This window comes from Lysobacter sp. M15, assembly GCF_022662515.1.
Classification (GTDB): Bacteria; Pseudomonadota; Gammaproteobacteria; order Xanthomonadales; family Xanthomonadaceae; genus JAKPBU01.
Genome location: NZ_JAKPBV010000014.1, coordinates 226,154 through 283,824 on the forward strand (window position 1 = coordinate 226,154; position 57,671 = coordinate 283,824).

Annotated in this window: 50 protein-coding genes and 1 other RNA gene (2 of these 51 running past the window's edge); 13 read left to right on the top strand and 38 right to left on the bottom strand. The window is 67.0% G+C overall.

Translation table 11 applies throughout. The features are described 5' to 3' along the window. From MC380_RS15160 to sucC, 5 genes are all read right to left on the bottom strand, one after another. On the bottom strand, positions 1-13 hold the 5' portion of the coding sequence (locus MC380_RS15160) for an NAD+ synthase (RefSeq protein WP_242165730.1). 1,643 nt of this gene lie to the left of the window's left edge; 13 of the gene's 1,656 nt are visible here — the first part of the coding sequence; the start codon lies at positions 11-13; its stop codon lies beyond the left edge, outside the window. A 4-nt stretch (positions 14-17) separates the two neighbouring features. Continuing rightward, positions 18-338: a CcdB family protein gene (locus MC380_RS15165; protein ID WP_242102808.1), complete on the bottom strand. Its 321-nt coding sequence runs from the start codon at positions 336-338 to the stop codon at positions 18-20. Then, positions 338-586 carry a type II toxin-antitoxin system CcdA family antitoxin gene (locus MC380_RS15170; protein ID WP_242102807.1) on the bottom strand — a complete coding sequence of 83 codons (249 nt, stop codon included), beginning with the start codon at positions 584-586 and terminating at the stop codon, positions 338-340. Before MC380_RS15170 ends, MC380_RS15165 begins: the two co-directional genes overlap by 1 nt. Positions 587-753: 167 nt before the next feature. Further along, on the bottom strand, positions 754-1,629 hold the full coding sequence (gene sucD, locus MC380_RS15175) for a succinate--CoA ligase subunit alpha (protein ID WP_242102806.1): 876 nt from the start codon (positions 1,627-1,629) through the stop codon (positions 754-756). 159 nt (positions 1,630-1,788) lie between these two features. Further along, on the bottom strand, positions 1,789-2,955 hold the full coding sequence (sucC, locus tag MC380_RS15180) for an ADP-forming succinate--CoA ligase subunit beta (protein ID WP_242102805.1): 1,167 nt from the start codon (positions 2,953-2,955) through the stop codon (positions 1,789-1,791). A gap of 496 nt (positions 2,956-3,451) precedes the next feature. On the opposite strand from sucC, the gene MC380_RS15185 reads away from it, so the two are divergent. The 8 genes from MC380_RS15185 to MC380_RS15220 all read left to right on the top strand — a co-directional run bounded on the left by MC380_RS15185 (position 3,452) and on the right by MC380_RS15220 (position 13,247). Continuing rightward, entirely contained in the window at positions 3,452-5,059 is a 1,608-nt protein-coding gene (locus MC380_RS15185; RefSeq protein WP_242165732.1) for a HAMP domain-containing sensor histidine kinase, read from the top strand. 62 nt (positions 5,060-5,121) lie between these two features. After that, a complete protein-coding gene (locus MC380_RS15190; protein ID WP_242102803.1) occupies positions 5,122-6,534 on the top strand; it encodes a sigma-54 dependent transcriptional regulator in 1,413 nt (470 codons plus the stop codon). A gap of 119 nt (positions 6,535-6,653) precedes the next feature. Then, complete coding sequence (locus tag MC380_RS15195; RefSeq protein ID WP_242165734.1) at positions 6,654-7,367, top strand: hypothetical protein; 714 nt, start codon at positions 6,654-6,656, stop codon at positions 7,365-7,367. 298 nt (positions 7,368-7,665) lie between these two features. Then, positions 7,666-8,088, top strand: coding sequence for a prepilin-type N-terminal cleavage/methylation domain-containing protein (locus MC380_RS17965; RefSeq protein ID WP_277929988.1), 423 nt, complete (start codon positions 7,666-7,668; stop codon positions 8,086-8,088). 167 nt (positions 8,089-8,255) lie between these two features. Next, positions 8,256-10,151: a hypothetical protein gene (locus MC380_RS15205; protein ID WP_242165736.1), complete on the top strand. Its 1,896-nt coding sequence runs from the start codon at positions 8,256-8,258 to the stop codon at positions 10,149-10,151. Continuing rightward, positions 10,148-11,317 (top strand): glycosyltransferase family 4 protein, encoded by a 1,170-nt coding sequence (locus tag MC380_RS15210; RefSeq protein WP_242165738.1) that lies wholly within the window; start codon positions 10,148-10,150, stop codon positions 11,315-11,317. Before MC380_RS15205 ends, MC380_RS15210 begins: the two co-directional genes overlap by 4 nt. After that, the gene (locus MC380_RS15215) at positions 11,314-12,225 is read left to right on the top strand and encodes an NAD-dependent epimerase/dehydratase family protein (protein WP_242165740.1); all 912 of its coding nucleotides are present in this window, start codon (positions 11,314-11,316) and stop codon (positions 12,223-12,225) included. Before MC380_RS15210 ends, MC380_RS15215 begins: the two co-directional genes overlap by 4 nt. After that, positions 12,198-13,247, top strand: a complete 1,050-nt coding sequence (locus MC380_RS15220) for a glycosyltransferase (protein WP_242165742.1) — start codon at positions 12,198-12,200, stop codon at positions 13,245-13,247. Before MC380_RS15215 ends, MC380_RS15220 begins: the two co-directional genes overlap by 28 nt. Here MC380_RS15220 and MC380_RS15225 read toward each other — a convergent pair. From MC380_RS15225 to MC380_RS15270, 10 genes are read right to left on the bottom strand one after another with little or no spacing between them, the layout of a single operon-like run. Next, positions 13,234-14,130: an FkbM family methyltransferase gene (locus MC380_RS15225; RefSeq protein ID WP_242165744.1), complete on the bottom strand. Its 897-nt coding sequence runs from the start codon at positions 14,128-14,130 to the stop codon at positions 13,234-13,236. The genes MC380_RS15220 and MC380_RS15225 overlap by 14 nt on opposite strands. A gap of 7 nt (positions 14,131-14,137) precedes the next feature. Further along, positions 14,138-14,812 carry a class I SAM-dependent methyltransferase gene (locus tag MC380_RS15230; protein ID WP_242165746.1) on the bottom strand — a complete coding sequence of 225 codons (675 nt, stop codon included), beginning with the start codon at positions 14,810-14,812 and terminating at the stop codon, positions 14,138-14,140. A 4-nt stretch (positions 14,813-14,816) separates the two neighbouring features. Beyond that, positions 14,817-15,986 (bottom strand): glycoside hydrolase family 99-like domain-containing protein, encoded by a 1,170-nt coding sequence (locus MC380_RS15235; RefSeq protein WP_242165747.1) that lies wholly within the window; start codon positions 15,984-15,986, stop codon positions 14,817-14,819. Next, a complete protein-coding gene (locus MC380_RS15240; protein WP_242165749.1) occupies positions 15,983-17,236 on the bottom strand; it encodes a class I SAM-dependent methyltransferase in 1,254 nt (417 codons plus the stop codon). Before MC380_RS15240 ends, MC380_RS15235 begins: the two co-directional genes overlap by 4 nt. Beyond that, on the bottom strand, positions 17,233-18,186 hold the full coding sequence (locus tag MC380_RS15245; protein ID WP_242165751.1) for a GDP-mannose 4,6-dehydratase: 954 nt from the start codon (positions 18,184-18,186) through the stop codon (positions 17,233-17,235). The genes MC380_RS15240 and MC380_RS15245 overlap by 4 nt, the downstream gene beginning before the upstream one ends. Position 18,187: 1 nt before the next feature. Then, positions 18,188-19,222 carry a glycosyltransferase family 2 protein gene (locus tag MC380_RS15250; RefSeq protein WP_242165753.1) on the bottom strand — a complete coding sequence of 345 codons (1,035 nt, stop codon included), beginning with the start codon at positions 19,220-19,222 and terminating at the stop codon, positions 18,188-18,190. A 7-nt stretch (positions 19,223-19,229) separates the two neighbouring features. Further along, positions 19,230-20,078, bottom strand: coding sequence for a hypothetical protein (locus MC380_RS15255; protein ID WP_242165755.1), 849 nt, complete (start codon positions 20,076-20,078; stop codon positions 19,230-19,232). 30 nt (positions 20,079-20,108) lie between these two features. Further along, positions 20,109-21,617 carry an oligosaccharide flippase family protein gene (locus MC380_RS15260; protein WP_343223589.1) on the bottom strand — a complete coding sequence of 503 codons (1,509 nt, stop codon included), beginning with the start codon at positions 21,615-21,617 and terminating at the stop codon, positions 20,109-20,111. A gap of 5 nt (positions 21,618-21,622) precedes the next feature. Continuing rightward, on the bottom strand, positions 21,623-22,705 hold the full coding sequence (gene gmd, locus MC380_RS15265; protein ID WP_242165759.1) for a GDP-mannose 4,6-dehydratase: 1,083 nt from the start codon (positions 22,703-22,705) through the stop codon (positions 21,623-21,625). A 1-nt stretch (position 22,706) separates the two neighbouring features. Beyond that, positions 22,707-23,561 carry a glycosyltransferase family 2 protein gene (locus tag MC380_RS15270; protein WP_277929989.1) on the bottom strand — a complete coding sequence of 285 codons (855 nt, stop codon included), beginning with the start codon at positions 23,559-23,561 and terminating at the stop codon, positions 22,707-22,709. A gap of 111 nt (positions 23,562-23,672) precedes the next feature. Between MC380_RS15270 and pilB the strand changes: the two genes are divergently transcribed. The 4 genes from pilB to coaE all read left to right on the top strand — a co-directional run bounded on the left by pilB (position 23,673) and on the right by coaE (position 28,892). After that, positions 23,673-25,403, top strand: a complete 1,731-nt coding sequence (pilB, locus tag MC380_RS15275) for a type IV-A pilus assembly ATPase PilB (RefSeq protein WP_242165763.1) — start codon at positions 23,673-23,675, stop codon at positions 25,401-25,403. Positions 25,404-25,750: 347 nt separating this feature from the next. Beyond that, positions 25,751-26,947: a type II secretion system F family protein gene (locus tag MC380_RS15280; protein ID WP_242165930.1), complete on the top strand. Its 1,197-nt coding sequence runs from the start codon at positions 25,751-25,753 to the stop codon at positions 26,945-26,947. Between the two features lie 56 nt (positions 26,948-27,003). Continuing rightward, positions 27,004-27,867, top strand: a complete 864-nt coding sequence (locus MC380_RS15285; protein ID WP_242165765.1) for an A24 family peptidase — start codon at positions 27,004-27,006, stop codon at positions 27,865-27,867. Positions 27,868-28,280: 413 nt separating this feature from the next. Further along, on the top strand, positions 28,281-28,892 hold the full coding sequence (coaE, locus tag MC380_RS15290) for a dephospho-CoA kinase (protein WP_242165767.1): 612 nt from the start codon (positions 28,281-28,283) through the stop codon (positions 28,890-28,892). Between the two features lie 207 nt (positions 28,893-29,099). Here coaE and MC380_RS15295 read toward each other — a convergent pair whose 3' ends face one another. From MC380_RS15295 to MC380_RS15310, 4 genes are all read right to left on the bottom strand, one after another. Then, entirely contained in the window at positions 29,100-29,534 is a 435-nt protein-coding gene (locus MC380_RS15295) for a transposase (protein WP_343223597.1), read from the bottom strand. A 335-nt stretch (positions 29,535-29,869) separates the two neighbouring features. Then, entirely contained in the window at positions 29,870-30,823 is a 954-nt protein-coding gene (locus tag MC380_RS15300) for a Nudix family hydrolase (RefSeq protein ID WP_242102990.1), read from the bottom strand. Between the two features lie 122 nt (positions 30,824-30,945). After that, complete coding sequence (secA, locus tag MC380_RS15305) at positions 30,946-33,687, bottom strand: preprotein translocase subunit SecA (RefSeq protein WP_242165769.1); 2,742 nt, start codon at positions 33,685-33,687, stop codon at positions 30,946-30,948. 218 nt (positions 33,688-33,905) lie between these two features. Beyond that, positions 33,906-34,820: a M23 family metallopeptidase gene (locus tag MC380_RS15310; protein ID WP_343223590.1), complete on the bottom strand. Its 915-nt coding sequence runs from the start codon at positions 34,818-34,820 to the stop codon at positions 33,906-33,908. 4 nt (positions 34,821-34,824) lie between these two features. On the opposite strand from MC380_RS15310, the gene MC380_RS15315 reads away from it, so the two are divergent. Next, the gene (locus MC380_RS15315; protein ID WP_242165936.1) at positions 34,825-35,298 is read left to right on the top strand and encodes a DUF721 domain-containing protein; all 474 of its coding nucleotides are present in this window, start codon (positions 34,825-34,827) and stop codon (positions 35,296-35,298) included. A gap of 160 nt (positions 35,299-35,458) precedes the next feature. Here MC380_RS15315 and lpxC read toward each other — a convergent pair whose 3' ends face one another. The 19 genes from lpxC to MC380_RS15410 all read right to left on the bottom strand — a co-directional run. Continuing rightward, the gene (gene lpxC, locus MC380_RS15320; protein ID WP_242165771.1) at positions 35,459-36,370 is read right to left on the bottom strand and encodes a UDP-3-O-acyl-N-acetylglucosamine deacetylase; all 912 of its coding nucleotides are present in this window, start codon (positions 36,368-36,370) and stop codon (positions 35,459-35,461) included. A 360-nt stretch (positions 36,371-36,730) separates the two neighbouring features. Further along, positions 36,731-37,948, bottom strand: coding sequence for a cell division protein FtsZ (gene ftsZ, locus MC380_RS15325; protein WP_242102785.1), 1,218 nt, complete (start codon positions 37,946-37,948; stop codon positions 36,731-36,733). Between the two features lie 129 nt (positions 37,949-38,077). Then, complete coding sequence (gene ftsA / locus MC380_RS15330) at positions 38,078-39,313, bottom strand: cell division protein FtsA (RefSeq protein ID WP_242102784.1); 1,236 nt, start codon at positions 39,311-39,313, stop codon at positions 38,078-38,080. Next, positions 39,310-40,134, bottom strand: coding sequence for a cell division protein FtsQ/DivIB (locus MC380_RS15335; RefSeq protein ID WP_242165773.1), 825 nt, complete (start codon positions 40,132-40,134; stop codon positions 39,310-39,312). The genes ftsA and MC380_RS15335 overlap by 4 nt, the downstream gene beginning before the upstream one ends. Continuing rightward, complete coding sequence (locus tag MC380_RS15340) at positions 40,131-41,099, bottom strand: D-alanine--D-alanine ligase (protein ID WP_242165938.1); 969 nt, start codon at positions 41,097-41,099, stop codon at positions 40,131-40,133. Before MC380_RS15340 ends, MC380_RS15335 begins: the two co-directional genes overlap by 4 nt. Further along, positions 41,099-42,544, bottom strand: a complete 1,446-nt coding sequence (murC, locus tag MC380_RS15345) for a UDP-N-acetylmuramate--L-alanine ligase (protein WP_242165776.1) — start codon at positions 42,542-42,544, stop codon at positions 41,099-41,101. The genes MC380_RS15340 and murC overlap by 1 nt, the downstream gene beginning before the upstream one ends. Next, positions 42,541-43,938 (bottom strand): putative lipid II flippase FtsW, encoded by a 1,398-nt coding sequence (ftsW, locus tag MC380_RS15350; RefSeq protein ID WP_242165777.1) that lies wholly within the window; start codon positions 43,936-43,938, stop codon positions 42,541-42,543. Before ftsW ends, murC begins: the two co-directional genes overlap by 4 nt. Further along, complete coding sequence (gene mraY, locus MC380_RS15355; protein WP_242102779.1) at positions 43,938-45,020, bottom strand: phospho-N-acetylmuramoyl-pentapeptide-transferase; 1,083 nt, start codon at positions 45,018-45,020, stop codon at positions 43,938-43,940. The genes ftsW and mraY overlap by 1 nt, the downstream gene beginning before the upstream one ends. Next, positions 45,010-46,401 carry a UDP-N-acetylmuramoyl-tripeptide--D-alanyl-D-alanine ligase gene (gene murF / locus MC380_RS15360; RefSeq protein WP_242165779.1) on the bottom strand — a complete coding sequence of 464 codons (1,392 nt, stop codon included), beginning with the start codon at positions 46,399-46,401 and terminating at the stop codon, positions 45,010-45,012. The genes mraY and murF overlap by 11 nt, the downstream gene beginning before the upstream one ends. Beyond that, positions 46,398-47,894, bottom strand: a complete 1,497-nt coding sequence (locus MC380_RS15365) for a UDP-N-acetylmuramoyl-L-alanyl-D-glutamate--2,6-diaminopimelate ligase (RefSeq protein WP_242165781.1) — start codon at positions 47,892-47,894, stop codon at positions 46,398-46,400. The genes murF and MC380_RS15365 overlap by 4 nt, the downstream gene beginning before the upstream one ends. Then, entirely contained in the window at positions 47,891-49,798 is a 1,908-nt protein-coding gene (locus MC380_RS15370; RefSeq protein ID WP_242165940.1) for a penicillin-binding transpeptidase domain-containing protein, read from the bottom strand. Before MC380_RS15370 ends, MC380_RS15365 begins: the two co-directional genes overlap by 4 nt. A 38-nt stretch (positions 49,799-49,836) precedes the next feature. Beyond that, on the bottom strand, positions 49,837-50,103 hold the full coding sequence (gene ftsL, locus MC380_RS15375) for a cell division protein FtsL (RefSeq protein ID WP_242102776.1): 267 nt from the start codon (positions 50,101-50,103) through the stop codon (positions 49,837-49,839). After that, positions 50,100-51,032, bottom strand: a complete 933-nt coding sequence (rsmH, locus tag MC380_RS15380; RefSeq protein ID WP_343223598.1) for a 16S rRNA (cytosine(1402)-N(4))-methyltransferase RsmH — start codon at positions 51,030-51,032, stop codon at positions 50,100-50,102. The genes ftsL and rsmH overlap by 4 nt, the downstream gene beginning before the upstream one ends. 41 nt (positions 51,033-51,073) lie before the next feature. Beyond that, complete coding sequence (mraZ, locus tag MC380_RS15385) at positions 51,074-51,520, bottom strand: division/cell wall cluster transcriptional repressor MraZ (protein ID WP_242102775.1); 447 nt, start codon at positions 51,518-51,520, stop codon at positions 51,074-51,076. Between the two features lie 871 nt (positions 51,521-52,391). Then, positions 52,392-52,754, bottom strand: an RNA gene (gene rnpB, locus MC380_RS15390) — RNase P RNA component class A. 114 nt (positions 52,755-52,868) lie between these two features. After that, positions 52,869-53,483: a nucleotidyltransferase family protein gene (locus MC380_RS15395; RefSeq protein WP_242165783.1), complete on the bottom strand. Its 615-nt coding sequence runs from the start codon at positions 53,481-53,483 to the stop codon at positions 52,869-52,871. Next, a complete protein-coding gene (locus MC380_RS15400) occupies positions 53,480-54,556 on the bottom strand; it encodes an XdhC/CoxI family protein (RefSeq protein ID WP_242165785.1) in 1,077 nt (358 codons plus the stop codon). The genes MC380_RS15395 and MC380_RS15400 overlap by 4 nt, the downstream gene beginning before the upstream one ends. A gap of 20 nt (positions 54,557-54,576) precedes the next feature. Further along, on the bottom strand, positions 54,577-56,772 hold the full coding sequence (gene paoC, locus MC380_RS15405; protein WP_242102772.1) for an aldehyde oxidoreductase molybdenum-binding subunit PaoC: 2,196 nt from the start codon (positions 56,770-56,772) through the stop codon (positions 54,577-54,579). After that, positions 56,769-57,671: the 3' portion of a xanthine dehydrogenase family protein subunit M gene (locus MC380_RS15410; protein ID WP_242165787.1), read on the bottom strand. The gene runs 48 nt beyond the window's last position; only the last 903 of its 951 coding nucleotides appear in the window; its start codon lies off the right edge, out of view — the gene reads right to left on this strand; it ends in the stop codon at positions 56,769-56,771. The genes paoC and MC380_RS15410 overlap by 4 nt, the downstream gene beginning before the upstream one ends.

Sequence of the window (57,671 nt, forward strand, 5' to 3'; positions counted from 1 at the left end):
GGGAAGCAGACATCGGCTCAGATTCCCGAGATCAACAGATCGAGCGCCGCGAACATGACGCCGCGTTCGGACCCAAGATCGGCTTCAAGCGCACCAAGATCGGCCAGTTCCACTGCGCTCAGCAACGGTGTCATCAGTACGTGGGCCTTGCCGTTGACGTCGATGAGTGGAGCCAGCGACGAGATCGGCGGTGGGTGCCGGTCGCCCGACGCCGGCACCATCGGTACGACGATGCGGGTGCCGGTCTCGCTGATCAGATCGCTCTGCACATTCAGCAGCAGTGGATACGCAGAGCGCGTGGCTGCATTCCGATTCCGGTAAACGCAAAACTGGCGCATCACCGCTTGCGGAACATCGAGCTCAGTACGCCGTGTTCGGCCACCCAGGCGTTGTAGCCCTCGATCGCGCCGCGGTTTTCCTCCCGCCAACGCTCGCGCTTGCGGGCACGGACTTCCGCTTCCAGCGCGCGTTCCAGCGTTGCGGACAGGTTGATGTCCAGCGCCTTGGCGGCCTCCAGCAGGCCCTGATTGATGCTGACGTTGGTCGCACGCTTGCCATAGCCTGCGTAGTCTTCGCGGATGCGCATGGGCGGCCCTCCCGTATGCGCATGGAATATGCGCATCAATCTGGCGCATGTCAACAGAACACGTCCCTGGCAAGAAGCCGTCCGGACGTGGCGTCAGGCCGTTTGTAGGAGCGGCACTTTGCCGCGACTGGGGTCGCGCCGAAGCGGCGCTCCTACAAAGCTTCCGGTTACCCCGCCAATCGCTTGGCGATCGCCGCGCCCAGATCGCCGGGCGACTTGACCGTGGTGACGCCGGCCTGCTCCAGCGCGGCGAACTTGCCTTCCGCGGTGCCCGCGCCGCCCGAGGCGATGGCGCCTGCATGGCCCATGCGCTTGCCTTTGGGCGCCGACGCGCCGGCGATGAAGCCGACCACCGGCTTGGTCACGTGCTCGGCGATGAACTCGGCCGCTTCCTCTTCCGCCGAGCCGCCGATCTCGCCGACCAGGATGATGCCCTCGGTTTGAGGATCGTCCTGGAACAGCTTGAGCGCATCGATGAAGTTGGTGCCGTTGATCGGGTCGCCGCCGATACCGATGCAGGTCGACTGACCAAGACCGACGTCGGTGGTCTGCTTCACCGCTTCATACGTGAGCGTGCCCGAACGCGAGACGATGCCGATCTTGCCGGGCTTGTGGATGTGGCCGGGCATGATCCCGATCTTGCATTCGCCCGGGGTGATCACGCCGGGGCAGTTGGGGCCGATCAGGACCACGTCGTCGTAGCCCTTCAGCGTGTTCTTGACCCGCAGCATGTCCAGCACCGGGATGCCCTCGGTGATGCACACGATCACCCGGATGCCGGCATCGGCCGCCTCCAGGATCGCGTCGGCCGCGAACGGCGGCGGTACGTAGATCACCGAGGCATCGGCGCCGGTTTCGGCGACCGCATCGGCGACCGTGTTGAACACGGGCAGGCCCAGGTGCTCGGTGCCGCCCTTGCCCGGGGTGACGCCGCCGACGACCTTGGTGCCGTATTCGAGCATCTGTTCGGCGTGGAAAGTGCCCTGCTGGCCGGTGAAGCCCTGCACGATCACTTTGGTGTTCTTGTTGATCAGGACGGACATTTCTTGGAGTTCCTTCGTATTCGGATGTCGATTGCTTCGGCCGCATCGGACAAGGAATGAAACTCCTTGTCCGTCAGGGCATGCCTCCACAACCCCCACCCCGCCGCTGCGCGCCGGGGTCGCCCCCTTGACTCAAGGGGGCTGGAAAATCGGCTCGCGTCAGGCAGCCTTGGCTGCGGCAACGGCCTTCTTCGCGCCGTCGTTGATGTCGTCGGCCGGAGTGATGGCCAGGCCGCTGTTCTTCAGCAGGGCCTTGCCCTCCTCCACGTTGGTGCCTTCCAGGCGCACGATCACCGGCACCTTGACGTCGACTTCCTTGACCGCGGCGATGATGCCCTCGGCGATCATGTCGCAACGGACGATGCCGCCGAAGATGTTGACGAAGATCGCCTTCACGCCCGAATCGGACAGGATCAGCTTGAACGCCTCGGTCACGCGCTCCTTGTTGGCGCCGCCGCCGACGTCGAGGAAGTTGGCAGGCGTGCCGCCCTCGAGCTTGATCACGTCCATCGTGGCCATGGCCAGGCCCGCGCCGTTGACCATGCAGCCGATGTCGCCGTCCATGGTGACGTAGTTGAGGTCGTGCTGGCTGGCCTTGACCTCGGTCTCGTCCTCCTGGCGGATGTCGCGCATCGCCACCAGTTCCGGATGGCGGAAGCTGGCGTTGTCGTCGGAATTGATCTTGCCGTCGAGCACGGCCAGGTCGCCGTTCTTCAGGATCGCCAGCGGGTTGAGTTCCACCAGCGCCAGGTCCTTTTCGTTGAACAGCTTGTACAGGCCCAGCATGATCTTGCTCAGCTGGTTCACCTGCTTGGCGGTGAGCCCTAAGGCGAAGCCGAGCTCGCGGGTCTGGTAGGGCTGCAGCCCCTGCACGAAGTTCACGTTGAGGGTCTTGATCGCGTCGGGATTCTCCACCGCGGTCTTCTCGATCTCCACGCCGCCATCGCTGGAGGCGATGAAGGTCACCGACTGCGTCGCGCGGTCGACCAGCACCGACAGGTACAGCTCCTTGGCGATGTCGGTGGCCTGGGTCACCAGCACGCTGTCGACCGGCAGCTCGACGCCGGCGGTCTGGTAGGTGGCCATCTTCGTGCCGAGCATGCCCTTGGCGTATTCGCGCACCTCGTCCAAGGTCTTGGCCAGTTTCACCCCACCGGCCTTGCCGCGGCCGCCGGCGTGGATCTGCGCCTTGACCACCCAGAAGTCGCCGCCGATCGCCTTGGCGGCGTCGACCGCCTCGTCGGCGGTACGGGCCACGCGTCCTGCGGGGACTGCGATGCCGTAGTCGCCGAACAGCTGTTTCGCCTGATATTCGTGGAAATTCATTGCTCACCGGGAGAGAAGGAAGGCACGCCGCGCGCTACGGGCGCCGGGCAGGCCGGCGCGGGGTGCGGGCGGGAGGGGTACCGCGTTGGAACCGGCATTTTCGCCCAGATTGCGGCAGCGCGGCAAAATCTGTCGCCGGGCATGCAGTAGGCCCCGTATGAGAGCGACTTCGTGGGAGCGGCTTCAGCCGCGAATGCCTTTCTGGCCAGGGGCCAATGCCTTTTCTGGCCCAAGCAAGAGCAATCGCGATCAAGAGCCTGCCCCGGACTTGATCCGGGGGCGCTCCCACGGGGCGGCCGCCACAATCGTGGGAGCGGCTTCAGCCGCGAATGCCTTTCTGGCCAGGGACCAATGCCTTTCCTGGCCCAAGCAAGAGCAATCGCGACCAAGGTCGCTCCCACAGAGGGCGCTGCCACAAAGTCGCTCCCATAGGCGGCCGAGCCGATCCCACGCCCACTCCCTGCCTATACTCCGCCGACCCCGTACGGATCGCCCCGTGGCCCGACGCACCGCCGAAGCGCTGCCCCTGGATGAGTCCGTGCGCCGGGAGGTGTACTTCTTCGGCCTATACCGGCTGCTGGAAGCGGCGCTGCTGGCGCTGATCTTCTTCGGCCCGGAAAGCGCGCTGTTCGGTACTCCACGGCTGCCGCAGCTCGGCGCAGCGGTCACCCTGTTCTACCTGCCGGCATCGCTGGCATTGATGTTCTGGGCACACCAGGGCCGCGCGCTGCGCTGGTACGTGCTGGTCGGCACCGCCGTGGACATCGGCGTCGCCACCCTGGCCGCGCACGCGCACCCGGCGGCGGCATCGGGCATCGCGATGATGCTGCTGTTCAACGTCGGCTCGGCCTCGCTGCTGCTGCCGCTGCGTTACGGCATGTCCGCGGCGATGCTGGCGGCGGCGGCGCTGCTGGGCGAGTACATCTGGAACCGCGTCATGGATCCAGGCGCCGCGCAGCCGTTCGCCGAGCGGCTGATGTTCGCGGTGAGCTACGGCGCGTTCGCGGGGCTGACCTGGCTGCTCGGACGGCAGATGCGCACGCAGCAGGCGCTGGCGGCGCGGCGCGGCGCCGAAGTGGCCGACATGGCCGCGCTCAACGAGCTGATCATCCGCCGCATGCGCACCGGCGTACTGCTGGTGGACGCCAACCGCCAGATCCGCATGGTCAACGAAGCCGCGCTGCTGCTGCTCGGCCAGTCGGGCCGGGACATGAGCGGCAGCGACCTGGCGCAGGTGTCGCCGCCGCTGGCCGAGCGCCTGGCTGCCTGGCGCCGCGACCACGATCCCGACCACCCGCCGCTGGCGCTGGGCGACGACCAGATCGAGGTGCTGCCGCGGTTCGTGCAGCTCATGGCGTCCAGCCAGAGCACGCTGGTGTTCCTGGACGATGCCTCGGTGCTCTCGCGTCGCGCCGAATCGCTCACCCTGGCCGCCATGGGCCGCTTCTCGGCCAGCCTGGCGCACGAGATCCGCAACCCGCTGGCCGCGATCAGCTATGCCACCCAGCTGCTCGAGGAATCGCGCGAGATCGGCGACGCCGATCGCCGCCTGCTGCAGATCGTGCACCAGCAGTGCCAGCGCACCAACGGCATCGTCGAGAGCGTGCTCAGCCTGGCCCGGCGCGAACGCGCCAACCCCGAGCACGTCGACCTGGCGCAGTTCGTGCGCCGCTTCGTCGAGGACTACCGCCAGGTGCTGCCCGAGGACAACGGCAGCCTCAAGGCCACCGGGCCCAGCAAGCCCGTGCCGGCCATGGTCGACCCCCGCCACCTGCAGCAGGTGCTGACCGTGCTGGTGCAGAACGCGCTGACCCACGGCTACCTGCCCGGCCAGGCACCGCGGGTATCGGTGAACGTGCACGTGCTGGACGGCGCTCCGGTCATCGACGTGCTCGACCGTGGCCCAGGCATCCCGTCCGGCGTGCTGACGCAGCTGTTCCGCCCTTTCTTCACCACCTCCGAAACGGGCACCGGGCTGGGCCTCTACATCGCCCGCGAGCTGTGCCACGCCAACCAGGCCAGCCTGGACTATGTGGGCGCGGCCGGCGGGGGCGGCTGTTTCCGGGTCACGTTGTCGGCACCGCAGGGCCTGCTGACGGGGTGATTGCGCATTGATGACGCAAAGCGTCACACTTTGCCCCATCCCCCAAGGCGAAGGTCGCGTCCATGACTGCACCCCGCAGCGTCCTGATCGTCGACGACGAACGCGATATCCGTGAACTGCTGGTGCTCACCCTGGGACGCATGGGCCTGCGCACCGACACCGCCGCCACCCTGGCCGAGGCCCGCGCCCAGCTGGCCAGCGGCAACTACGATCTGTGCCTCACCGACATGCGCCTGCCCGATGGCAGCGGGCTGGACCTGATCGCCGAGATCTCCAGCCAGCACCCGCAGCTGCCGGTGGCCATGATCACCGCCTTCGGCAACGTCGAAGCCGCGGTGGAAGCGCTCAAGGCCGGCGCCTTCGACTTCCTCAGCAAGCCCGTGGACCTGAACGTGCTGCGCGACCTGGTGCAGCGCGCGCTGGACCTGGGCCTGAAGGTGCCGACCGGCAACGGCATCGCGCGCGTGGGCCGGCTCACCGGCAACTCCCCGGCCATGCAGCAGCTGCGCGACACCGTGGCCAAGGTCTCACGCAGCCAGGCGCCGGTGCACATCAGCGGCGAGTCGGGCGTGGGCAAGGAGCTGGTGGCGCGCACCATCCACAACGAAGGCGGACGCGCCAGCGGCCCGTTCGTGCCGGTCAACTGCGGCGCGATCCCGGCCGAACTGATGGAAAGCGAGTTCTTCGGCCACAAGAAAGGCAGCTTCACCGGGGCCCACGTCGATAAGACCGGCCTGTTCCAGGCCGCCAATGGCGGCACCCTGTTCCTGGACGAGATCGCCGAGCTGCCGCTGCCGATGCAAGTCAAGCTGCTGCGCGCGATCCAGGAAAAATCGGTGCGCCCGGTCGGCGCGCAGGCTGAGGTGCCGGTGGACGTGCGCCTGCTCTCGGCCACCCACAAGGACCTCTCCGCGCTGGTCGCCGACGGCCGTTTCCGCCACGACCTGTACTACCGCATCAACGTGATCGAGATGCGCGTGCCGCCGCTGCGCGAGCGCGGCGAGGATCTCAAGCCGCTCGCCGACGAGATCCTGCTGCGCCTCTCGCGGCCGGGCCAGCCCGCGCCGACCCTGGGCGAAGACGCGCTGGAAGCGCTGCGCAGGTATCCCTTCCCCGGCAACGTGCGCGAGCTGGAGAACATCCTCGAGCGCGCCCTGGCCATGGCCGACGATGCCCGCATCGGCGCCAGCGACCTGCGCCTGCCCCTGGCCGCGCCCGTGCCCGGCAGCCAGACCCAGCCGGCGGCCGGCCCCGCTGCGCCGCAACCGCAGCCGGCCGCCGCCTCCGACCCGCGCACGCTCAGCCCCTACGACACCGCCAGCAGCCGCCTGCCCGAATACATGGAACTGCTCGAACGCAAGGCGATCGAACAGGCCCTGCAGGACAATCGCTACAACAAGACCAAGACCGCCAGCGCCCTGGGCATCACCTTCCGCGCGCTGCGCTACAAGCTGAAGAAGCTGGGTATCGACTGAGTCTTCTGGGCACGCGTTGGCGTAACGCTCGCTGCACTGTAGGCGGATCAGCGCGCTTCACCTGCACGCGCCCGTTGCGTTAGATTTCCGCGCCAGCACGGGGGTAAAGGAGGTCAGTGATGGCGCAACTGCACGCGCCCGCATCTCGCTGGTCCGCATCCGGCCTGCACGCCGCGATCAGCTTGGTGGTCATCGGTACGATCGCGGTCGCCGCGGTCCTGTGGTGGTTCCCGGCGGGCTTGTGGCACCTGTCCGGAGTGCAGCGCCTGTTCGGCATCATGATCGGTGCCGACGTGGTGCTTGGCCCGCTGCTGACCCTGCTGGTGTATCGCCGCGGCAAGCCCGGCATGCGCCTCGACCTCTGGGTCATCGCCCTGGCGCAGGCCGCTTTCCTGGCCTACGGCGTGCACACGCTGTGGCTCAATCGCCCCCTGGTTCTGGCGGGGAGCCAACAGGCGTTTGCGTTGGTGTTCGCCAGCGAACTGCCAGACGACGCTCCCGCGCGGATGGCGAAGGTAGGATGGCCGCGTTTCCACCGGCATGGCCCCTGGTTGGTGGGTGTGGACCTGTCGAGTCCGGTCGCACGCGAGGAATTCCTGTTCGCCTACATGGCCGGCAACAGCGGGCCCCTGCGCGATCCCGACCTCTACATCCCCTACGACCGCATTGCCAATGACGTATTGGGCAAGGCGAGGGCGCCCGACAAGGCACTAAGTAGCCAACTGCCGGAGCCGAATGGCGTGCGCACCATCGCCGCGTTCTCGCTCCGGGTGGGTGGTGGAGTGATGCTGCTCGACGCCCGCACCGGGCACCCATTGCGCGTGGTCCGTTGACTCAAGTGCGCCGATGCCGACGCGGCAAGCGTCTTGCGACCGACGCAAACCATCCAACGCGGTGACGCCATACTGCCGTCTCACGTCACAAGACGACGCTCTGGGGCACCTGTCATTATCCGTTCAGAATCGAACCGTGACCCAACTCACGGATTCAACGCGACCTGCACCATGCCTCTGCGTTTGGCACGCGTTCTGCGTCCGTATCCCTGCACGTGCGGCGTCGCACGGCTACCCGATGGACCGGCGATACCGGCGACCGGGCACGTGAAGTTCAACAACTCCTAGGGGAAACACCATGAAGAAGATGCAGCAGGGCTTCACCCTGATCGAACTGATGATCGTGGTTGCGATCATCGCCATCCTGGCGGCCATCGCGCTGCCGGCTTACCGCGACTACACCGTCAAGGCCAAGGTCACCAATGCCATCGGCGGCCTCGCCGGCGAGAAGATCAAGGTTGGCGAGAACTTTGGGGCAGGCGCTGCCTTGACGAACGCTGCACTTTGCGCCGGCGTTGCAAAGTGCACCGGTCTGGGCCAACTCGTTGGCCGCAACACCAGCGATGGTGTCGATGCTGCAGCGAACTGGGTCGAAGTAACCCTGACGCCGTCCTTCCCGTCCGGCCCCGCCGGCCGCATCATGTGGGAATGCGAACCGACGGACTCCGACGGCATCGATTTCAGCGCCACCAACACCCCCACCGACTGCCCGGCGCCGTAATCTGCAGATCCAAGAGTTCTTCGCGTCTTGCAAAGCCCCGGTACATCCGGGGCTTTGTCTTTGGGACCACATCAAGTGCGCGGCCTGCTAGCTTGGTACACACTCATGACGCTACTGGATTCTCAATGCTGAGAAATCTTATTCGCCATCCTTGGATTGGTCTCCTGATGGCCGCACTGGTCACGGTTTGCGTCTATTGGGTCGGCCTGCGTGGCCCGCTGCTGCTCGACGACCACTACAACCTCGAAGTCCTGCAGCGCTGGCTGCAGGGCGAGACGCCTCTGCGGGCGGTGTTGTTCGACGGCCGCTCCGGCATGTTCGGGCGACCGTTCGCCATGGCCAGCCTAGCGCTGAGCGCCTGGCTGGGAGGCTACGCGCCGTTCGCCTTCAAGCTGGGCAACTTGCTGGTGCATCTGCTGACGGGCGGCCTGGTGTTCGCGCTGGTACGGCGCATCGCGCTGTGCGATCCGCGCATGGCCGGCCGCGCCGGCATCGTCGCCGCGCTGGTCGCGACAGTGTGGCTGCTGCATCCGCTCAATGCCGGCACGGTGCTATACGCGGTGCAGCGCATGGCGCAGCTTTCGGTGCTGTGCATGCTGGCCGGCATGTGGCTTTACCTGGCCATGCGCGACCGCATCACCACGCGCAGCCACCACCGCACCGCGGTCGCCATGCTGTTTTTCGGTATTCCGTTGCTGCTCGTGGCGGGCTTCTTGTCGAAGGAGAACGCACTGTTGCTTCCTGCGCTGTGCCTGGTGCTTGAGCTCGGCTGCTACCGGGACACAACACGTCCACCTGCGATCAAGGCCTTTTTCGGTACCTGCCTGGCCCTGCCCTTCCTGCTGGGCGTTGCTCTTCTGGCAATCAACCCGGCGCGCATCACCAGCGGCTATCTGGTCCGCGACTTCGACTGGCAGCAACGGTTGCTGACCCAGGCGCGTGCGCTGTGCGATTACCTCTGGAAGATCCTGGCACCCAACCCGCCATCGATGGGCGTGTACACCGACGACTACGCGATCTCCACCGGCTTGCTCTCGCCCCCCACGACGCTGGTCGCTATCCTCGTGCTGGCGGCAGTGACGCTGGCAGCCTGGCAACTGCGGAAACGCATCCCGGCCCTATTCGTCGGCTGGGGCATCTTCCTGGTCGGGCATGCGATCGAGTCCAGCGTGCTGCCGCTGGAACTATACTTCGAGCATCGCAACTACCTTCCGATGGTCGGTGTGCTCTATGCCGCAGTAGGACTGGCGGTGGCGGGCGGCGATGCGCTGGGCAAGGCAGGCCTGCGCCCAGGCCGCATCGGCGCAGTGCTGGCGGTGGGCGTGGTCGCACTTCTAGCCTTCGGCACCCATGGCCGCGCCCGTGTCTGGAGCTCACCGGAGACGCTGGCGATCAGCGCGGTGACGAGCCATCCGCAATCCTTGCGTGCCAACATGGCGCTGGTGAAGGTGGCGTTGCAGCAGGACAACACCCAGGCGGTGACAGGGGCGCTGGATCGCCTCATTGCGGCGGACAATCCCCGTACGCGCGCGATGGGCTACTTCAACCGCCTCTACCTGGACTGCGCGCTCCACAGGGACGGGAATCCGGACGACCTGCGGCAGGCGCTGGCTTGGTTTCCGCCGCGCGTGATCTATGCTGACCCTGAGTTCTTCGGCCTGCTGCTGGACAACACCCGTCGGGGCTGCGGTGCGGTGACCGATCGCATGCTGGGCGATGCGTTGGACACGCTGCTGGATCGCGCAACGGCGCAGCCCGACGCGGAATGGGCGAAATGGCGGCTGCGAAACTTCGCCGCCCGCTTTTACGCGCGCAGCGGCGACTGGCCACGGGCGCGCGAACAGGCGCTCCTCGCCTGGCAGCCTGGAACAGATCCGGCCGCGGCGGAATTGCTGGTGCGTGCGCAACTGCAGACCGGCGACCTGGACGGTGCCGAGCGCACCTATGTCGAGGCACTTGCACGCGTTGATCCATCGAATACGACCGATGTCGCCGGCATGCGTTGGCTGCGGACACGGATCGACACGGCAAAGTCGGTCAATCGCCCAGCCGCCCCGCAGTGAGCGCCTCGGCGGCACTGGATAAGCATGAGGATGGCACCCATCGTGCGCCTTTGCGCATCCTGTTCGTCGGGACCTCGTACCCATCCTCGCCGGACGACTGGAAAGGTCTGTTCATCCAGCGCCTGGTCGAGGCCCTGGCACAGCGCCGGGATATGGTGCTGCGGCTGTGGTTGCCGCCTGGCGATATTCCCCAGGGAACCGTCTATGCCGCCACCGCGCGAGATGCCGCCTGGTTGCAGCGACTGATGGACGCGGGCGGGATCGCCCATGTGTTGCGCAACGACAAGCTCGCGGGATTGACGCGGGCACTGCAATTGCTGCATCGCCTGCGTGGGGCCTACCGGCGCAGCGATTGCGATCTCTACCACATCAACTGGCTGCAGAATGCACTGGCGTTGCCGGACGACCGCAAGCCGCTACTCGTCTCGGTCCTGGGCACCGACCTGCAACTGCTCGGCCTGCCCGGCATGCGCGTGCTTCTGCGCCGGGTCATGCGCAGGCGCCAAGTGGCCCTCTGCCCCAACGCCGACTGGATGGTGGCGCCGCTGAAGCAGGCGTTCGGCGACATCGCAACCGTGCAAGCCGTGCCACTCGGGATCGATGGCAGCTGGTATCGCATCGAACGGGCACCGCCGCGAGGCGCGCCCGCGCGCTGGCTCGCAGTCACCCGCCTGACCGCGGGCAAGCTGGGGCCTCTGTTCGAGTGGTGTGCACCGCATTTCGCGGGCACCCAGCGCGAACTGCATCTGTTCGGGCCCAGGCAGGAGGCGATCGACGTTCCCGGATGGGTCCGCTACCACGGCACCGCCACGCCTACACAACTGTGCCGCGAATGGTTTCCGAGCGCCTGCGGCCTGCTCACCCTGAGTCGCCACGCCGAAGGCCGGCCACAGGTCATGCTCGAAGCCATGGCAGCGGGGCTCCCGATCCTCGCTTCACGCCTGGCCGCACACACCGACATCGTCGCCCACGCGCGCACCGGCTGGCTGTGCGACGATCCGGCCGGGATGGCCGATGGGATCGCCGCGATCGAGGATCCAATGCGCAACCAGAAGATGGGCAACAACGCGCGCGACTGGGCGAAAGCGCGGATCGGCGATTGGGACGATTGCGCCGGACGTTACGCATCCCTGTACCACTCGCTGTGTGGACAGCCCGTTCGATGAGCGACGCAATCCTCGTCCTCGGAGCCGGCGGCTTCATCGGCCGCCATCTCGCCGAACGCCTGGCGGCAAGCGGCGTTGACGTGATCGCAGCGACACCCAGGCCGGCCACTTTCGCGCACTCCGGCATCAGCAATGCGGTCTCCGCGTATGACGACGTTGCGCAGTTCAGGCGATGGGTCCCGCAGTGCCGTGCGGTCGTGCATGCAGCATCGTCGAGCACTCCGGGCAGCAGCGCCGCGCAACCGCAGCTTGACGGCAACCTGCGCACGACGCTGGCCCTGATCGAAGCACTGCAGGACACCCCGTCGTGCCGCCTGCTTTTTCTCTCCTCCGGCGGCACCCTGTACGGCGATCGCGACGTGCCCGCACGCGAGGACGACCCACTGCGCCCGCGCTCCTACCACGGCGCCGGCAAGGCTGCAGCCGAACATTTCCTGCACGCGTGGGCGACGCAATATGGTGGCACCGCGGTCCTGCTGCGTCCGTCGAACGTTTACGGGCCAGGGCAATCTGCGCGACGCGGCTTCGGCATCATTCCCACAGCGTTCGATTGCGCGCTGCATGGCAAGCCACTGCCGATCTGGGACGGGTCGACGGTGCGCGACTACCTCTACGTCGACGACCTCCTCGAGCTGTGCGCGGCGACGCTCGCGCACGCGTTCGAGCCGGGCGCGCACGTGTTCAACGCCGCGTTCGGCGAGGGTATCGCGCTCGACAAACTGATCGACCGCATCGACGCCGCCACCGGCCGGCCGATCGAACGCCGCTACGAATCGGCGCGTCGCGTCGACATCCACAGCATCACCGCCGACACCACCGCCGCGCGTTCGACCTTCGGCTGGTCGCCCGCCATCGATCTCGACGAAGGCCTGCGTCGCACATGGCAGTGGTATTCCACCCAGGCCTGAAGGCTCCCGCGCATCCGCGGGTCTCGGTGTGCATCGCCAACTTCGAGGGCGAGGCGCTGCTGCCCGCATGCATCGACTCGGTGCAGGCGCAGGCGACTGACGCCGCGATCGAGATCCTCGTCCACGACGACTGCTCGCGCGACCGCTCGGTGATGCTACTGCGCGAACGCTACCCGCAGGTGCACGTGATCGCCTCCGACGAGAACGTCGGCTTCTGCATCGGCAACAACCGCATGGTCGCGCGCGCCCGCGGCGACTACGTGCTGCTGCTGAACAATGACGCGGCGCTGTCGCCCGACGCGATCGATCGCCTGCTCGAGGCGGCGGAACTGATGGGGCGGCCGGCCATCCTCACGCTGCCGCAGCTCGACTGGGACACCGGCATACTCGTCGATCGCGGCTGCCTGCTGGACCCGTTCTTCAACCCAATCCCGAACCTCGACCCAGTGCGCGACGACGTCGCCTACGTCATCGGCGCCTGTCTGTGGTGCCCGCGCGAGACGTGGCGCGCACTGGGCGGATTCCCGGAATGGATGGAATCGATCGGCGAAGACCTGTATTTGTGCGGCCTCGCGCGCTCGCGCGGTCTGGCCGTACGCGCGCTGCGCGGCAGCGGCTACCGGCACCGCCAGGGCGCGACCTTCGGCGGCAATCGCGCTGATGACGGCGCGGGGCTACGGACCTCGATCAAGCGCCGCCGACTGAGCGAGCGCAACAAGACGCGCGCATTGATCATCCTCACGCCAACGTGGCTGGTGTGGCCGCTGCTCGCGCTACACCTGGCGGCACTGCTGGTCGAAGGAATCGCGCTGTCCGCGCTGCGACGCAACGCGACGCTGCTGCGCGAGGTCTATTTGCCCGCGATCGCCACTCCCTTCCGAGAATGGAATATGCTGCGCGCCTGCCGCAACGAAGCGCAGGCAACGCGGACGATCTCGGTCGTGCGGTGGTTCTCGGCCGTGCGCTGGCAGCTGCGGAAGGTGTGGATGTTGGCGCGTTACGGCGTGCCTACGGTGCGGTGAGGCCTGCCACCGCTTCGGGCGTGGCAAAGATGTAGTTGAACCTGCCCGAATCCGTTCGGCGCGCCTGCCACCAGGCTTCGACGCGTTCGCGCGGCACGCGGCTCGGCGTCGCTTCAGTGGTATATGCCTCATAGCCGCTGTCCCAGAAAAGTTGGAATACCTGCAAGAAATCCGGGTTGAACCCGTGCGGATGGAACTCGTGCAGGCAGACTTCGAGCAGCCACACCGGCCGAAGGTGGCGTCGCATCGTGTGGACAGCGCCCTGCAGCACGCCGAGCTCCGCGCCTTCGACGTCAATCTTGACCAGTAATCGCTCGCCGTCGAACCTCCCGGCGAGCAAGTAGTCCAGTGTCGAAACGGCAACGATCTGGCTGTGGCGCGACGAGTAACCCGCCCAATCCTTCAGCAGCGAGGCCGACGGACCCGACGCGCCATACAGCGTGAGCAGGCCCGGCGCAGCCGCTAGCGCAACCGGCATAACTTCGGCCTTGTGCTCCCAACCGTTGCTGATCAGGTTCTGGTACAGGCTGCGCAGGTTGTGTGGCTGCGGCTCAATCGCCATCACGCCGCGTCCGCTTTGCAACGCTAAGCATGTGTAATAGCCCAGATTCGCGCCAACATCGATGAATCGGTCCGTGCGCTGCAGCAGTTGCGCGAGCAGCGCGGTCTCCTTCGGTTCGAAGGTGCCGTTGCGCATCTGTTCGTATGCTGGGTGCAGGCCCGCGTTGAGCTTGAATCCGAGGGGCGTCGTTGTCTCGCGCGTGCGCGTCCATACGAGGGCGCCCCAGTTGTCGGTCAGGACATGCCACTTCCAGCGCGCCCAGCGGTAGGCGCGCTTGATCAGCGTGGACTTGTTGGCTTGGCGCTTGAGGAAGGCAAGCATCGCGCGGTCAATCCTTGTGCGGCGCGCTGATGGCGGCGGGCACCGCCTCAAGCACGATCTGGATGGCAAATAGACTCGGCCACGCGCGTCCCATCCAACGCAGCGGCTCGCGAATGAGCCACGGGTACTTGTGCAGGCCGACGTACCCGTCGATGCGCACCACGCGCAACCCTGCGTCTTCGATCAGCTTCACCATCGAGCGCTGGGTGAAGAAGCGCAGGTGCGTGCGATCGAGGATGCCGTAATCCTCGTAATCCCATTGCCCGAGCAGGTGCGTCAGCCGATTGGCCGCGAACGCGATGTTGGGCAGGGAAAGGATCGCGCGGCCGCCGGGTTTCAGGCGTGGCGTGAGCGCTTCAAGCACCTGTTCTGGATGTATGAGGTGCTCGAGCACATCCCCGAACAGCAGGAAATCGTAGGTGCGGCCATCGGCCGGCGGCACCCCGCGATCCAGATCCGCAACGTCAACGCGGCGATAGCCGTTGTCGCGCGCGTGCTGCGCTTGCACCTCGTCGCGTTCGATGCCGTCGACGACCACGTTCGCGTCCCGCATCAGCGTGAGGCCGAGCGTGCCGTTCCAGCATCCGACATCGAGCACCTCGGGGCGCCCGCCGTGTTCACGGACCGCACGCACGAACACAGGGTTCGCGTGCGCGTAGACGTCGACGTGGCTCTCCGTCATGGCGTCACCTTGCCGACACGCCGAGTGTGTCGGCAGTCGCATCCAGGAATGCGCGGCCGTGCTTCTGGTCCGGTTCGAGATGGCAGCCCTCTGCCCACTCGTTCCAGGCGTTCAGGAACACCAGGCGTTCGTCGGGGTTGCGCGTCGCGACGCGCGCCACAGCATCGGACAGCCACCGCGCGTACTGTGCGCAGTCGTGGTTCTCGATGATGGTGGCGGACGTGCGCCGCACGGCGTTGTCCCAACTGGGGAACACGACCGGATACGTCGTCGGCGCGAGCGCGGGACGCGCCAGGCGCCCGTCGACGTACGACGCGTAATCCACCACGGTACTGAGGTTCCGGTTACTGAGAAAACGGCTGTTGCGCAGCGCGTCGTACCACTTGGTGGGCAGCAGGCGCTGCAGCAGCGACACCGCGTGCCCCGTCGCGTTCTTCGCTGCGGGGAAGTGCTCGCGATTCGGCTCGAACTCCACCACGCCATCGAAGCCGAGGGCTCGCAGGCCGTCGGCGTCACGCGTGGAAAAACCGGTACGTACGGCGCAAAAGTACGGATCGCCGACGCTTGCCTCCAAGCACGCCCGACGCCAGCGTTCCAGCAGCGCTGGCGCATCAGGCAGCGATTCCGGGAGGTAGACGAGAAACAGCGGCCGACCGCCGACGCGAAGGTAGCGCGGATCGCGGAAGGCTTCGATCAGCCAGGCGATATGCGCGGCATCGTCAGCGTCGTCGTAACCCTGCGCGATCAGCACGTCGTGGTCGCGCCCGCTCCATGCACGCGACCAAGTCTGGTTGGCCCAGCAAAAGCAGAATGGAAAGTCGGGTTCGCCCAAGGCCAGCACCGCATCGATCGGCCCACCCAGCAGGCGCTTACCCTGGAACCAGTAGTGGTAATAGCAGAAGCCTTCGATGCCCGCGGCACGCGCCAGGTCCGCTTGCGCCTGCCGCGTTTCCGGCACACGCAAATCGTAGAAACCGAGGTCCGCGGGGAGGTGTGGCTGGTAGTGCCCCGCGAAACGCGGCCGCCCGGTGACGACATTCGTCCACTCGGTAAAGCCCTTGCCCCACCACGCGTCGTTCTCCGGGATCGGATGGTACTGCGGCAGGTAGAACGCGATTGCGCGGGCGCGCGGCGCTCCCTGCGCAGGTGAAGGTGGTGGCGCGCGCGTCGTCACGCGATCACGTTCCCGACATCGATCGCCTGCAACTCCGGCAACGGGAACAGCAGCGTGCGCCCCGCATACGCCGGGTTGGCCAGGAAGTGGCGACGGAAATGCCACGGCAGCACGAGGTAGTAGTCGTGGCCGTGCGCGAGCACTTCGCTCTCCGGACGGATCGGCAGGTACGAGCCGGGCGTCATCGCGCCGAACTTGTCGGGGTTCACCTCGCCGACTTCTATGATGTCGTCTGTGGTGATACCGCAGTACTGCAGCAGCACGTTGCCCTTGGTGGATGCGCCGAGCGCGGCGATGGTCTTTCCTTCGGCCTTCGCGAGTTCGATGAACGCACGCAGGTCGTCGCGCGACTCCGCGGCGCGGCGCGCGAAGTCCTCGAACGGCGCGAGCGTGTCCAGGCCGGCCTCGCGCTCCTGCGCGAGGATACGCGCCACGTCCGGGCTTTCCGCCACGCCCGAGGTCGACTTGGCCGCGGTCACCGAGAAGCTGCCACCGTTGACGTCGTTGAACTCGATGTCCACCAGCGTGAAGCCCACGCGGTCGGCCATCCACTTGATCTGCCGCAGCGCGTAGTACTCCAGATGCTCGTGGCACACGGTATCGTACGACAGCGCGGCCAGCATCGCGGGCATGTAACTCTGCTCGAACACCCACACGCCGTCATCGGCCAGAACGTCGTGCACGTCCTGCATGAACGCCATCGGCGCCTCCAGGTCGTAGTACATCGAGAACGAGGTGAGCACGCGCACGCACTTGCCCGGCCGCACGCGCCGCAGAGTGTCGCCACTGAAGAAGTCCGCACACAGATCCACGTACGGCTTGTAGTATTGACGGAACTTGCCGCCGGTGGGATCGATGCCCAACAGGTCGGCGCCCAGCGCTTCGGGATACGCGCCGAGCGTGGTGCCGTCGTTGGCGCCGACGTCCACGATCAGGTCGCCCACGCGCACGTCCACCAACGAAAGGACGCGATCGACCTTTGCGTGCAGGTGACGCACCATGCTCGCGTTGAGGCCAGAGCGGTAGCCATAATTGTCGCCGTACATCTCGCCAAGGTCGTACGAGTACGCCAGTTGCACCAGCCCGCAGCCGTCGCCCGCCATGCACTTCACCAGCCGCAGCGGCCCGGTGGTCACAGGCATCTCGCGCGAACGCGGGAACACGCCCGTGAGCATCTGCTCGCCCAGGTCGAGTATCTGGACCAGGTCGGTGCCGGCACAGATGCGGCAGCGGGTGATGGCTTGCATCATGTCGTCATCCGGGCGTCGGTCGAAGCGATCGCAGCATCGACCATAATGCGTACGAGCGTGCCGAAGTCGGTCTCCGGCCGCCACCCCAAGGTGTTACGCAACTTGGTCGCATCGCCGACTCGGGGGCCGCGACGATCCTGGCGGACGTCTGCCGCACCGCCCTCAACCCACTCGCGCCAGTCGAGCCCTGCATGGGAGAACGCGAGCTCACAGAACTCGCGAACCGAGTGCAGCTCGCCGGTAGCCACCACGTAGTCGCAAGGTCGGTCGTGCGCCAGCATCAGCCGCATGGCGCGCACGTAATCCGGGGCATAGCCCCAATCTCGTTGCGCATCCAGATCACCCAGCAGCAGCTTGCCCGTATCACCCGCGCGAACTCGCGCGACGGCATCGACGATCTTGCGCGTGACGAAGGCCGGCCCGCGACGAGGACTCTCGTGGTTATAGAGGATAGCCGAACACGCGAACACGCAGCGGTGCGTGCGAAAGGAATTTACCACCGTATGAGCGAACAGCTTCGCCGCTGCGTACGGACTCAGCGGACGGAACGGCGTGGCTTCGGTTTGCGGCACGACGATCGGGTCACCAAACATTTCGCTACTCGATGCCTGGCAGAAGCGGATCTCCGGATCAACATCCACGATCGCCTGGAGCATGCGTGCGACAGCGACGCCGTTGAGCTCGCCGATGGCAACGGCGTCGTCATACATGCCGGCCCCGGTCGAGAAGGCGGCCAGGTTGTAGAAGTGTGCGGGGCGAACGTCTCTCAAGACCGCGCGCAGACCTTCTTTACTGACGAAGTCCCATTCGACACACTCCACGTTCTCGGGCGCCCGCGACGCGCGCCCGGTGCGGAGCAGGCCGACGACACGATGCCCCGCCGCGAGCGACTGTTCGGTCAGATAGCTGCCATCCTGCCCGCCGATGCCGCTGATCAGGATCGTCGCCATCTCAATATCCCGCCGATCGCGCGACCGCGCGCGAGACGAACGACGCATGCGGGCTACGCGACAGGTCGTAGATGTTCATGCGGGCGTGGCGTGCGAACAGGCCGCAGTACAGGCTCGCCATCGCATTGGCGAGACGCGAGGGCACTGCCGCGATGGTGCGCACCAACAGGCGCGCTATCGGGCTCATTGGACGCCCGGAGAGGAAACGGTCGTACTCGCGCGGCGCGTAACCGCCGATGCTGCGATAGAGCCAGAGCTTTCGCATCTGTCGCCACGGCTCGCGTGCGCTGATGCGCGACTTGGCCTGTGCGGAGACGCCCGGAAACGACCACACGAGCGATGGCCACTTGAACATCCAGATCTCGAACCCACGCGGCGTCCACATCGCGTTGCCATAGCGGATCGTGATCAGGGGCTTGGCGATGACGTGCGTGCGCGGCGTGCGCCCTTGGAAGATCACGCCCGCGTGGATGAACAGTGAGCCGTAGTACGCCGCGCGGTCGCGCGCGAACCAGAACGTGCGCGAGATGACCACGCAGCCAATGAAACTCAGCGCATGCGCTGTGTCGGCGAGCAGGCCGTCGGCGTCCTCGGGCGCGTACTCCGCATCGGAGTCCTTGGCCACGAGGGCGCCACGCAGCGTGCCGCCGAAATCGGCAGTGCGCACTTCCGCATTGACGATGACCAACTCTACGTCGCCGTGAAGTTCGCGTAGCACGCGCTCGACAGCGCCGGGCTTGAGCAGGTCGTCGTCCGTCATCAGCCAGCAGTAGTCGCCGCGAGCGTGCGATACCGCGATGTCGTAATCCTGATCCACACCGGAGGCGGCCGGCAGGCGAACGTAGCGCACGCGCGGGTCCCGCGCGGCGTAGCGGCCGACGACATCCGCCGTATCGTCCTTCGAAGCGCCGTCGGCGATCACCAACTCCACGTCGTCGCGCAACTGCGGCGCGATCGTGTCGAGCGTCTCGCCGATGAACGCGCTGCGGTTCAGCGTCGCGATGCAGATCGACAGACGGGGGCGGTCTTGATCCACCGCGCCCTCACACCGTCACGAGCGGCTGGTCTGCGATCCGCGCGAACTGACCAGCATGGTCACGACCGTGCGCGCGTAGTTGGTAGCGGTTCTCCGCGAAACCAAGCCCCTCGACTGCGTCGAGGAACGACGTGTCGAACAGCGAGGGATCGACGAAGAACGCATTGACTCCGTTCGAATCCACCGTCACGAAGCGATAGCCATGTTTGGCGAAGAACGTCTTCCACGCGGTGACCGATACGCCGTAGTACAGGTGCGACGGGTGCGCGGCCGTACGACGGAAGTCGTCCTTGTAGGCCGACGTCACGCTGCGCTCCGGGCCGAACGCAGAGTTGTATTCTACGGAGACGATCTTCGGACGGAAGCCGCGATCGAACAGCGCGTTGGCGATGTGGTAGTCGTTGCCGTCGATGTCGAGCGAGAATACGTCAGGATCGGTGTAGACCACTTTTTCGAGAAGCTCGTCCACCGTCCCTAGCGTGACGAACATCGAAACGCAGGCGCTGCCGATGCTGTAGCGCGCGACGTTGCGGCGCGCGCGCGCGGACTGTCGCGGGTCGCCTTCGATCATGAGGCCTTCGTAGCGTTCGGCGAGCAGCAGCCAGCTGCTGTTGTTCTCGGTGCCGTCGGCCGCACCGACTTCTACTACGTAACGGTTGGTGTCCTTGAGGCGGCGGCGCAGCACGTCGAGAATTCCGTCCTCGCCGTTCTGGCTGAAGCCGGAAAACTCCCACGTACGAGGGTCGCGCAGATCAATCTCCCGCGAAAGCATCGACGCGCCGCCCTTCGCCAATGCGATCGCGATGCGCTGCCGATCCTTGTAATCGATTAGATAGTCGATGGCCCTGCCCAGCATCCGCTCACTCCAGTCCGACGTGTCCGACCCTTACGGGGCGGGCGTCGAGCGGCCCAGCGCCTCGCCTAGCACACGCCGGAACTCGCGCGGCGCGAAACTGCCGGCGATCCCCAGCCCCATGCCGGCCAGCGCGGCGAGCCCGCCGATCCCCAGGGCCGCCCACGGCCCAACCGCAAGCGTGCGGCATATCCACGCGCCAAGCAATGCGGGAAGCACGGTCGCGAGCAGCGGAACGCCCACATTCGACGATAGCCAGCGCCAGCCTGCGAAGGGCATCACGTATCGGCCGGTAAGCCAGGTCCCGAACAGCAGGTATAGCCCGCCCAGCACGGTCCACGCGATCGCGCCGCCGACGGCGCCCTGGCGCGTTGCCAGCAGCAGCACCGTTGGAACCATTACGATGAGCAGCACCACGGTCGTGAGGAGGGCGAGCTTGGGACGGCCAGCGGCCAGCTGCAGCGTGTACGGAAAATACATCACGCCGGTACAGGCCATCCCCACGGCGATGAAGGCGACCAGCGGTGCGACCTCGGGGGCGAGCGCCGTATCCCGCAACCAGACCGTCAGCAACGGTCCGGCCTGAAAGGCGAGCGCGAATGCGAGGGCGAACAGTGCGGTCGCGAACAATCTCGTTCCCGCATCGTAGAGATGCTCCAGGGCGCGGAGATCCTGCCGCGAAAGCAGTGTCGCAAACTTCGGATACAACGCGTTCGACACCGGCATCGTGAGCACCTGCAGCCCGCTTACGACCAATACAGCGAGCATGTAGTGGCCGAAGCTCTCCAGTGGCAGGAGGCGGCTTAGCACTAGCTTGTCGACCTGCGTCAGCAGCAAGCCGCCGATCGCCACGCCAGACATCCACGCCGAAAACTTCCACACCCGCCGCAGGTCCGCGAAGTCGTACGGCGCATCGCGTTCGCCCACGGCGCGCTGCGCCAGCCCGCGCAGCACAATCGCGTGCACCAGGCCGAAGGCCGCCTGCACGACGAAGAACGCCTCGATGCTGCGCACGCCCCACGCCAGCACCGCGATGGTCGTGATCGCGGCGGTGATGTTAATGGTCATGCTCGTCGCCGCCGATCGCGCGAGGCGATGCGCGCCGATCAGTGCGCCGTGGTAGAGACTGATGGGCCAGCGGCACGCGAGGGTCACGCCCATCAGCGCGACAGCCTGCGCGACCGTGGCCTCCGGCAGCGACTTCGCCTGCAGCCAGTGCGCGGCGATCCACGGCGCGGCGAGCGCGACGAGCATGGCGATGATGATCGCGACGCCGATGTACACCATGCCCAGTGTTCGCAGCAGCGAGGCCGAGCGCCGCTGGTGTCCCGTTTCCGCGCCATGCGCGATCTCGCGACTAACGGTGGGGGCAAGGCCGAGGTCGAGAACTTGCAGCACCGTCTGCAGCGTCGCGTAGAAGCCAATGAGGCCGTAGGCCTCCATGCCGAGCAGGCGCAGGTAGAATGGCAGCGCCACCAGGTTGATCAGCACGACGATGACCGAGTTGGCCATCGCTGCCGCCATGTTCCGCGCCAGGCGCATACGCGCTACTCGTTGAAGTCGTCGGCGCGGTAGCCGTGCTGCGTGATCAGAGAATCGCGCTGCGCGGCGCGCAGGTCGGCCTGCGCCATCTCGCGCACGAGTTCGTCGAAGCCGATCGACTGCTCCCAGCCGAGTTCGCGCTTCGCCTTCGATGCATCGCCGAGCAGCGTGTCGACTTCGGCCGGGCGGAAGTAGCGCGGGTCGATGGCCACGATCACCTGGCCATGCCCGTCCACCCCCTGCTCGTCCAGGCCGCTGCCGCGCCATGTGAGGTCAATCTCCATCTCGCGCGCGGCCGCAGCGACGAAGTCCCGCACGCTGTGCTGGTGACCGGAGGCGATGACGTAGTCACCCGGATCATCCTGCTGCAGAACCAGCCACTGCGCGACGACATAGTCGCGTGCGTGACCCCAGTCGCGCTTGGCATCCAGGTTGCCCAGGTACAGGCACGTCTGCAGCCCGAGCTTGATCCGCGCAAGTCCACGCGTGATCTTGCGCGTGACGAAGTTCTCGCCGCGCACCGGCGACTCGTGGTTGAACAGGATGCCGTTGCTGGCGTGGATGCCGTACGCCTCGCGGTAGTTCACGGTGATCCAGTATGCGTAGAGCTTGGCGGCCGCGTATGGCGAGCGCGGGTAGAATGGTGTGGTCTCGCGCTGCGGCGTTTCCCGCACCATGCCGTACATCTCTGAGGTGGAAGCCTGGTAAAAGCGCGTGCGCTTCTGCATGTCCAAGATACGGATCGCCTCCAGAAGGCGCAGTGTGCCGAGCGCATTGGTGTCGGCCGTGTATTCTGGCTGTTCGAACGACACCGCGACGTGACTCTGCGCCGCGAGGTTATAGACCTCGTCCGGCTGGGTCTGCTGCATGATGCGGATCAGGCTCGACGAGTCGGTAACGTCACCGTGGTGCAGGAAGAACCGCACACCCTTTTCGTGCGGATCGCGATACAGATGATCGATGCGCTTGGTATTGAACGAAGAGGCGCGACGCTTGATGCCATGGACTTCGTATCCCTTTTCGAGCAGCAGCTCGGCGAGGTAGGCACCGTCTTGGCCAGTGACGCCGGTGATGAGCGCGCGCTTCACGTCAGGTGCGATCCTGTTTGTATGTGAGTGAAGTGATCTGCTCTGAGATCAGCCCAATCAGAAAAATGATCACGGCGGCGCTTAACAGCAGCGCGCTCATGTTGGTGAAGCGGCCCTGGGTTGTGAAGGTATAGCCGTAGTAGCCCAGACCCAGCAGGAAAAAGGCCGCGCCCGTGGGCGCGAAAAGCTTCAGCGGCGAATAGAGGGTGGCGATCTTGAAAATGATCAACAGAAAGCGCAGCCCATCGCGGATCGGGCGGATATGGCTCCTGCCGATGCGCTTGGCCACCGGGATCGGCACGTAGGCCACCGGATAGGCGCTGCGGAAGAAGGCCATGGTGATGGTGGTGGGATAGGAGAAGCCGTTGGGCAGCAGGTGCAGGAACTCGCGGAACTTGTCGGCGCGTACCGCGCGGAAGCCGGAGGTGAGGTCCGCGATGGGCTTGCTGGTCATCCAGCTGGCCAACTTGTTGTAGAACGCATTGGCGGCGCTGCGGCCGGCGCTGGCCTGGCCGCTGCCGTCGCGCGCACCTACCACCATGTCGTAGCCCTCGTCCAGCTTGGCCAGCAGCAGGGGGATATGCGCCGGGTCGTGCTGGCCGTCCGCGTCCATGAAAACCAGCACTTCGCCGCTGGCGGCGCGCGCGCCGCGTTTGATCGCGGCGCCGTTGCCCATGGAATACGGGGAAGTCAGCGCGCGACCGCCCGCCTCCGCCACGACCAGGGCGGTGCCGTCGCTGGAGCCGTCGTCGACCACGATCAGCTCCGCCTCGGGCAGCTGCGCGTGCAACCGCGGCAGGGTCTGCCGCAGGCCCTCGGCCTCGTTTTTTGCGGGCATGATCACGGTAACGCGCATAACTTCCCCTTTTCACGGCAAGATTAGCCTGTAACGCCGGCGGTTGCCGACGGGCCGCTCCATGGCACGTGACTTGCGGGCGTAGACTCTGAACCTTCGCCGGAGGGACGCATGAGCGCAGTACCTACAGCCAACCTGGTCGGGATCACCGGCATCGCCCGCCGCCTGGTCCTGGACGGCGCCCTGGACGAGGGCGCGGCACGCGAGGCCATGGACGCGGCGACCAAGGCCAAGAAGCCGCTGGCGACCTGGCTGCTGGACAAGCGTCTGGTGTCGCCGGGCGCTCTGTCGGCCGCGAACTCGATCGAGTTCGGCATGCCCCTGTTCGATCCGTTCGCCATGGATCCGGCCCAGAGCGCGGTGCGCCTGGTCAAGGAGGAACTGCTGCAGAAGCATGCCGTGCTGCCGCTGTTCAAGCGCGGCGGGCGCCTGTTCGTGGGCGTCAGCGACCCGACCAATACCCATGCTCTGGATGAGATCAAGTTCCACACCAATCTGGTGGTGGAGCCGATCCTGCTGGGCGCGGACCAGATCGCCCGCGTCATGGAGCAATGGCAGAACGCCAGCGACAGCCTGGACGACGCGCTCGGGGATGGCGAGGGCATGGAAGGCCTGGAGGTCTCTGGCGGCGACGACGACCTGGCCAACGCCGCCGACGCGGGTGTTGACGCCAAGGGCGACGACACTCCGGTGGTGAAGTTCGTGAACAAGGTCCTGGTGGATGCGATCCGGCGCGGCGCCTCGGACATCCATTTCGAGCCCTACGAGAACGTGTACCGGGTGCGCCTGCGCATCGACGGCCTGCTCAAGCAGATCGCCACGGTGCCGGTGAAGCTGCACCAGCGCATCGCCGCGCGCCTGAAGGTGATGGCGCAGTTGGACATCGCCGAGAAGCGGGTACCGCAGGACGGCCGGATCAAGCTCAACCTGAGCAAGAGCAAGCAGATCGACTTCCGCACCAGCACCCTGCCCACCCTGTTCGGCGAGAAGGTGGTGCTGCGCATCCTGGACAGCAGCGCCGCGCGCATGGGCATCGATAAGCTGGGCTACGAGGAAAACCAGAAGAAGCTGTTCGTTGACGCGGTGCAGAAGCCCTACGGCATGGTGCTGGTGACCGGGCCCACCGGCTCGGGCAAGACGGTGTCGCTGTACACCGCGCTGAACATCCTCAACGAGGAAGGCCGCAACATCTCCACGGTCGAGGACCCGGTGGAAATCCGCATGTCGGGCGTCAACCAGGTGCAGATGAACGTGAAGCGCGGCATGACCTTTGCCGCCGCGCTGCGCAGCTTTTTGCGCCAGGACCCGGACGTGATCATGGTCGGCGAAATCCGCGATCTGGAAACCGCGGAGATCGCGATCAAGGCGGCCCAGACCGGCCACATGGTGCTGTCCACCCTGCATACCAACGACGCGCCCCAAACCATCGCCCGCCTGATGAACATGGGCGTGGCGCCGTACAACATCACCAGCTCGGTGACCCTGGTGATCGCCCAGCGCCTGGCCCGGCGCCTGCACGAGTGCAAGCGCAAGGTGGAGCTGCCCGAGCACGCGCTGCTGGCCGAAGGCTTCACCGCCGACGAGATCCATGCCGGCCTGGAGATCTACGAGGCGGTCGGCTGCAGCGAATGCACCGAGGGCTACAAGGGCCGCACCGGCATTTACCAGGTCATGCCGATGACCGAGGAGATCCAGAACATTGTGCTGGCCGGCGGCAATGCGATGCAGATCGCGGAAGCCGCCCGGCGCAACGGGATCAACGATCTGCGCCAGTCGGCCCTGCTCAAGGTGAAGAAGGGCATGACCAGCCTGGCCGAGATCAATCGCGTCACCAAGGATTAGCGGCGGGAGCGCGTCGGGGCGCAGATCAGCCTACGGGCTGCCGGTGTAGGAGCGCCGCTTCGGCGCGACCGGATGGTGTTTGGCGTATCGGATCATGGGTCGCGCCGGAGAGGCGCTCCTACAGCCCCCCCCGGATTGTGGGTCGCGCCTGAGAGGCGCTCCTACGGGAATGAGCGGGGCGTCACGAACGCATTTTTCACTTTTGCCCGCAAACGCACTAGGATGCGGGACATGAGCGCCGGCTGGGGAGCCGCCGCGGGAGATCGATCATGGCCGTGAGCCGCACCGTCGCCAAGAAGACCACCAAGCCTGCCGCCGGCACGGCCCGCGCCGGCGTAACCCTGGACATGTTCGTCTGGGAGGGCACTGACAAGCGCGGCGTCAAGATGAAGGGCGAGCAGCAGGCCAAGAGCGCCAATCTGGTGCGGGCCGAGCTGCGCCGCCAGGGCATCAACCCGACGGTGGTCAAGACCAAGCCCAAGCCGCTGTTCGGCGGTGCCGGCAAGAAGATCTCGGCCAAGGACATCGCGATCTTCAGCCGCCAGCTGGCGACCATGATGAAATCGGGCGTGCCGCTGATTCAGTCGCTGGAGATCATCGGCAACGGCCAGAAGAATCCGAAGATGAGAACGATGGTGGACAGCCTGCGGCTGGAGATCGAGGGCGGATCCTCGATCTACGAGGCGCTGAGCAAGCATCCCATCCAGTTCGACGATCTGTACCGCAACCTGGTGCGCGCGGGCGAGTCCTCAGGCGTGCTCGAAACCATCCTGGAGACCATCGCCACCTACAAGGAAAACATCGAGACCATCAAGGGCAAGATCAAAAAGGCGCTGTTCTATCCGACCACGATCATTGCGGTGGCAATCATCGTCTGCGCGATCCTGATGATCTTCGTGGTGCCGACCTTCAAGGACGCTTTTTCGGATTACGGCGCCGATCTGCCTGCATTCACCAACCTGGTGTTTGGCATCTCCGAACTGTTCGTGAAGTTCTGGTGGCTGGTGCTGCTGGCTGGCATCGCCGGATTCGCGGGCTTCATGTACGCATACAAGCGCTCGGAAAAGATGCGCTACACCATCGATCGTTTGCTTCTGAAGATGCCGATCATCGGACAGGTGCTGCACCACTCGTCGATCGCGCGCTTCTCGCGCACGCTGGCGGTGAGCTTCAAGGCCGGTGTGCCGCTGGTGGAAGCCATGGACAGCGTCGCCGGCGCCTGCGGCAACCGCGTCTACGAGCAGGCGGTGCTGCGCATGCGCGACGACATCGCCGTGGGCTACCCGGTTAACGTTGCGATGAAGCAGGTCAACCTGTTCCCGCACATGGTGGTGCAGATGACCGCGATCGGTGAGGAAGCCGGCGCGCTGGACACCATGCTGTTCAAGGTGGCCGAGTTTTACGAGCAGGAAGTCAACAACGCGGTCGACGCGCTGAGCAGCCTGATCGAGCCGATGGTGATGGTGATCATCGGCACCCTGGTGGGCGCGATCGTGATCGCGATGTACCTGCCGATCTTCAAGCTGGCGATGACGGTCGGTTGAGGCGGGTGCCTGCCCCCACCCCGGCCCTTCCCCGCGCGTGGGGAAGGGAGAACTAGATGGCGTTCCTTGATCAGAACCCCGCACTGGGGTACCCCGCCGCGGCCGTGTTCGGCGCAGCGCTGGGCAGCTTCCTCAACGTGGTGATCCTGCGCATGCCGCGGCGGCTGGAATGGCAGTGGAAGCGCGACAGCCGCGAGATGCTGGGCGAGCCGGAGCTGTACGACCCGCCGCCGCCGGGCATCGTGGTGGAGCGCTCGCACTGCCCCCACTGCAAGGCGCAGCTGTCCTGGTACGAAAACATTCCGCTGCTCAGCTGGCTGATCCAGCGCGGCAAATGCCGTCACTGCGGCGCACCCGTGTCCGTGCAGTACCCGCTGGTGGAACTGCTGACGATGCTGTTGGTGGTGGCCTGCGTGTGGCGGTTTGGTTTCGGCTGGCAGGGGTTCGGCGCGATCGTGCTGACCTGCTTTCTGATCGCGCTGGCCGGGATCGACCTGCGCACCCAACTGCTACCCGACCAGCTGACCCTGCCGCTGCTGTGGCTGGGCCTGATCGCGGCCAGCGACAGCCTGTACATGCCGGTGAAGCCGGCTCTGCTGGGCGCGATCGCCGGGTACGTGAGCCTGTGGTCGGTGTGGTGGCTGTTCAAGCAGCTCACCGGCAAGGAAGGCATGGGGCACGGCGACTTCAAATTGCTGGCCGCGCTGGGCGCCTGGACCGGGCTGCAGGGGATCCTGCCGACGATCCTGATGTCCTCGCTGGTGGGCGCGATCATCGGCTCGATCTGGCTGGCGATGAAGGGCCGCGACCGCGCCACGCCGATTCCCTTCGGGCCGTATCTGGCCGTGGCCGGCTGGATCGTCTTCATGTGGGGCGGGCAGATGATCGACGTCTATCTGCGCTTCGCCGGGTTGCGGTAGAGCCTGCCGCGGACTCGATCCGGGGCAGAACGGACACCCGCATGCCTGACGCCCGTTGTAGGAGCGCCTCCCAGGCGCGACCGGATCAACCGGGTGTTCGTGCCAACCGGAAACCTTGGCCGCGCCGAAGCGGCGCTCCTACAGGAACGTCGCCACACTTCGAACACTGCGGCGCCGTCAGGGCCCTTGTAGGAGCGCCTCTCAGGCGCGACCGGATCAACCGGACGTTCCTGCCAACCGGAAACCTTGGTCGCGCCGAAGCGGCGCTCCTACAGGAACGTCGCCACTTCGAACACTGCGGCGCCGTCAGGGCCCTTGTAGGAGCGCCTCTCAGGCGCGACCGGATCAACCGGACGTTCCTGCCAACCGGAATCCCCGGTCGCGCCGAAGCGGCGCTCCTACATAATCTCGGGATGAGCGATTACATCATCGGCCTCACCGGCGGCGTTGCCTCGGGCAAGAGTGAGGTGGCGCTTCGCTTCGCGGCGCGAGGCATAACCGTCGCCGACGCAGACGTGGCAGCGCGCGCAGCCGTCGAGCCCGGGAGCGAGGGGCTTGCCGAAGTGGTCGCCGCGTTCGGCCCACAGGTCCTGCTGCCCGACGGCACGCTGGACCGTGGCGCGATGCGCCGACTGGTGTTCGACGATGTCGATGCGCGCAAACGCCTGGAGGCGATCGTGCATCCGCGGGTGCGCGCCCAGCTGCAGGGGCAATGCGCGACCGCGCCCGGCGCCTATGCGATCGCCGCGATTCCGCTGCTCACCGAGGGCGGCGGGCGGAACGCATACCCGTGGCTCGACCGGATCCTGCTGGTGGACGTGCCCGAAGCCGTGCAGGCCGAACGGGTCATGGCCCGCGACCGGGTCGATGCCGAGCTGGCTCGCAAGATGATCGCCGCGCAAGCCACGCGCGCCCAACGCCTGGCGATCGCCGACGACATCATCGTCAATGACGGCGTGCTCGACGACCTCGATGCCCACGTCGAAGCCCTGCACCGGCGGTATCTGGCCTTCGCGGCGATGTAGGAGCGCCTGCAGGGGCGACCGGGTCAACCAGGCGTCGTGCCCACCGGATACCCCGGTCGCGCCGAAGCGGCGCTCCTACAGGAATGTCGCCACCTCCGAACAATGCGGCGCCATCATGGCCTTTGTAGGAGCGCCTCTCAGGCGCGACCGGATCAGACGGGCGTTCGTGCGAACCGAACACACCTTGGTCGCGCCGAAGCGGCGCTCCTACAGGTAGATGCAGTTCCAGTAGGGGTAGTCGGCAACATCTGCGACCAGGCCTGCGCGGACGGGATTGGCGATGATGTAGCGCGCCGCGATGAGCATATCTCCCTCACGCCGCAGTGCACGGTCGTGGAAACCTCGCGACCAGACTTGACCTGAGGTTGCGGAAACCTGATTGGCGTTGCGCGCAGTCGTCACCTTCAGTCGCGTCACCACCCCCGAGAGCGACTCCTGGCATCCGAGCTGGAGCAGCCAATGCGCGTGATCGGGCATGAGCACCCACGCGACCAGGACTGCATCGCCGTGCCGGGCGAACGCGTGCATCGCACGGCATGCTGCCCAAGCAGGTTCGAACCAGTTGAAGACCGGCCTGCGCCGGCGGGTTGTGGTTGTGACCAGGTAGGCCTGCCCTGGTTGCGACCAGCGGCCATGACGCAGGGCGCGGTGCCCGGATGGAGTTGGTCGATCCATTCGAAGAGCGTGCCGATCCCGCATCAGGATTGGGATCGGCGCATTTCTCGGATGTGCATCGGAAAAGTCCCGAATCTGCAAGAGCGCCTGTGTGGCGCGACCGCAGCAATCGGGCGTCAACCGCGCACCGGATACCCCGGTCGCGCCGGAGCGGCGCTCCTGCAGGAGCGTCACCACCTTCGAACAATGCGGCAACTTCAGGGCCTTTGTAGGAGCGCCTCTCAGGCCCGACCGGATTAACCGAGTGTTGACCGCGCAACGGACGCTCCGGTCGCGCCGAAGCGGCGCTCCTACAGGGAGCCCTACCCCCACAAGCCGCGAATGGCGGCGATGCCCTGGGCGCCGTGCGCTCGGGCTTCGGCCAGGTCTGCGGGGGTGAGGCCGCCGATCGCATAGAGCGGGAGCGAGGCGTGTTCGCGCAGGGCGGCGAAGGCGGGCCAGCCGATGCCGGCGATGCCGGGATGCGAAGCCGTTTCGCGCAAGGGGCCGACCACGGCGAAGTCGCAGCCCAGGCGCTCGGCGTGGCGTAGTTCGTCCAGGTCGTGGCAGGAGGCCGCCACCAGCTGGCCGGCAGGCAGCGGGCGCTGCGGCAGCGCAGCCAGCTGCGCGGCGCGCAGATGCACGCCCGTGCCCAGCGCCGAGGCCAGGGCGATGTCGGCGTTGATCAGGACCTCGACCCCGGCGGTGCGGCACAGCCCAACGGCGCGCGCGCACAGCGCGGCCCAGCGCGGCGCATCGGTGCCGGCATGGCGCAGCTGGACGCGGCCGACGCCGCTGTGCAGTGCGCGCTGCAGGCGGTCGAGCCAGGCCGCATCGTCATCGCCCGGGGACGGCGTCACCAGATAGCGATCCGGCTGCTGCAGCGCCGCGACCACGGGGCGGTCGGCCGCCGGCATCGGATAGCTGCTGAGCTTGGGCGGCGGCACCCAGGCCAGCGCCTGTCCGTCCAGACCCTTGGGCGTACCGCGATAGCCGGCGATCTGGCGCACGTCCAGCCGCAGGCGCTTGTGCGGATAGCGGTGCGGCACCGCGATCACCGGCGTGCCGATCCGGACCTCGATGCCGAGCTCCTCGCGCAGTTCGCGCGTCAGCGCCTGTTCGGGCGTCTCGCCGGGATCGACCTTGCCACCGGGGAACTCCCACAGCCCCGCCAGATCGCGTCCGCGCGTACGCCGGGCCAGCAGGATCCGCCCGCGCGGATCGGTGATGACACCGGCGACGACGTGGATCAGGCGATGGGATTGGGGATTCGGGATTGAGGATTCGTCAGGGCGCGTCTGCTGCTTCGTCGCCGGGCTGCTCGACGAATCAGAATGCTCGCCACGCTCGGATCGACTGCTTTTGACTTTCACGAATCCCGGATCCCGATTCCCGGCTCTTACGCGAGCTGTCCATGGCAGTGCTTGTACTTCTTCCCGCTGCCGCAGGGGCACGGATCGTTGCGACCGACCTTGGCGCCCTCGCGCACGATGGTCGCCGGCGCCGCGGCTGCCGTGCCCTGCCCGGCCGCGAATTCGGCCGCTTCCTCGTCGGCGCCCAGGCCGCCGGCTTCGGCATGCTGGAACTGCATCTGCCGCGCCATCGCCTCGGCGCGTGCGCGCTCGGCGGCTTCGGCCTGCACGATTTCTTCCTCGGTGCGGATGCGCACCCGCGCCAGCAGAGTGATCACCTCGCGCTTGACCTTGTCCAGCATCTCGCTGAACAGCTCGAAGGCTTCCTTCTTGTATTCCTGCTTGGGCTGCTTCTGCGCATAGCCGCGCAGGTGGATGCCCTGGCGCAGGTAGTCCATGCGCGCCAGGTGCTGCTTCCAGTTCTCGTCGAGCACGTTGAGCATGATGTGCTTCTCGAGCATGCGCATGTTCTCGGCGCCGATCTGCGCTTCCTTGTCGGTGAACACCTTGGCCACGGTGTCCTGCACCTCGCGCATGATCGTTTCGGCGTCCAGCTCGGTGCGGGCCGCGGCCTCCTGCACCAGCGGCATCTGCACGCCGTACTCCTCGCGCAGCGCGGCTTCCAGGCCCGGAAGATCCCACTGGTCGTCGATCGAGTTGGCCGGGACGTGCCGCTCGACCAGGTCGGCGACGACGTCGGCGCGGATGCCCTCGACGTTCTCCTGCACGCTCTCGGCTTCCAGCAGCTCGTCGCGCTGGCCGTAGATCACCTTGCGCTGGTCGTTGTTGACGTCGTCGAAGTCGAGCAGGTTCTTGCGGATGTCGAAGTTGTGGGCCTCGACCTTGCGCTGCGCGTTGGCGATCTGCTTGGTCACCAATGGCGACTCGATGATGTCGTCTTCCTTCAGGCCCATGCGCGCCATGACCCGCTGCACCCAGTCGGCGGCGAAGATGCGCATCAGGTTGTCTTCCAGCGACAGGTAGAAGCGGGACGAACCCGGATCGCCCTGGCGGCCGGAGCGGCCACGCAGCTGGTTGTCGATGCGCCGCGACTCGTGGCGTTCGGTGCCCACGATGTGCAGGCCGCCTGCGGCCTTGACCGCGTCGTGGCGTTGCTGCCATTCGGCCTTGACGCGTTCGCGCTCGGCTTCGCCCGCGTCCTCGGGCAGCTCCGCCAGCGCCGCTTCGAGCGAACCGCCGAGCACGATATCGGTACCACGGCCGGCCATGTTGGTGGCGATGGTGACCGCGCCGGGCATGCCGGCGTTGGCGACGATATGCGCTTCGCGCTCGTGCTGCTTGGCGTTGAGCACCTCGTGGGCGATGCCGGCTTCGCGCAGCTGTTCGCTGAGCAGTTCCGAGACCTCGATCGAGGTCGTGCCCACCAGCACCGGCTGGTTGCGCGCTGCGCACTCCTTGATCTCGTTGACCACGGCGCGGTACTTGCCCGCGCGGTTGAGGAAGACCTGATCGGAATGGTCCTTGCGCACCATCGGCCGGTGGGTCGGGATCACCACCACCTCGAGCCCGTAAATGCTCTGGAACTCGTAGGCCTCGGTATCGGCGGTGCCGGTCATGCCGGCGAGCTTGCCGTACATGCGGAACAGGTTCTGGAAGGTGATGCTGGCGAGGGTCTGGTTCTCGCGCTGCACCGGCACGCCTTCCTTGGCTTCGACCGCCTGGTGCAGGCCGTCGGACCAGCGCCGGCCCGGCAGGGTACGGCCGGTGAATTCGTCGACGATCACCACTTCGCCGTCGCGGACGATGTAGTCGACATCGCGCTGATAGATGGCGTGGGCGCGCATCGCCGCGTTGAGGTGATGGACCACATGGATGTTGTGCGCGGCGTACAGGCTGTCGTCGCCTTCCAGGATCCCGGCACGGCGCAGCAGTTCCTCGGCGTGCTCCTGCCCGGCTTCGGACATGTGCACCTGCTTGCCCTTCTCGTCCACCCAGTAGTCGCCCTCGCCTTCCTCTTCCTTCTGCCGGGTGAGCGAGGGCACGATCCGGTTGACCTTGAGGTACAGCTCCGGCGATTCGTCGGCCGGCCCGGAAATGATCAGCGGGGTGCGCGCCTCGTCGATCAGGATCGAGTCGACTTCGTCCACGATCGCGTAGTGCAGCCCGCGCTGGAACCGGTCTTCCTTGGCCAGCGCCATGTTGTCGCGCAGGTAATCGAAGCCGAATTCGTTGTTGGTGCCGTAGGTGATATCGCTTGCGTAGGCGGCGTGCTTGTCCGAGTGCGGCATGCCCGGGTACACCACGCCCACGCTCAGGCCCAGCCAGTTGTAGAGCCGGCCCATCCAGGCCGCGTCGCGCCGGGCCAGGTAATCATTGACCGTCACCACGTGCACGCCCTTGCTGGCCAGGGCATTGAGGTAGACCGGCAGCGTCGCGACCAGGGTCTTGCCCTCGCCGGTGCGCATCTCGGCGATCTTGCCCATGTGCAGGATCATGCCGCCGATCAGCTGCACGTCGTAATGACGCATGCCCAGCACCCGCACGCTGGCCTCGCGGCAGACGGCGAAGGCCTCCGGCAGCAGCTTGTCCAGCGATTCGCCTGCCTCCACCCGCGCCTTCAGTTCCGGGGTCTTGGCCTGCAGTTCCGCGTCGCTGAGCGCCTGCATCTGTGGCTCGAACGCGTTGACCTTGGCGACGATGCCTTCCAGGCGTTTGATCAGGCGTTCGTTGCGGCTACCGAAGACGGAAGTGAGCAGGCGGTTGAGCATGGAGGCGGCAGATCCTGGAGGAGGCGGGACGCGGTACGGCGCGGTCTCCGCGACAAATAAAAAAGGGCGCTGGGCGCCCTTCTTTGGCAACGCGCGATTGTACTTGGAGACGCCTGCTCAGGGTATCAAGGCGGCTGCGACCGGGCCGCCCGGGCAATGCCGGATATCCCGCGCGTCGGGAACGTAGCCCCGACCCCGGATCGAGTCCGGGGCAGGCTCTACGCGCGCTTGAAGCCCTGCTGACCGAGGAACTTGCGCGGATTGACCACGCGCCCGTTCTCCCAGACCTCGAAATGCACGTGCGCGCCGGTGGAACGCCCGGTGGAGCCGGCCTTCGCCAGTTCCTGCCCGACCCGCACGAGCTGCCCGACCTGGACCAGTAGCCGTGAGTTGTGCGCGTAACGGGTCACGTAGCCATTGCCGTGGTCGACTTCGACCACGTTGCCGTAGCCGCTGCGCCGACCCGAATAGCTGACCACGCCGTCGGCGACCGCCACCACCGGATCGCCGGTGTTGGCGTCGAAGTCGATGCCCTTGTGGTACTGGCTGCCGCCGCCGAACGGATCGGCACGGCCGCCGAAGCCGGAGGTGATGTAGCTGTGCGCCACCGGCGCCCGCGAGGGCGTCGCGTCGGCTTCGAGCTTGCGGTTGAACAGCAGCGACTCGAGCACCGACAGCTGCCGGCCCGACGCGCTGAACTGGGTTTGCAGTGCGGCCATGCCGGCGCGCAGTTCGCCCGGCGCCATGTCGCGCACCGGGCCGTCGCCACCGATCGCCACCGGCTTGTCGAAATCGAATTCCCCGTCGCCCAGCTGGCCTGCCTGGGTCAGGCGCTCGCCTAGGGCGTTGAGGCGGTTGGCCTGGGCCTGCAGCTCTCCCAGGCGCGCGGCCAGGGCGTTGACCTCGCGCTGGGCGGCATCGATCTGCCCGGCCTGCTGCGCGGCGTGGTCCGCGAGGCGTGCATGCTCGGCGAAGCCGACTGTATCGCGCAGCCCGGCGCCGGCGGCAATGCCCACCGCGACCAGCAGTACGCTGGCGACCGCAGGGTTGCAGAAGGCCGAACCGTAGACATGCTGGCCCAGGCGGGTGAACCTGTGACCGAAGTTCTGCAAGGCCTGTTGGAGTTTTCTCATCGCGATATCGTCATCCGATTCATCTGGCGCCGGGTCTGGGCCGAAAAGCCCGGGGCAGCCGCAGCAGGCACTCGACGCGCTGCTGCTGGGTGCCGCCGGTGATCCCGTGCGGCGTGCGCTTTGGCTCGACGCTCTGGATCAGCGATTGCGTACCTGCCTGTCGCCGCCGCTGGCCGCGCATGCGCAGCTGGCGAACGTGGATCGCGACCGGCTCGTTTTCATCGTCGACGCCCCGGTCTGGCACGCGAAACTGCGCATGGCCGGACCGCAACTGCTCGACGCTGCCCGCTCCCTCGGGCTGCAGGTGACCACCTTGGTCGTCCGGGTGGGACGTCCACCCGCGCAGGCCACAGGACCTGCACGGCAACGGGCCGAACCGATGTCGGCGTCGGCGCGCCAGGCGCTTGATGCGGCGCTCGCGAGCCTGGACGACTCGCAGCACGGGCGCACATCATCGACCGGACGCAATTCCGACTGACTGGCCGCAACCTCCCCAAAGTTCCGTTTGGACGCGGCCATCCGACAGCGGACGCGGCATGCTACCGGTCAAGGGTGCGTGAAGGGTTAATAGATCGCTTATATTTCGCTAACGAAATGTTAGAATTTCGTTATTTCCACCATCGCCCGGCGGTCTGCGTTCAGGCCGTCTGCAGGCCCGCGGTGTAGGCGACAGGCACGGGCGTGCCTTGCGGGAAGGTCACCTCTTCCCAGGCCTCGGCGCTGGCCAGCAAGGCGCGGACCAGCTTGTTGTTGAGGGCATGGCCGGACTTGAAGCCCTCGAAGGCGCCGATGATCGGGTGGCCGGCCAGGTACAGGTCGCCGACCGCGTCCAGGATCTTGTGGCGCACGAATTCGTCCGCGTAACGCAGCCCGTCCTCGTTCAGCACGCGGAACTCGTCGAGCACGATCGCATTGTCCATCGAACCGCCCAGACCGAGGTTGCGCTCGCGCATGAACTCCAGGTCGCGCATGAAGCCGAAGGTGCGTGCGCGGCTGACTTCCTTGACATAGGTGGTGGTGGAGAAGTCGACCTCGGCGCGGGACTGCGCCGCCGGGATCGCCGGATGGTCGAACTGCACGGTGAAGCCGAGCTTGAACCCGTCGTAGGGCTCGAAGCGCGCAACCTTGTCGCCTTCGCGCACCTCGACCGCCTGGCGGATTCGGATGAAACGCTTGGGTGCGGCCTGTTCCTGGATGCCTGCCGACTGCAGCAGGAACACGAACGGGCCGGCCGAGCCGTCCATGATCGGCACTTCGGGCGCCGACAGGTCGACGATGCAATTGTCGATGCCCAGTCCGGCCAGGGCGGACAACAGGTGCTCGACCGTCATAACCTTGCCAGCGCCCTGCGACAGGCCGGTGCACAACATGGTCTCAGTGACCAGATCGGCGCGCGCGGGCAACTCGACCACCGGATCCAGATCCGTGCGGCGGAACACGATGCCGGCGTCGATCCCGGCCGGCCGCAATGTCATGTAGACCTTCTGCCCGCTATGCAGCCCGACGCCGGTGGCGCGGATGGTGTTCTTCAGGGTGCGCTGCTGGGGCATCAGGAGGGGATCGAATCGGGATGCGCGGCGGGGGACTGCGCTTTAACGCAAATCTGACGTTATACGACCGCGAAGATTAGCACGCGGCCAGCTGAACCTGAATGGAAGGGATGGGGCCAGCCTGAGCGACTTCTGTGGGAGCGAGCTTGCTCGCGAACGCCCTCCCCTGGCACTTGGAACTGTCGGGATCAAAGGCAATCGCGGCCAAGGCCGCTCTCACAAGACCGCTCCCACGAGAGCCTATGACATCGCAGACGCAAGCGGGTCGGCGAAACGGGCCGGCCTCGCGCGGAGGCCGACCGAAGCTGTGCCCGCGGGGCCGGCGCAGGCCCCTGGGCAAGAGGACGACGGACCAGGTCTTTAGTCCGCCTGCCGACGCAGGAACGCCGGAATATCCAGATAGCTGCTGTCGTTGCCGAAATCAGCCACCGCGGGCGATGCAGACGGCTCGCTGCGACCACCGCGCAGGGCCGAGGCGAAGCCCGGCGCCGGCGCGGCCACCGGCGCGAAGTCGTCGTGGCCGAACTCCGGCTGGCCGGTGGTGGCATTGCGCACCAGCTTGATCGGGGTACGCAGCGCCTCGCGCTCGGGCACCCGGCCCGACTGGCGGGCGGCCGCCCGGTTGAGGCCGGTCGCGACCACGGTGACCCGCACGTCGTCCTGCATGTCCGGGTCGAGCACGGTGCCGATGACAACGGTCGCGTCTTCCGAGGCGAAGTTCTCGATCGTGCGGCCGACCTCGTCGAATTCGGCCATGGTGAAGTCCGGACCGGCGGTGATGTTGACCAGGATGCCGTTGGCACCGGACAGGTTGACGTCGTCGAGCAGCGGGTTCTGGATCGCCGCTTCAGCCGCGGCCTGCGCCCGATCATCGCCACGGGCGTTGCCCGTGCCCATCATCGCCAGGCCCATCTCGCTCATCACGGTGCGCACGTCGGCGAAGTCGACGTTGATCAGGCCGGGGCGCACGATCAGGTCGGCGATGCCCTGCACGGCGCCGAGCAGCACGTCGTTGGCGGCGCGGAAGGCCTGGATCATGGTCGCGTTCCTGCCGAGTACCGTAATCAGCTTCTCGTTGGGAATCGTGATCAGCGAATCGCAGTGCTGCGACAGATCCTCGATGCCCTTGAGCGCCACCTGCATGCGGCGGCGGCCCTCGAACGGGAACGGCTTGGTCACCACCGCCACGGTCAGGATGCCCATCTCCTTGGCCAGCTGCGCCACCACCGGCGCCGCACCCGTGCCGGTGCCGCCACCCATGCCGGCGGTGATGAAGACCATGTCCGAGCCGTCCAGGGCTTCCATGATGCGCTCGCGGTCCTCGAGCGCGGCCTGGCGGCCGACCTCGGGGTTCGCACCCGCGCCCAGTCCCTTGGTGACGTTGGTGCCCAGTTGCAGCTGCAGCTTCGCGCCGCAGTTCTTGATCGCCTGTGCGTCGGTGTTGGCGGTGATGAATTCAACGCCGTCGACGCTGTTGTTGACCATGTGGGCGACCGCGTTGCCACCGCCGCCGCCTACGCCAATGACTTTGATGGTGGCGTTGGGAGCCATCTTCTCTACCAGTTCGAAATGCGCCATGACCGTGTCCTCTTGATTTAGTTATGTGTAGCTGTGTTCGTGGTTCGGATAGCCAAGTACTTCATCGTCGTCGCCCTGCCCGCCTGCATGGCCGCCGCATCTGCGTGCTGCCGCGACCGTTCCTGCACATCAGAATTCACCCCGGTACCAGTCCTTCAACTTGTTGAAGAAACTGCCTGCGCGACCGGTCGGGATCATCGGCCGGCGCGGATGTTCGATCTGGCTGCCCATCAGCAGCAGGCCGACGCCGGTGGCATGCACCGGATTGCCGACCACTTCGCCCAGGCCGGTAACGTGCTGCGGGATGCCCACGCGCACCGGCATCTGCAGCATTTCCTCGGCCAGCTCGATCACGCCTTCCATCTTCGAGGCGCCGCCGGTGAGCACCATGCCGGCGCGCACTAGTTCCTCGAATCCGCTGCGGCGCAGTTCGGCCTGCACCATCTCGAAGATTTCCTCGTACCGTCCCTGCACCGCCTGCGCCAGCGCGTGGCGCGGCAGGCGACGCGGCGGACGGTCGCCCACGCTCGGCACCTGGATGCTTTCCTCGGCCGTGGCCAGTTGCGCCAGGGCGCAGGCGTAGCGCACCTTGATCTGCTCGGCCTCGGGCGTGGGCGTGCGCAGCATGTGCGCGATGTCGTTGGTGACGTGGTCGCCGGCGATCGGCAGCGACGCGGTGTGGCAGATCGCGCCCTGCACGAACACGGCGAGATCCGTGGTGCCCGCGCCGATGTCGACCAGCACCACGCCAAGCTCGCGCTCGTCGCCAGTCAGCACTGCGGTGGCCGAGGCCAGCGGCGCCAGGATCAGGTCGTCCACCTGCAGCCCGCAGCGCTGCACGCACTTGCTGATGTTGGCCGCGGCCGACTGCGCGCATACGACCAGGTGCGCATGCACCTCCAGGCGCACGCCGGTCATGCCGACCGGGTTGCGGATGCCTTCCTGCGAATCGTCGAGCACGTATTCGCGCGGGATCGCGTGCAGGATCTTCTGGTCGGCGGGGATCGCGACCGCCTTGGCCGCGTCGAGCACCCGGTCGAGATCAGCGTAGGTCACCTCGCCATCGCGGATCGGCACGATCCCCGGCGAGTTCTTGCACTGCACGTGGTTGCCGGAGATCGACGCGTACACGCTGCGGATCTCGCAGCCGGCCATCAGCTCGGCTTCCTCGACCGCGCGCTGGATGGATTGCACCGTGGATTCGATATCGACGACGACGCCGCGCTTGAGCCCGCGCGATTCGTGGGTGCCGATCCCGATCACCTCGATCGGGTTGCCGGGCGAGTATTCGCCCACCAGCGCAACCACCTTCGACGTGCCGATGTCGAGGCCCACGATCAACGTCTTGTCGCCTTTGCGATTCATGATCTTTCCTGCTGCAGAACCTGCATCGTTTTCCGGTGGGTCATGGCGGGCATGCCGGTCTGGTCATCGATGGCCGGGCGCTCGCCGGCCGCAGCAGACGACTCGACGGCGTCCGCTTGCTCGCGGCTGCCCGCCCAGACCAACGCGAAACCATTCGTGTAGCGCAGGTCGGCGCGCTGCAGCGGCTGCCGCTTCTGCGCCAGCAGTTGCGGCAGCAGGCGCGCGAAGCGCTGCAGGCGCAGGCGCGCCTCGCTGCTGCCCACCACGACCTGGCTGCCATCCGACAGCGCCAGCGACCAGCTGCCGCGCGCGTCGAGCGTGAGCGTTTCAACCTTCAAATTGTTGGGCCCGAACAACGCGCGCGATTCGTTGTAGAGCGCGACCACGTCGGCGACGCGCGCGTCGGGGCCCTGGAGCTGGGGCAAGCCCTTGGGCGGCACCAGGTTGCCGCGCGGGAAGATGCGTCCATGCTCGGAGAGCAGACGATCCTTGCCCCAGAGCGCGAATGGGCGGTGTTCGGCGATCCGCACTTCCAGCACGTCCGGCCAGCGCTTGTGCACTTCGGCGCGCTCGACCCAGGGCAGCTGCGCGACCGCCGCCTGGGCATCGTCCAGGCGCACGGCGAAGAACCCCTGGCGCGCGAATGGAAGCACAGCGGCGCGCACGCGCTGCGCATCGACCCGCTTGAGCTCGCCCTGCAGACGCAGCGTGCGCAGCGGCCAGCGGTCGGCACCGATCCAGCCGTTGACCACGGCCACGACCGGCAGCGCCACCAGCGCCAGCGCCAGCGTCCACGCCAGGATGCGCAGCAGCGCGCTCACGGCCGCGGCTCCAGGGTCTGTTCCAGGATCCGCCAGCACAGCTCGTCGAATTCCACGCCGAGCTGGCGCGCGCCCTTGGGCACCAGCGAATGGCTGGTCATGCCGGGCGCAGTGTTCACTTCCATCAGCGCGAAGCGGCCGTCGGCGTGGCGCATCACGTCCACGCGTCCCCATCCGCTGCATCCGGCAGCACGGAATGCGGCCAACGACAGGCGCCGGATCTCTTCTTCTGCATCGCCTTCCAGGCCGGGACAGAGGTATTGCGTGTCGTCGGAGACGTACTTGGCGTGGTAGTCGTACCAGTCGCCGGCGGGCACGATGCGGATCGAAGGCAGCGCCACGTCGCCGAGGATGCCGACCGTGTATTCGCCGCCGGCGACCAGCTGCTCGGCCAACAGTTCGCCGTCGTATCCGCGCGCGAATTCGATCGCAGGCGCCAGTTCGGCGTCGCTGGTGACGCGGAATACGCCGACACTGGAACCCTCCGCCGATGGCTTGATGAACACGGGCAGGCCCAGTTCGCGCACGGCTGCCGCAATGTCCGCACCTGGCGGCAGACGCACGAAGCGCGCGGTCGGCAGCCCTTCTGCCAGCCACACCTGCTTGGTGCGGATCTTGTCCATGGTCAGGGCCGAACCGAGCACACCAGGCCCGGTGTACGGCACCCGCAAGGCTTCGAGCAGGCCCTGCAGCACGCCGTTCTCGCCCACACCGCCGTGCAGGATGTTGAACACCCGGTCGAAACGCCGGCTTCTATCGGAGTGGTCCTGCAGTTCGCGGATCAGGTTGGCCACGCCGTCGACGCTGTCGGCCTTGACCCCGCGCGCGCGCAGGGCTTCGAGCACGTTGCGGCCCGAATCGAGCGACACCTCGCGCTCGGAACTGTCGCCGCCCATCAATACGGCAACGCGCCCGAACACGGCGGCATCGTCCACGCGCAACGGCGGCAGCTGCGGGGCGGCCATCATCGATCGCCTCCCAGGCCCTGCGCCGCGATCTGCTGCGCGGCATGGCCGATATCGCCCGCGCCCATCATCAGCAACAGGTCGCCATCGGCGAGGATGTCGGGCAGCACGTCGGCGAGCTCGCCGGCCGATGCCACCACGACCGGATCGATGCGCCCGCGCGCGCGGATCGCGCGCGCCAGCGATTTCGCGTCGGCACCGGCGATCGGCGCTTCGCCCGCCGGATACACCTCGGTCAGGACCACGGTGTCGGCCTGGGAGAGCACGCTGGCGAAGTCGTCGAACAGGTCGCGGGTGCGGCTATAGCGGTGCGGCTGGAACGCCACCACCAGCCGTCGCTCCGGCCAGCCGCCGCGCGCCGCCTCGAACACCGCGGCCAGTTCGCGCGGATGGTGGCCGTAGTCGTCGACCAGCACGACCTGACCACCGCCGCGCAGCGGCAGGGTCGCCAGCTCGTTGAAGCGGCGTCCCACGCCGGCGAAGGTCTGCAGCGCGCGCGCGATGGCATCGGCCGCCACGCCCAGCTGCCAGCCGACCGCAGCGGCAGCCAGCGCGTTCTGCACGTTGTGGCGGCCGGGCATGGCCAGCGACACCTGCGTGCACGAACCATCCGGCAGGCACAGGTCGAAGTTCATCCGCCCGCCCGTCTGCAGCAGGCGCTCGGCGCGCACGTCGGCGTGTTCGTCGAGGCCGTAGGTCATCACGTGGCGCGGCATGTCGGCGGCGAGCTTCGCCACTTCCGGATCGTCGATGCACAGGATCGCCAGGCCATAGAACGGCAGCCTGTGCAGGAACTCGGAGAACGCGGCCTGGACCCTTGCGAAATCGCCGCCATAGTTCTCGAGGTGATCGGCGTCGATGTTGGTGACCACCGCGATCAGCGGATCCAGGCGCAGGAAGCTGCCGTCGCTCTCGTCGGCTTCGGCCACCAGCCACTGCCCACTGCCCAGGCGCGCGTTGGCGCCGGCGGCCAGCAGCTGCCCGCCGATGACGAAGGTCGGATCCAGCCCGCCCTCGGCCAGCACGCTGGCGGTAAGCGAGGTGGTGGTGGTCTTGCCGTGTGTGCCGGCCACCGCGATGCCGCGACGGAAGCGCATCAGTTCGGCCAGCATCTCGGCGCGCGGCACGATCGGGATCCGCTGCGCGCGCGCTTCGAGCAACTCCGGGTTGTCCGGCTTGATCGCACTCGACACCACGATGCAATCCGCGCCGAGCACGTTGGCCGCCGTATGGCCCTTGTGGATCGTCGCGCCGAGCTTGGCCAGGCGCTGGGTGGTGGCGCTGTCGGCCTGGTCGGAACCGGACACTTCGTAGCCAAGGGTGCACAGCACTTCGGCGATGCCGCTCATGCCCGCGCCGCCGATGCCGACGAAATGCACGCGTCGGTGCGCCTGTGCCAGGTCACCGGTGGTCTGCAGCCGGCGTTCGTGCAGGCGGGCCATCATGTCGTCTTCCTCAGGCCGAGCACGTTGTTGCCGGGCACGCTTCTGCCGGGTCCGCTTTTACCAAGCCCGCTCTTGCCGAGCCCGGGCTCGACACGCTGGCGCAGACGGCTGGTGCCGCGCTCGGCCGCCACGTCGGCCGGGATCGGCTGGCTCATCGCCGGCGAACCCGTGGACGGTTGTGCCGCTTCGCCGCGCAGGCGTGCGACCTGGCGCTCGGCGCGATCGAGCTCGTACGAGACCCGCAACAGCACGCCGATCGCGGCGCAGGTCATCAGCACACTGGAACCGCCCGAGGAAATCAGCGGCAGGGTCAGTCCCTTGGTCGGGAGCAGACCGAGATTCACCCCAATCGATACCAGGCTCTGCAGGGCGATCCACAGCGCGATCCCGAACGCGCAGTAGCCGGCGAAATGACGCCGCATCTCCACGCACTTCAGGCCCACCCAGAACGCCCGGCCGACGAGCAGCGCATACAGGCCGATCACCAGGCAGACCCCAGCGAAGCCGAGCTCCTCGGCGATCACCGCCATGATGAAGTCGGTATGCGCCTCGGGCAGGTAGGCCAGCTTCTGCACCGAGCCGCCCAGGCCGACGCCGAACCACTCGCCGCGTCCGACCGCCATCAGCGCATTGGTCAGCTGGTAGCCGCTGCCGAACGGATCCGCCCATGGGTCCACGAACGAGGTGAAGCGGCGCATGCGATACGGCTCGGCGATCGCGATCATGGCCAGCACCGGCAGACCGACCAGGACCGGGCCGAACATGCGCGGCATGTTCACGCCGCCGAGCACCAGCATGCCGGCGGTAATCGCCAGCAGCAGCGAGGACGAACCGAAATCCGGCTGCATCAGGATCAAGGCGACCAGCGCCACCGATACGCCGAGCGGCTTGAGCATGGCCGGCCAGGTCGCATTGACCTGGTCGCGGAAACGCACCAGGTAGCTGGCAAGCCAGAGGATGAAAAGCAGCTTGACCGCCTCCACCGCCTGGAACTTCACCACCACCAGCTGCAGCCAGCGCCTGGCACCGTTGACGCTGCTGCCGATGCCCGGCACGAACACCAGCAGCAGCAGCACGAAACACAGCAGCAGCATCAGCTGGCTGTTCTGGTCCAGGGTTTTGAGTTCGACCCGCATCGCCACGAACGCCAGGCCCATGCCGCAAGCCAGGAACAGCAGGTGGCGGACCAGGAAATAGAACGGGCCGACCTCGTGGTTCTCGCCAATGGCGATCGAACTCGAGGCGACCATCACCACGCCCAGCCCCGCGAGCGCGAAGAACGAGATCAGCAGCCACGGGTCGAAGCGGCCCTGGATCGCATCGAGCCGGGTCGCCTGGCGGACGGTTTCGCCGCTGCCGACTTCGTAACGCATCTGGTCGAAGGGCCGGGTCATCAGCGCACCTTCAACGTGGCCAGCCCGACCAGCACCAGGATCACCGAGATGATCCAGAAGCGCACGATCACGCGGGGCTCCGGCCAGCCCTTGAGTTCGAAGTGATGGTGGATCGGCGCCATCCGGAACACGCGCTTTCCGGTGAGCTTGAACGAGGCAACCTGGATCATCACCGAGAGCGTCTCGATGACGAAGATCCCGCCCATGATCACCAGCACCAGTTCCTGGCGCACGATCACCGCGACCGTACCGAGCACCGCGCCCAGTGCCAGCGCGCCGATGTCGCCCATGAACACCATCGCCGGGTAGGTGTTGAACCAGAGGAAGCCCAGGCCCGCACCGGCGATCGCAGCGCAGATGATCACCAGCTCGCCCGCACCTGGCACCGCCGGGATCTGCAGGTATTTGGAGAACTCGGCATGGCCCGAGGCGTAGGCGAAGATGCCCAGCGCGCACGCGACCAGCACCGAAGGCATGATCGCCAGGCCATCCAGGCCATCAGTCAAATTGACTGCGTTGGAGAACCCGACGATCCAGAAATAGGCGATGGCGACGAAGCCGATCCCCGCCAGCGGCAGCGCCACCGACTTGAACAATGGCAGGTAGAAGGTGGTGGCGGCCGGCACATCGGCGTAGGCATACAGGTAGTAGCCGGCCGCCAGGCCCAGGATCGACTGGCACAGATACTTCCAGCGCGACTTCATTCCGTTGGGATCGCGCTTGACGATCTTCAGCCAATCGTCGTACCAGCCGATCGCGCCGAAGCCGATCATCACCACCAGGACCACCCACACGTACTTGTTGCGGAGGTCGCCCCATAGCAGCACCGAAGCCAGCACCGTCAGCAGGATCAGCGCGCCACCCATGGTCGGCGTACCGGCCTTGGTGAAGTGGGTCTGGGGACCGTCGCTGCGGATCGGCTGGCCCTTGAACTCGGCCAGCTTGCGGATCATCGCCGGGCCCCACCACAGCGATAGCGCAAGCGCGGTCAGCGCCGCAAGAATGCCGCGGAAGGTCAGGTAGCCGAACAGGCCGAACAGGCCTTCGAGCTGCTGCAGCCAGCGGGTCAGTTCAAGCAGCATGCGCGCCCTCCTGTTCCAGCAACTGCCGGACAACGCGATCCATCGCACTGCCGCGCGATCCCTTCACCAGGATCGTGGGAGCCGTAGTCCCCGCGGCGAGGTCGCGCTGCAACGCTTCGGCCAGTGCCGCATGCGAATCAAAGGTGCGTGCGCCTTCGCCGAAGGCCTGCGCGGCATGCGCGCTCAGCTCGCCCAGCGCGTACATCCGCGCGATGCCCGCGGCCTTTGCGCGGCGACCGGCCTCGGCATGCAATGCCTGGGCATCGGCGCCGAGTTCGCGCATATCGCCCAGCACCAGCCAGGCATCGCCCTGCCCTTCGGCCTGCGTGCTTGTCGAGAGCAGGTCGATGGCGGCATTGAGCGAGCCAGGATTGGCGTTGTAGCTGTCGTCGATCAGGGTCGCGCCGTTGCCCAGCACGTGCCGGACCAGGCGGCCGGCGACCGGACGCGCGGCCTCGAGGCCAGTCACCACCGCATCGAAGGACGCACCGGCTCCCAGCGCCAACGCAGCGGCTGCCAGCGCGTTGCGCACGTTGTGACGGCCAGGCAGCGCCAATGTCACCTCCGCCTCGCCTTCGGGTGCGATCAGGACAAAACGCATGCCGCCGGCATCGCCGCGGATGTCGCGTGCGCGGATGTCCGCGGAAGCCTCGATGCCGAAGCGGATCAGCCGCCGCCCGTGCGCGCGCTCGGCGAAATACGGAGCGAACGCGTCGTCGGCGTTGATCACCGCCACGCCATCGGCGGGCAATGCGTCGTAGATCGCGGCCTTGGTGTCGGCCACGCCGAGCAGGCTGCCCATGCGCTCCAGGTGCGCGGGCGCGATGTTGTTCACCAGCGACACGTCCGGGCGCACCACCGTGGTCAGGTAGGCGATGTCGCCCGGCTTGCCGGCGCCCATCTCGTAGATTGCGAAGTCGGCATCGTCCGGCGCATCGATCACGGCCAGCGGCAGCCCGATCTCGTTGTTGCGGTTGCCGGGATTGGCATAGGCCCGCCCGGCACTCTGCAGGATCGACAGCAGCATGGTCTTGACGCTGGTCTTGCCATTGCTGCCGGTGATCGCGACGACCTTGCCGGAGCGCCCGGACTGCAGCGCCGCGGCGATGGCGGCCAGCGCGCGTTCGGTGTCGGCGACGCTAACCTGCGGAATCTCCGACACGACGGCATGCGAAACCAGCGCGGCGCGCGCGCCGTGCAGCGCTGCGTCGGCGACATGATCATGGCCATCGAAGCGCTCACCCTTCAGCGCCACGAACAGCGCGCGGCCACCCTCGGGCATGGCGCGGGTATCGCTGGCGATGGCATCGACCATGACGTCTTCGCCGTTCAGATGGCCACCAGCCATGCGCGCGATCTCGGACAGGCGCAGCGGCTTCATGAGCCACCTGCCCGGCGCGCCAACGCATCGCGCGCCACGTCGGTGTCGTCGAAGGCGTGCTTCACGCCGGCGACTTCCTGGTAGGTTTCGTGACCCTTGCCCGCGATCAGCACGATGTCGTCGGGTCCGGCATCGCCGATGGCGCGGGCGATCGCGCGCCGGCGATCGCGTTCGACGATCGCATCCTGCGGGCGGGCGAAGCCGGCCACGATCTCGGCCACGATCGCATCGCCGTTCTCGCCGCGGGGATTGTCGTCGGTGACGATCACCACGTCGGCCAGGTCTTCGGCGATGCGTGCCATCTGCGGCCGCTTGCCACGGTCGCGTTCGCCGCCGCAGCCGAACACGCAGACGAGCTGTCCGTGCAGGTGGCCGCGCAGCGATTCGAGCGCCTGCTGCAAGGGGTCGGGCTTGTGCGAGTAATCCACCACCACCAGCGGCTGGCCGTCGCTGCCCCCGATCCGGTTCATGCGCCCGGGAATCGGTTCGAGCCGCGGCAGCACGGTGGCGATGGCCGCATCATCAAAACCCAGCGCATGCAGCACGCCGGCGACCGCCAGCAGGTTGCCGATGTTGAACCGTCCCAGCAGCGGCGAACGGATTGCATGTCGCGAATCGCCCAGGACCATGTCGAAGGCGATGCCGGCCGCATCCAGCGCCACGTTCTCAGCGCGCACCATGGCCTGTGCATGGCCTTGCGCGCTGGTGCCGATGCCGCGCAACGTCGGCGGCAGTTCCGCCAGCAGCGTCACGCCGAACTCGTCGTCCAGATTCACCACCGCCGCATGCAGGCCCGGCCGGGCGAACAGCCGGGCTTTTGCCGCGCCATAGCTGGCCATGTCGCCGTGGTAGTCGAGGTGATCGCGGGTGAGATTGGTGAACACCGCCACGTCGTAATGCACCGCATCCACCCGCCCCTGGTCGAGGGCATGCGAGCTGACCTCCATCGCGACCGCTTCGGCACCGGCGTCGCGCAGCTCGGCCAGCAGCGCGTGCGTCTGCAGCACCAGCGGTGTGGTGAAGCCCGTGGCGCGCGCCTGGCCGTACAGCCCGGCGCCGAGCGTGCCGACGGTGCCGCTACGGCGACCGAGCAGCTGCAACGCCTGCGCGATGAGCTGCACCGTGGATGTCTTGCCGCTGGTGCCGGTGACGCCCACCATGGTCATCGCATGCGACGGCCGGCCATGGAAGCGATCGGCCATTTCGCCCATGCGCGCGCGCAGTCCGGGAACCGCGATCGCATCCTCGGGCGGCGCAAGTTCCGCGGGCGCCGGCGGCTCGAACAGGATCGCGCTCGCGCCGCTCGCCTTCGCCTGCGCGACGAAGCCCAGGCCATGCACGCTCAGCGGGCTGTTCACGTACGGGCCGATCGCGACGAAGGCATCGCCTGCACGCACCATGCGGCTGTCCTGCACCAGTCCGGTGACCAGCAGGTCGGGGGGCACGGCCGCGACATCCGGCAGCAGTTCGGCCAGCAGCATCGCGCGGTTCATCGCACCGCTCCGCTCTGGTCGGCACGCAGATCGATGGGCCGCGGAGCGCCGTCCTCGGCCATCGGATGCGGTCGGCGTGGCGATTCGGTTGCGCGCGCAGGCACGGTGACGACTGGCGGGGTTGCCCCGGCGCGCTGGTCCGATGGCGGTGCGGGTTGCTTCGCGGCGAGCTTGGCTTCGGCCTTCGCCTGTGCCGCGAGCCAGGTTTCGATGTCGTCGGGCGGCACGTCCATCAGGCGCAGCGCGCCTTCCATGACGTTATGGAACACCGGCCCCGACACCAGTCCGCCGTAGTAGGAACCCTGGCTGGGTTCGTTGATCACCACCGCCATGGCGAAGCGGGGGTTGTCCACCGGCACCACGCCGGCGAAGAACGCCACGTACTTGCGCGAATATCCGCCGTTGCTGGCGATACGCGCGGTGCCGGTCTTGCCGGCGACGTGGTAACCCAGGATCGCGGCCTGGGTGGCGGTGCCGCCGGGTTCGGTGACGGTCTGCATCATCTTCATCACCTCGCCCGCGATCTGCGGGTCGAGGATCTGTTCGGGATCGTTGCGCTCGCCCTTGACGAAGGTCGGCCGCATCGCGCGCCCCTGGTTGGCCAGCGTGGCGTAGGCATGCGCGATCTGCAGCGGCGTGGCCGCAAGGCCGTAGCCGTAGGACATCGTCTGCTTGCTGGTACCGCTCCACTGCCCTGGAGCCGGAAACAGCCCGGAAGCCTCTCCCGGGAACCCGCTGCCCGTGCTGCGCCCGTAGCCGAACTTGCGCAGGAAGTCGTAGAACTGCTGGTTGGACAGCATGTGCGCGATCTTCGCGGCACCGACGTTGGAGCTCTTCCTGATCACGCCGGTGGTGTCGAGCACGCCGTAGTTGTGGGTGTCGGTGGTGCGGTAGCGGCCGTTCGGCATCCAGCCCGGATTGGTGTTGAACAGGGTCTGCGGCGTGATCGCGCCGGCCTCGAGCGCGGCGGCGACGGTCAGCGGCTTCATCGTCGAGCCGGGCTCGATCAGATCGGTCACCGCGCGGTTGCGATGCGCGTCGCGGTTGCCGCCATCGACCTTGTTCGGGTTGAACGACGGCAGATTGGCCATGGCCAGGACCTCGCCGGTGGCGATGTCCAGCACCACTGCCGATCCGCTGGTGGCGCCGGATTCGAGCAGCTGGTGCTTGAGCTCGCGGTAGGTCAGGAACTGGATGCGCCGATCGATGCTGAGGGTGAGGTCCTTGCCCGGCTGCGCCGCGCGCACCAGGTCCACGTTCTCGACGATGCGCCCGCGGCGGTCGCGGATCACCCGCTTCACGCCGGGCTTGCCGCGCAACCAGTCGTCGAAGGCCAGCTCGACGCCTTCCTGGCCGTAATCGTCGATGTTGGTGAAGCCCAGGATGTGCGCGACCGCCTCGCCCTGCGGATAAAAGCGCCGGTATTCGCGCTGCGAATACACACCGGGAATGTCGTGGGCCATGATCGCGCGCGCCACCGAGGGATTGATGCGGCGCTTGAGCCACATGAATTCCTTGCCCGCGCGCTGCGAGACCTTGCGCTGCAGATAATCCGCCGGCACGCCGAGCGCCTTGGCCAGCACCGGGATGCGCTGCGGGTGCCTGGACAGTTCCTGCGGGTTGGCCCAGACCGATTCCACCGGCGAAGACACCGCCAGCGGCTCGCCGTTGCGGTCGGTGATCATGCCGCGCACGGTCGGGATCTCGATCTCGCGCAGGAAGCGCTCGTCGCCCTGCTTGCGGTAGAAATCGTTGTCGATCAGCTGCAGGTCCACCGCCCGCCCGACCAGCGCCAGCGAGCACAGACCCAGCGCGCCGGTGACCATGAACAGGCGACCGCGCAGGTTGAACTGCGCGCGATGGCGCGGCTTGTTGCCCGGGCGCTGCGCGCGCTTTTCGAACATGCCTTTGTCCCGCATGCCTTTGTCCGGGGGCGGGCGCTTCATGGACGCACCACCACGATGTCGCCGGTTTCCGGGAATTTCATTCCCAGCCGGCTACGCGCGATCTGGTCGATGCGGTTGCTCTCGGCCCAGGTCGCCTGCTCCAACTGCAGGCGGCCGAATTCGATATTCAATTCGTCGCGCGCCTTCTCCAGCTTGGTCAGATCGACAAACAGCTGGCGGTGGCGGTGGCGCGCATGGACCACGCCGATCGCGCTGATGACGTTGGCCATGGCCAGCAGGATGACGAGCACGCGCAGGGTCATGCCACGCCCCCCAGTTTCTCCGCCACCCGCAGCACGGCGCTGCGCGCGCGCGGATTGGCGGCGGTCTCGTCCACGCCGGCCTTCTGCGCATCGCCGATTGCCGCAAGCGTGGGCACGAAGGGCTGCGCTTCGGGCAGCCTGCGGTTGGCCGCGGGCGCCTTGGCATGGCGCGCGATGAAGCGCTTGACGATGCGATCCTCCAGCGAATGGAAGCTGATCACCGCCAGGCGCCCGGCCGGCTTCAGCGCGGACAACGCCGCGTCGAGGCCGCTTTCCAGGTCGGCCAGTTCGCGGTTGACGTGGATGCGGATCGCCTGGAACGAGCGGGTCGCCGGGTGGATTCGGCTCTTATCGGACGCGCCCGCTCCGCGCGGCATCACCGAAGCGATCAGTTCCGCCAGCTCCGCGGTGCGCGTGATCGGCTGCTGCGCCCGGCGCGCGACGATCGCACGCGCGATCCGGCGCGACTGCCGCTCCTCGCCGTAGGTATAGAGCACGTCGGCGATCTCGGATTCGGATGCGCGCGCCAGCCATTCGGCCGCGCTTTCGCCGCTGTCCGGATCCATGCGCATGTCCAGCGGGCCATCCTTGCCGAACGAGAAACCACGCTCGGCGACATCCAGCTGTGGCGAGGAGACTCCAAGGTCGAACAGCACGCCATCCAGCCCGGCGCGCGCTTCATCCCAGTACGACAGGTCGGCGAAGCTGCCGCGACGGATCGCAACCCGCCCATCGCCGCCGAACTGGCGCTCGGCCTCGACGATCGCTTCGGGATCCTTGTCCATCAGCAGCAACCGGCCTCCGGGGCCCAATCGCGACAGCACGCCGCGCGCATGCCCACCGCGCCCGAACGTGCCGTCCAGGTACGTTCCATCCGCCTTGATCCGCAGCCCTTCCATGACCTGCGCAAACATCACGGGCAAGTGCAGGACCGGCAGGTGGGCGGATACGGCATCCGCGCCACCGCCCGTCACAACCGCAACTCGAGCATCGGCGCGCTCAGGTCCTCGTCGGACAGCACCTGTCCGATCTGGGCGTGATGCGCCTGCTCGCTCCACAGCTCGAACCGCCTGCCCATGCCCAGCAGCACGGCCTTCTTGTCGATGCCGATGGCACTGCGATGGCTGGCGGGTATGCCGATACGCGCGCTGCTGTCCAGTTCCACCGGCTGCGCGGCGCCGACCAGCTTGAACTGCAGCTGGCGGTGGGCGCGCACGGTTGTGGACAGCTTGTTGACGTCGTCCCGGACCCGCTGCCATTCGTGCTCGGGGTACAGGTACAGGCAGCCCGCCTCGAACGGGTTGTAGGTGATGACCAGGCGGTTGCCGCACTCGCGCGCGACAAGGTCCCGGTAGCTGGTCGGGATGGCCAGCCGGCCCTTGTCGTCGATAGTGATGGCGGTCTCGCCCTGGAACATCCTGCCCTCGGCGCCCCTCTTCCCGGCGGGCTTCTGTGCCTCGGAAAACCACGGTTTCCCCGGTTTCCCCACGAGTTGCCACCTTAGGAGTGACCAGAGGGGTTGTCAACAAGTTTCAGTGACGGAATTCACTAGGCAGGTCAATGACTTGCGAAGAACTTGAGAGAACTGTTCAAGCTTTATCCACAACCTTCTGATTCGTCTCAAATTTTGAGATTCGGCTTATTCTCACAATGAGTGAGACAGTCGCGATCGAGCCCGCGGAACGGTGTTGCGGCGCAGCACTCTCTCTATTGTTGCGTTGAAGCAACAAATCCAAGGTCTGGACTATGATTGCGCGCAATCTGCTCCGATCGAGCGTCCACTGCCGACAGGCCCGGCGTCCCATCAAAAACTTTCCGCCGTAAGCGGCAAGCTGCCAGAGCGCGTGACCCGCAAAACTGCCGCACGAAGCCAAGCCCCTTGGGTAGGGGGCGGCGAAGCCGCGGGGATTGGGGGCGCAGCGGCGCCCCACGTTCGCACAGCGAACTTTGGGGTTCCTGGATACAGCTCGGGGACGTGAGGCGAAGCTGCGGCGAGCTGCAAGAGCGCCCGTCTGAACCAAGCCCCCTTGGTAAGGGGGCGCGGCGAAGCCGCGGGGATCGGAAGCGATCGCCCGGGGCCCAAGGTTTGCGCAGCAAACCTTGGGGCTTCATTGCGCATCGCGCAATGAAGCGGGGTGGCGGAGCCGGCCGATAAGCCGGGTTCTGTCGTGGACAGTCATTCCTCTAGGCGCAGCGTCACCGCTACGCTCGAGCAACCTACCCGGACCCGACGCGGGCAACGTCATGAGGTCCCTCAGGCCAAGCTCCCGAGGGCGCGGGAATCGAAGGGGCGGAGCCGGCCGATAAGCCGGGTTCTGTCGTGGACAGTCATTCCTCTAGGCGCAGCGTCACCGCTACGCTCGAGCAACCTACCCGGACCCGACGCGGGCAACGTCATGAGGTCCCTATTTGGTCTTGCTCCCGGTGGGGTTTGCCGTGCCGGCCTGTTGCCAGGCTCGCGGTGCGCTCTTACCGCACCATTTCACCCTTGCCCGCATCCCGAAGGACCGCTGGCGGTATCTTTCTGTTGCACTTTCCGTCGGCTCGCGCCGCCCAGGCGTTACCTGGCACCGTGCCCTGTGGAGCCCGGACTTTCCTCGGCATCCGCACCCACCGTAGTGGGCCGATGACGCGACTGTCTGGCCGGCTCCGCCGCACGTATTGTCGCATGCAGGCCTCGCACGCATGCGCAGGGCGGATTTCGGCGGGAGCGCCCGTTCAACCTGATGAAGGTCCGAAAGCCGGCGCCGCCGGACATGGCGCAGTTATCCGGGCAATGGATCTAGCCACTGCCTGGAAGCCGCTTCGCGCAGGTCGTCCACCGTATCGATATCCAGCCCGAGCTCGGGGGCCTGCAGGGCGCAGATGGCCTCGGGTCCGAGCAGGCTCAGTCGAGCGCCGAAGCCGCGGTCGCCGGTCAGCTCGTCCGGATGTGCGAACCAGTCGAACGGCACAACGGCCGGAACCCCAAAACGCTCGCCATGCACGGTGGCGGCGCAGCGCGAGGGCGCGGTCTGCGCACCGACCAGCAGCGCCTGCAGATGCCGCAGCTCGAGTGCCGGTTGGTCGCATCCCAGGATGAGCACCGGCGCTTCAAGACGGGCCACGATTGCCTGCCCTGCGGCATGCAGACTGGTGCCAAGCCCTTCGCGCCACTGCGGGTTGTCGATGAACTCGCAGGGAATATTGTGCAGCGAACGCTCTATCCCATCGCGTTCGGCGCCGACCACGACCAGCAACCGCTCCGGTGACATTTCCGAGGCGAGCCGGGCAGCGCGATGCACCAGGGTTTCGCCTGCGCGCGTGAGCAATTGCTTGGGCCGGCCGAGGCGCGTGCTGCCGCCAGCCGCCAGCACGATGGCCAGATGCGTGGACTTCACGTTCTGCCGGCGTTGGCGCGCCAGTCCTGCAACTGCGCGGCGATGCTCAGCGCGATCGCTTCGGCCCCTTCTCCTCCCAGGTCGAGTCCGACCGGCGAGCGCAGGCGTGCGGACAACGCGTCGCGCTGCGCGGGCGTCAGCAGCTTGAACAGGTCGTCGCGCCGGCGCGGCGGGCCGAGCAGGCCCACGAAAGAAATGGAGGTGGCCGCCAGGGCCTCCAGCGCGTCCCGATCCAGCTCGAAACTGTGGTGCATCACCAGCGCCGCATCGAATGTGCGGCCCGCACGCAGCACGTCGTCCGGCAGCGTGTCGAACCGTGCGTCCGCGCGATCGCCGCAGGCAAGCCAGCGAGGCCGATGCTCCACCAGGCTGGTCCGCCAGCCCAGGTCGTGCAGCAGTCCCAGCAACGCATGCGTTTCTGGCCCGGCACCCAGCATGAGCACTTCCGGCGGCCTCGGCAGTGGCAGCTGCCAATGCTGCGTACCGCGTGCCCAGCCTGGGCTGCCCGCCGGGACCTGCCATGCGCGGCTGATGCCGTTCGCTTCCATCTGCACCAAGCCGTTCGACGCCAGCGAGCGCTGGAGCGTCGTTCCGCCGTCGATCCATGCCTCGAACAACGCCTCGACCCCGCGCAGTGCGCGCACGGGCAGCAGCGCGATGCGCAACCGTCCCCTGCATCCCATGGCCGACCCGGAAAACAACGCCTCGTCTTCGCGCGTGTCGACGTCGATCCACTCGATGCACTCGCTTGCATCGGCCTGCATTGCGCGACGCGCCAGTTCCGGTTCGAGGCAGCCGCCGCTCAACCATCCGACCTGCACGGTCTGGGCGAACAACGCCATCGCACCGGCGCGGACATAGGTCGAGCCTTCGGTCTCCAGGACCAGAGCGAGCGCTGCGGGGGCATCCTGGCGTGCGAGCATTGCCGCCGCCTGCAGCACCGCACGTGGGTTGCCGGCGGCGAGGAAGGCAGCGGCCGAGCCGCCCTGGAACCCGCGAGCGCCGATATCTGTCACCGCGTGCCCTGCCAGTGTCGCGGCCGGTTCACATGCCGCAGGTAGATCCTGTTCCATGCAAGCCATCCGGATGACGCTCACGCGACCGCGGGCAATTTGTCGATCAGCTTGTCGAGCGTCACCGGATACTCGCGCACGCGTACTCCGGTCGCGTTGTAGACGGCATTGGCGATGGCCGCGGCCACGCCACAGATCCCCAGTTCGCCTACGCCCTTGGCTTTCATCGGCGAAGACATCGGATCGGTTTCGTCAAGGAACACGACCTCCTGATGCGGGATGTCGGCATGCACGGGAACCTCGTAACCGGCGAGATCGTGATTTACGAAGAAGCCCAGGCGCTTGTCGATCGCCAGTTCCTCCATCAACGCCGCACCCGCGCCCATGGTCATCGCGCCGATCACCTGGCTGCGAGCGGACTTCGGGTTGAGGATGCGGCCCGCGGCGCAGACGGCCAGCATGCGGCGGATGCGGATCTCGGCCGTGGCGCGGTCCACGCCGACTTCGACGAAATGCGCGCCGAACGTGGATTGCTGGAACTTCCTTGCAAGATCGCCGAACTCGATCGTGTCCTCCGCCACGATTTCGCCGTCCTTGGCAGCCTGGCCCAGAGGCATGCTGCGGCCGCCGGCACTGACCGTGCCATCGGCGAATTGCGCCGCGGCCGGATCCAGGCCCAGCTTCTGCGCGACCGCTTCGCGCAGCTTGACGCACGCGGCATACACGCCGGCGGTGGAACTGTTGGCACCCCACTGGCCGCCGGAACCGGCCGACACGGGAAACGAAGAATCGCCCAGGCGCACGACCACGTTCTCCAGTGGCACGCCGAGCATTTCCGCCGCGGTCTGGCCGATGATGGTGTAGGTGCCGGTGCCGATGTCGGTCATGTCGGTTTCCACCGTGACCGTGCCGCGCGGATCCAGGCGCACGCGTGCGCCCGACTTCATGACGAGATTGTTGCGGAAGGCCGAGGCGACACCCATGCCCACAAGCCAGCGTCCGTCGCGAGTCTGTCCAGGTGTTGCCGGACGCTTGGCCCAGCCAAAGCGATCGGCACCGGTGCGCAGGCATTCCACCAGCTGGCGCTGCGAGAACGGACGCTCGGGCTTCTCCGGGTCCACCTGGGTGTCGTTGCGGATCCGGAATTCCACCGGATCGATGCCCAGCTTCTCCGCCACTTCGTCCATCGCCACTTCCAGCGCCATCAGGCCAGGCGCCTCGCCCGGTGCGCGCATCGCATTGCCCTCGGGCAGATCGAGCGCGGCCAGCCGCAGCGCGGTCATGCGGTTGGCGCCGGCATACAGCAGCTTGGTCTGTTGCGTGGCGGCTTCTGGGCCGCCGCCGGGCAGGTCTCCCGACCAGCTCTCGTGGCCGATCGCGGTGATCGTGCCGTCGGGCTGGGTGCCAATGCGGATGCGCTGGATCGTGGCCGGGCGATGCGTCGTGTTGTTGAACATGAGCGGGCGCGTCAGCGCCACCTTGACCGGCCTCTTCGCCGCCCTGGCGCCCAGCGCGGCCAGCACCGCGTCCGCGCGCAGGAAGAGCTTGCCGCCGAACCCGCCGCCGATGTAGGGCGACACCAAGCGCACGTTTTCCTTCGGGATTCCCAGCGTCCGTGCCATGTCCTGCACGCCCCAGTTGATCATCTGGTTGGCGGTCCAGACGGTCAGCTTGTCGCCTTCCCAGGCCGCGATCGAAGCGTGCGGCTCCATCATCGCGTGCGACTGGTCTGGCGTGGTGTAGGTCTGGTCGAATTGCACGGGAGCCGATGCAAATGCTGCGGCGAAATCGCCGGCCTTGCTGTCCGGGTCGCTCTTGGGCTCAACCGCAGAACCTTTGGCCTTTGCCAGGTCGTACTTCCCCTTGCTTCGCGCGTAGTCGACGCGCAACAGCTGCGCGGCCGCGCGTGCCTGCTCGAAGGTCTCGGCCACGACCAGGGCAATCGCCTGGTGGTAATGCTCGATATCGGGTCCGCCGAGCAGCCTGGCGGTGTTGAAATTGCCCTTGGTGAGTTTGCCCGCATTCCTGGCGGTGACCACGGCCAGGACGCCCGGCGCGGCGCGCGCGGCGCTGTCGTCGAGCGAGGAGATCCGGCCCTTGGCGATCGCCGCGCCCACGACATAACCGTAGGCCTGGTTCGGAACCACGTCATGCCGCTCGTAGGCATACGGCGCGGCGCCGGTGGTCTTCAATGGACCGTCGATCCGGTCGGTCGGCTTGCCGACGACCTTGAGCTGGTCGATGGGATTGGTGGTGGCGGGGGTATCGAACTTCATGTCTGCGCATCCATCAACACCGCGGCGATGGTGCGCTCGACCAGCGGCAGCTTGAAGGCGTTCTGGGGCGTCGTTCTGGCGCCTTCGAGCAGGCGCGCGGCGACAGCCTTGGACCCGCGCGGAAGCTCCGCCTCGGCCGCCTCGACGCGCCATGGCTTGTGCGCAATGCCGCCAACAGCCACGCGTCCGCTGCCGTCGCGCTGGACCACGGCCGCGACCGAAACCAGCGCGAAGGCATACGAGGCACGGTCGCGCACCTTGCGGTAAATGTGCTTGCCGCCGAGCGGCTTGGGCAGGGTGACGGCCGTGATCAGTTCGCCCGGTTGCAGGTCGGTCTCGACCTGCGGCGTCGATCCCGGCAGGCGATGGAAATCGGCGATGGGAATCCTGCGCGTGGCGCCGTTCGACGCAACGGTTTCCACCGTCGCATCAAGCACGCGCATGGCCACCGCCATGTCGCTGGGATGGGTCGCGATGCAGGCGTCGCTGGTACCCATCACGGCGTGCTGGCGGCTGAAACCTTCGAGCGCCGCGCAGCCACTGCCGGGCAGGCGTTTGTTGCAGGGCTGGTTGGTGTCATAGAAGTACGGGCAGCGGGTGCGCTGCAGCAGATTGCCGGCGGTGGTGGCCTTGTTGCGCAGCTGGCCCGAAGCGCCCGCCAGCAACGCCCGCGACAGCACGGCATAGTCGCGACGCACGCGCCGGTCCGCGGCCAGGTCGGTGTTGCGCACCAGCGCACCGATGCGCAGGCCACCGGCATCGGTGGCTTCGATCCGGTCGAGCCCGAGGCCATTGACGTCGACCAGGTGCGCCGGCGTCTCGATTTCCAGCTTCATCAGGTCGAGCAGGTTGGTGCCGCCGGCGATGAAGCGCGCGCCGGGCGTGCGCGTCGCGGCCGC

Coding starts and splice junctions, on each gene's coding strand:
- murC (WP_242165776.1), bottom strand. CDS start 42,544: ATGATGGCCCGCCTGCACGAACGCCGGCTGCAGACCACCGGTGACCTG.
- ftsZ (WP_242102785.1), bottom strand. CDS start 37,948: ATGGCGCATTTCGAACTGGTAGAGAAGATGGCTCCCAACGCCACCATC.
- coaE (WP_242165767.1), top strand. CDS start 28,281: ATGAGCGATTACATCATCGGCCTCACCGGCGGCGTTGCCTCGGGCAAG.
- MC380_RS15255 (WP_242165755.1), bottom strand. CDS start 20,078: ATGCTGGGCAGGGCCATCGACTATCTAATCGATTACAAGGATCGGCAG.
- lpxC (WP_242165771.1), bottom strand. CDS start 36,370: ATGCCCCAGCAGCGCACCCTGAAGAACACCATCCGCGCCACCGGCGTC.
- MC380_RS15230 (WP_242165746.1), bottom strand. CDS start 14,812: ATGACGGAGAGCCACGTCGACGTCTACGCGCACGCGAACCCTGTGTTC.
- MC380_RS15245 (WP_242165751.1), bottom strand. CDS start 18,186: ATGGCGACGATCCTGATCAGCGGCATCGGCGGGCAGGATGGCAGCTAT.
- MC380_RS15340 (WP_242165938.1), bottom strand. CDS start 41,099: ATGGCCGCCCCGCAGCTGCCGCCGTTGCGCGTGGACGATGCCGCCGTG.
- sucC (WP_242102805.1), bottom strand. CDS start 2,955: ATGAATTTCCACGAATATCAGGCGAAACAGCTGTTCGGCGACTACGGC.
- ftsW (WP_242165777.1), bottom strand. CDS start 43,938: ATGACCCGGCCCTTCGACCAGATGCGTTACGAAGTCGGCAGCGGCGAA.
- MC380_RS15270 (WP_277929989.1), bottom strand. CDS start 23,561: ATGCGCGTTACCGTGATCATGCCCGCAAAAAACGAGGCCGAGGGCCTG.
- MC380_RS15190 (WP_242102803.1), top strand. CDS start 5,122: ATGACTGCACCCCGCAGCGTCCTGATCGTCGACGACGAACGCGATATC.
- MC380_RS15260 (WP_343223589.1), bottom strand. CDS start 21,617: ATGCGCCTGGCGCGGAACATGGCGGCAGCGATGGCCAACTCGGTCATC.
- MC380_RS15215 (WP_242165740.1), top strand. CDS start 11,314: ATGAGCGACGCAATCCTCGTCCTCGGAGCCGGCGGCTTCATCGGCCGC.
- MC380_RS15220 (WP_242165742.1), top strand. CDS start 12,198: ATGGCAGTGGTATTCCACCCAGGCCTGAAGGCTCCCGCGCATCCGCGG.
- MC380_RS15165 (WP_242102808.1), bottom strand. CDS start 338: ATGCGCCAGTTTTGCGTTTACCGGAATCGGAATGCAGCCACGCGCTCT.
- MC380_RS15285 (WP_242165765.1), top strand. CDS start 27,004: ATGGCGTTCCTTGATCAGAACCCCGCACTGGGGTACCCCGCCGCGGCC.
- ftsA (WP_242102784.1), bottom strand. CDS start 39,313: ATGAATCGCAAAGGCGACAAGACGTTGATCGTGGGCCTCGACATCGGC.
- MC380_RS15400 (WP_242165785.1), bottom strand. CDS start 54,556: ATGGAACAGGATCTACCTGCGGCATGTGAACCGGCCGCGACACTGGCA.
- MC380_RS15365 (WP_242165781.1), bottom strand. CDS start 47,894: ATGAACCGCGCGATGCTGCTGGCCGAACTGCTGCCGGATGTCGCGGCC.
- MC380_RS15195 (WP_242165734.1), top strand. CDS start 6,654: ATGGCGCAACTGCACGCGCCCGCATCTCGCTGGTCCGCATCCGGCCTG.
- MC380_RS15205 (WP_242165736.1), top strand. CDS start 8,256: ATGGCCGCACTGGTCACGGTTTGCGTCTATTGGGTCGGCCTGCGTGGC.
- MC380_RS17965 (WP_277929988.1), top strand. CDS start 7,666: ATGAAGAAGATGCAGCAGGGCTTCACCCTGATCGAACTGATGATCGTG.
- mraY (WP_242102779.1), bottom strand. CDS start 45,020: ATGCTGCTTGAACTGACCCGCTGGCTGCAGCAGCTCGAAGGCCTGTTC.
- paoC (WP_242102772.1), bottom strand. CDS start 56,772: ATGAAGTTCGATACCCCCGCCACCACCAATCCCATCGACCAGCTCAAG.
- MC380_RS15310 (WP_343223590.1), bottom strand. CDS start 34,820: ATGAGAAAACTCCAACAGGCCTTGCAGAACTTCGGTCACAGGTTCACC.
- secA (WP_242165769.1), bottom strand. CDS start 33,687: ATGCTCAACCGCCTGCTCACTTCCGTCTTCGGTAGCCGCAACGAACGC.
- ftsL (WP_242102776.1), bottom strand. CDS start 50,103: ATGACCCTGCGCGTGCTCGTCATCCTGCTGGCCATGGCCAACGTCATC.
- MC380_RS15280 (WP_242165930.1), top strand. CDS start 25,751: ATGTTCGTCTGGGAGGGCACTGACAAGCGCGGCGTCAAGATGAAGGGC.
- sucD (WP_242102806.1), bottom strand. CDS start 1,629: ATGTCCGTCCTGATCAACAAGAACACCAAAGTGATCGTGCAGGGCTTC.
- MC380_RS15240 (WP_242165749.1), bottom strand. CDS start 17,236: ATGATGCAAGCCATCACCCGCTGCCGCATCTGTGCCGGCACCGACCTG.
- MC380_RS15170 (WP_242102807.1), bottom strand. CDS start 586: ATGCGCATCCGCGAAGACTACGCAGGCTATGGCAAGCGTGCGACCAAC.
- mraZ (WP_242102775.1), bottom strand. CDS start 51,520: ATGTTCCAGGGCGAGACCGCCATCACTATCGACGACAAGGGCCGGCTG.
- MC380_RS15225 (WP_242165744.1), bottom strand. CDS start 14,130: ATGCTTGCCTTCCTCAAGCGCCAAGCCAACAAGTCCACGCTGATCAAG.
- murF (WP_242165779.1), bottom strand. CDS start 46,401: ATGAAGCCGCTGCGCCTGTCCGAGATCGCGCGCATGGCTGGTGGCCAT.
- MC380_RS15370 (WP_242165940.1), bottom strand. CDS start 49,798: ATGTTCGAAAAGCGCGCGCAGCGCCCGGGCAACAAGCCGCGCCATCGC.
- pilB (WP_242165763.1), top strand. CDS start 23,673: ATGAGCGCAGTACCTACAGCCAACCTGGTCGGGATCACCGGCATCGCC.